Raw genomic sequence first — 55,552 nt, 5'->3', positions numbered from 1 at the left:
GCGCCGCATGCACGGTCGGCGTCCGCATCGTGGCGGGCCTGATCGCCTCATAAGTCTGGCGGATCAACGCCGGGTCAAGCGTCATCGGGCCCCTCATTCCTGTGTCCACCATCCAGTCTATCCCGCTGATGGTGCGGGCGAAACCCACGTCTTCCCACCCGGCCATTGGCGGGAGGGAATGCCGGTCTATACTCGGATTTATGGTAGACGTCCTCACCTTCACTGACCGCGGCATCTACTGCCCTGCGGGCGATTTCTATATTGACCCGTGGCAGCCTGTGGATCGCGCGCTGATCACGCACGGCCACAGCGACCATGCGCGCCCCGGCATGGGCCGCTATCTGGCGACAAAGGGCACCGCCCCGGTGATGCGCCACCGGCTCGGTGAGATTGTGCTGGAGACGGTTAATTTTGGCGAAGAGAGGCGGATTGGCGATGCGCTGGTCTCTTTCCATCCGGCGGGTCACGTGCCCGGTTCTGCGCAAATTCGCGTGGACGTGAAGGGAGAGGTTTGGGTCGTCTCCGGCGATTACAAGACGGTTGCCGACGGCCTGTCAGAGCCATTTGAGCCGGTGAAATGCCATGCCTTTATCACCGAATGCACCTTTGGTCTGCCGATCTTCAAATGGACCCCGCAAGATATCCTGACCCAGCAGATAAATGATTGGTGGGCGAGTAATGCCGCTTCCGGACGCACCTCCATTCTTGGCGCCTATGCATTGGGAAAGGCGCAGCGGCTACTGGCGCAGGTCAACCCCGATATCGGCCCCATCATCACTCACGGCGCCATCGAAAACACCAATGAAGTCCTGCGCAATCAGGGGTTGAACTTGCCCGACACGATCTATGCCACACCTGAGATCACGGCCAAAACCCATCCCGGTGCGCTGGTTCTTGCCACGCCAAGTGCCCTTGGCACCACATGGACCCGCCGCTTCGGCCCCGCCTCGACCGCCTTTGCCAGCGGCTGGATGGCCTTGCGGGGGGTACGGCGCAGGCGGGCGGCTGATAGAGGCTTTATCGTGTCGGACCACGCCGATTGGGACGGGCTGAACGCTGCGATCAAGGCCACAGGTGCGACGAAAGTCTTTGTCACCCACGGCTACACCTCCGCCTTCCAGCGCTGGCTCTCTGACCAAGGCTATGACGCGCATATCGTCAGCACGGATTATCACGGCGAAAACCTCGATCAGACAGAAGAGATCGAGGCATGAAGGACTTTGCCACACTCTTCACCCGCATCGACGAAAGCACCAAGACCACGGTCAAAACGGCCGCGCTTGCCGATTACTTCCGCACGGCGGAACCAAGCGACAAGCTCTGGACCATCGCCCTGTTCACCGGGCGGCGGCCTAAACGGACGATCACCGCCACGCGCCTGCGCGAGTGGGCGGCAGAGGTGGCCGGTCTGCCCGACTGGCTGTTTGAGGAAAGCTACAGCATCGTCGGCGATCTAGCCGAGACCATCGCGCTGGTCCTGCCCCCTGCCGAAGAGGACGATGACCAATCCCTCACCTACTGGATCAATCGAATCAAAGCGCTTTCTGGGATGGACGAGGATGATCGCAAGGCTGGCATCCTGCAGGCCTGGAACAGCCTGCCGACGACGCAGCGCTTTCTTTTCACCAAACTGCTAACGGGCGGGTTTCGGATTGGCGTCAGTGCCAAACTGATCACCCGAGCGCTGGCGCATGCCACAGGCCAGCCAGAGGCGGAACTGACCCACAAGCTGATGGGCAACTGGACGCCCGACACGGCGACCTGGGAAAGCCTCATCGAGGCGGATGATCCGACCGCCGACCTGTCGCGCCCCTACCCGTTTTATCTGGCGTATCAATTGGATAGCCTTGATGACCTTGGCGCACCCAGTGACTGGAACGCAGAGCGTAAATGGGACGGGATCCGGGGCCAGTTGATCATCCGGGGTGGTGAGCATCACCTTTGGTCGCGCGGCGAGGACCTGATGACCGACCGCTTCCCGGAGCTTGCACAACTGAAGGACTATCTGCCCGATGGCACGGTCATAGATGGTGAAATCCTCGCCTTCGCCGATGAAAAGCCCTTGTCTTTCAACGCGCTGCAGAAACGGATCGGGCGCAAGACCGTGCCGAGAAAGCTTCTGAAAGAGGCGCCAGTGATCCTGATGGCTTATGATGTCTTGGAATACGAAGGTCAGGATATCCGCGACACCGCACTGCACGAACGCCGCAACCATCTGAAAGCGCTGATCAATCACGCTCCCCCAGAGGCCCCTATCCGCCTTTCCGAAGCCGTCGATTTCACAAGCTGGGACGACCTTGCCAAAGCCCGCGAACAATCGCGCGAGATCGGGGCGGAAGGGCTGATGCTAAAACGGCTCGACAGCCCCTATCTGTCCGGACGAAAGCGCGGCGATTGGTGGAAATGGAAAATCGATCCGCTGACCATCGACGCGGTGATGATCTATGCCCAAGCGGGCCATGGACGCCGCGCGAACCTCTTTACCGATTACACATTCGCGGTGCGCGCGGGCAACGATCTGGTCCCGTTCACCAAGGCATATTCCGGCCTGACCGATGCCGAATTCCGAGAGATCACCGCTTGGGTGCGCAAGAACACGCTGCAAAAGTTCGGCCCCGTCCGGCAGGTGCCGCCGACCCACGTGTTTGAGATTGCCTTTGAAGGTATCCAGGCCAGCCCCCGCCATAAATCCGGCGTCGCGCTGCGATTTCCACGCATGGCGCGTTGGCGCAAGGACAAACCGGTGGATGAGGCGAACACGCTCGACGATCTCAAGGAAATGTTGGCGACATACGGCTAGCAACCTGTAGGCGAGAGGCCTATGAAGGGCCAAACAACTGGGGGTTAAGACATGCATTTTCCGCAAGCCGTTTTCGACGCAAACGCAACGGGGGGCAAAGACCTCGGCAGCCTGCCCGAATGGGATCTGAGCGATCTATACACCGGCACCGACGCGCCGGAACTGGCGCGCGATCTGGACTGGCTGGAAAAGGAATGCGCCGATTTCGCGCAAAGCTACGCTGGCAAACTCGCAGGTCTCAGTGCAGCTGAGTTGCTCAAAGCCGTCCAGCGGTATGAACAGATTGAGGTTATCGCGGGCCGCATCATGTCATTCGCGGGTCTGCGATACTATCAGATCACAACCGATGCGGATCGTGCGAAATTCATGTCCGATTGCCAGGACAAGATCACGACCTTTACCACACAGCTTGTCTTTTACAGCCTTGAATTCAACCGGTTAGAAGATGATCACCTCAACGCGCTGCTGGCCGAGAACGCCGATCTCGCCCGCTACAAACCGGTCTTTGACCGGCTGCGGGCGATGAAGCCGCATCAGCTATCCGATGAGTTGGAGCAGTTTCTGCACGACCAGTCTACCGTTGGTGCGGCGGCGTGGAACCGGCTTTTCGATGAGACAATGGCGGGGCTGGAATTCGACGTAGATGGTGAGACCTTGCCGCTGGAAGCCACGCTGGACCTTTTGACCGACCCTGATCGCACAAAACGTGAGACCGCAAATCACGCTTTGGCAGCGGTTTTTCAGGACAATATCAAAACCTTCACCCGCATCCACAACACGCTTGCCAAACAAAAAGAAATTGAAGACCGCTGGCGCAAAATGCCAACGCCCCAAACCGGGCGACATCTGGCCAACCATGTCGAGCCAGAGGTGGTCGACGCGCTCCGCGATGCCGTTGTCGCCGCCTATCCGCGCCTGTCGCATCGGTATTACGCGCTCAAGGCCAAGTGGCTGGGCGTTGAGAAACTGCAAGTCTGGGACCGCAACGCACCGCTGCCGATGGAAAGCGACAAAACAGTCGACTGGGATACCGCAAGGGACACGGTGCTGAGCGCCTACGGCGAATTTGACCCCCAGATGGCCGACTTAGCGAAACCGTTTTTTTCGAAAGGCTGGATCGATGCGGCCGTCAAACCGGGGAAAGCCCCTGGTGCCTTCGCCCACCCCACTGTGACGACCGTGCACCCATATGTGATGCTCAACTATCTTGGAAAGCCGCGCGATGTCATGGTCCTGGCCCACGAACTGGGGCACGGCGTGCATCAGGTTTTGGCGGCTGGACAGGGAGAAATGCTCTCTTCAACTCCGCTGACTCTGGCAGAAACGGCGTCTGTGTTTGGTGAGATGCTGACATTCCGCAAATTGCTGGATGAGGCCGAGAATGCGGCAGAACGCAAAGTCCTGCTGGCCAACAAGGTCGAGGACATGATCAACACGGTCGTGCGCCAGGTCGCGTTCTACGACTTCGAATGCAGGCTGCATGCCGCCCGTGCCAAAGGCGAACTGACGCCTGATGATATCAACGCGATCTGGCTTGCGGTGCAGACGGAAAGCCTTGGCCCCGCCTTCACATTCGCGGACGGGTATGAGACCTTCTGGACCTACATCCCGCACTTCATCCATTCACCCTTTTACGTCTATGCCTATGCGTTCGGCGACGGATTGGTAAACGCGCTTTATGCCGTTTATCGCGAAGGCGATGCGGATTTCCGCACAAAGTATTTCGACATGCTGCGCGCCGGTGGCTCAAAACATCACAAGGAGCTTCTGGCGCCTTTCGGCCTCGACGCCTCTGATCCGAAATTCTGGGATAAGGGCCTGTCGATGATCGAAGGCTTTATCCATGAATTAGAGGCGATGGAGGCCTAATTCGCGAGGATGGACCCGTCGCTGTTCAGCACCAGGAACTGTGTCAGTTCGGTTTCGCGCAGGGCATCCTGCTCGATCATCTGCCGCAGCACCGTGATGGCGACGGGGGATGTAAAGGCAACCATGTGATCGAGGCTGCTGCCATCGCGGAGGTTTGTGATGTCAATGAAGGTGACATTCATGCCGTCGACATCCGCAGCGCTGCTGATCCCACCCACCCTCTCGCGGCCGCCGCTCAGCAGTGATGACAAACGCAGTGCACGATCAGTCTGGCTGTGCAGTATGACAAACGGTTGCGGCAATTCGCCGACCGCGTTGGCCTGTGCGCGAAAAATATCCGGATCAAGATCTGGCGATAGAAAGGTCGTCGACTCTATTCGCCGCAATACATCGCGATTATCGGAAATGGCGAGCTGACGCATCGCCTCCATCGTCAACATCGCGCCCATGGAATGAGCCATGACGTTGATCGTCTTGTCGGTTTTCCGTGCGATATCTGTCAGCAACGCGACCAGATCATCGCGTGCAAAAAGCACGCTATCACGATCATAGACATAGGCACCCGGCACCCCGGCTGAGGCCCAGGAAAACATCAGCCGCGTATCGGGCAGATCAAAATCATGTGCGATCTGAGCAAAGCGATAAAGTGCCTCCGAACTGGTTGTGTTGTAGCCATGGACAAACAGGAACACTGTATCGCCTTCGGCGGCGGCAATGGCTCGTTCCAGAGCAACATCGTCGTCGAGCAGCGTAAAATCGACAACAGCAAAATCAGTCAGAGGATCAGTCGGACCATCAGGCCAGGCGATTTGGCCAAGCTCGTGACTTGGCGGGATCGAGACTGATAGCCGGGCCCGCCGCGCGACGGTGGAACGGTCACTGCGAAAGGCGTCGCGCCCCAGGGCAACGTTTTGCTGAGTTACGACGTAAATCTCTTCGATTGTCGCCGCCGGATCGGGTGCCGCAAAACTGATCGTATCGGGCGTGCTACATGCCGCAAAAAGGCCCGCAATTGCCACGAATATCGTTTTGCGCATTGTTATCTCGTATCAGGGACGGGCTTGAGGAAAGGATAGGTCAGTCCAACTCGGTCCAGGGCCAGGGCTTCACCTCGCTCGCGGCGGTCTGATATCGCGCTGCCTTGGCCATCCAGACGCCCATCGTTGTCCCGATCTCGGCCAGTTGCTCGTTCGGTTCGCGCTGATTGAACAGCATGATCAGGAACTGCGCGACGGTCAGAATGCCCAAAAGGCTGCTTGCCATGCTCATCAGCACTGCAATGATCACCATGTTCAGAAGGCGCAGCCAGATCGACTCCAGATCGTCGGCGGCTTCGTGTTCTGCGGTTTCATGATCCTTGGCCATTGTCCCCTCCTACTTGGGCGCGGCTGGCGGTGAACACCATGTCCATCATGTGCTGCGTTCCGCGCGAGAATTCAAGCGGACATGGATATGCCGCGCCAGTTTGCACCGATTTACAGAAGTTTTCCACCTGCAACACATAGTGGTTTGTGGCTGGCCAGCGCTCTGTCACCACGGATCCGGTGTCGGTTTCGAGCGTCAGGGCGGCCAGGTCGAAGACATTCGCATTAAATGGGCAGGTCAGCCGCAGCACACCCTTTTCGCCAAAGAACGTGATCCCCTGATGTGGGAACATCCGCATGGAGACGACGGCCGCGTAGCTGAAATCCGGAAAATCGGCTGCGACTTGGGCGAAAACATCCACATCGTTGTCAAAGCGCAACTTGGCATGGGTGATCCGCTCAGGCTCTTGGCCGGTAACAAAACGCGCGGCACCAAAAGTATAGACCCCGATATCCCGCAAGCCCCCGCCGCCTGCATCTGGGCGGTTGCGGATATTGCTGGCATCATCGTTGAAAAAACTGAACACCGCATCGACATGCACCAATCTGCCAATGGCCCCACCCTGGACCAGTTCGCGCGCGCGGATTAATTGCGGGTGATGGACGATCATGAAGGCCTCGGCGGCCAGTTTGCCGGACGCCTCGCGGGCCGCGATCAGCCGATCAAAGTCTGACGCGGCCATCGCAATCGGCTTTTCGCAAAGGACATGCTTGCCTGCCTCCAAAGCCTTGGTGGTCCAGTCCACATGCAGATGGTTGGGCAGCGGGATGTAAACGGCGTCAATACTTGGGTCCGCAAGCAGCGCATCATAGCTCTCATGCACCGCAATTCCTGGCGCAAACGCTGCGAAACCTGCTGCCTTGGCCGGGTCTGACGTGGCGAGTGCGGCCAGTTCGGCACCTTTCGCGACCTGGATCGCAGGCGCCATCTGCTGGTGGGCGAAACTTGCCGCCCCTAACACACCCCAACGCAGTGGTTTCATCGTGATGCCCTTCTCTTGCGTGATCCGCGCCAAATATAGCGTTTGACGAAATGCCTGAAACACCACTTATCATCTAACGCGTTGAAATCTTTGATTTCAGACAGCGTTAGATGATTCAGGTCTTTCGTATAACGTTTAAGAACCGCGCCGCTGGAGGTTGCAACAAAAAATCCCCGCCGGGGACAGGCGGGGATTCATAGCTTTGACCGTGGGAGGCTCAAGCGGTCGTCAGCATTCCTTTTTGACGCGCCAGTTCCTGCATCTTCTTTTGCAGTTTCTCGAATGCGCGCACCTCAATCTGGCGGATCCGTTCGCGGCTGACGTCGTATTGGCCGCTCAGATCCTCGAGCGTTACGCTTTCCTCTGAAAGCCGACGTTGAACAAGGATGTCCTTCTCCCGGTCATTCAGCACATCCATAGCTTCGGCGAGAAGCGCGCGACGGGCGTCAAGCTCATCATGCTCTTCATAGTGCTCAGCCGTATTGGCGCTTTCGTCTTCCAGCCAATCCTGCCATTGCATCGAGCCTTCACCGTCAGAGCCGACCTGCGCATTGAGCGACGCATCCCCGCCCGACAGGCGCCGGTTCATAGAGATGACTTCGTCTTCGGTCACACCCAGATCGGTCGCAATCCGCTTGACGTTTTCAGGACGCAAATCGCCATCCTCCAACGCACCGATCCGGTTCTTGGCCTTACGCAGGTTAAAGAACAACTTCTTCTGGGCAGAGGTCGTTCCAAGCTTCACGAGGCTCCATGAGCGCAGGATGTATTCCTGGATCGACGCACGAATCCACCACATCGCATAGGTGGCAAGGCGGAAACCCTTTTCAGGATCAAATCGCTTGACGGCCTGCATCAGGCCGACATTCGCCTCGGAAATCACCTCTGCCTGCGGAAGACCGTAGCCGCGATAGCCCATGGCGATTTTTGCGGCAAGGCGCAGGTGTGATGTGACCATCTTGTGCGCAGCGTCCGTGTCTTCATGGTCGACCCAACGCTTGGCCAGCATGTATTCCTCCTCAGGTTCCAGCATGGGGAACTTGCGGATTTCCTGCATGTAACGGTTGAGCCCGCCCTCTGGTGATGGGGCTGGCAAATTCTGATAATTACTCACTGTTGTGCCCTCCTATGTTTAAAGGCTTAACATGGATATGGGGACGTTGACGTAACGTTTCAAGAGACGTTTAAGCAATTTTCCATGAAACAAATATGAACTAGTCGGTTTAGTATTGCGAGACACAAATTTGTGCGTTCACGCACATGGCATCGTGTATTTCAGTTTCTATCGCGCATGGCGCGCAAAAGATCGCGCATATCCGCGGGGATTTCCGCGTCAAATGCCAGTTTTGTCCCCGAAACCGGGTGTTTGAACCCCAAAGTCGCCGCGTGCAGCGCTTGGCGATTGAATTGCGCAGCAGCCACCGCGCCCGCTTCGCCCACGGACTTTGGAGAGAGCTTGCGCCGCCCCCCATAGACCGGATCGCCGATCAGGCCATGCCCGCAATGGGCCATGTGAACACGAATCTGGTGCGTACGCCCTGTTTCGAGCCAGCACTCAATCAGCGCCACCGCAGGCGTGTCTCCGAGTGGTTCGATCACCCTTGCGCGGGTCACCGCGTGACGCCCTTCGGTAAACGAAACGGCCTGCCGCTGCCGGTCGGTTTTGTGGCGGCCTAGAAAGGTCTGGATCTTGAGGATATTGCCCGGCTCGAAAGACGCACCCTTGATCCCGCGCAGGCGTGGATCGTTCGAAGCGGGCACACCATAGCAGATCGCCAGATACCGCCGTTCGACATCGTGGGCGGCGAATTGCGCGGCAAGGTGATGATGTGCGCGGTCGGTCTTGGCAGCTACCAGCAGGCCCGAAGTTTCCTTATCTATCCGGTGCACGATGCCGGGGCGTTTCATGCCGCCAACGCCGGACAGCGTCTCGCCGCAGTGATGGATCAGCGCATTCACAAGCGTCCCACCGGGCGTGCCGGGGGCCGGATGAACCACCATGCCTGCTGGTTTGTTCACAACGATCAAATCGGCGTCTTCGAACACAACATCAAGCGGGATGTCCTCTGGGCCGATATGACTGTCCTCGGCTTCGGCAATTATGACGTTCACCTCCGCACCCGACGAGATGCGAAAACGCGGGTCGGTGATGATCGTGCCGTCAATGATGACAGCACCATCAGCGATTAGTTTCGCAAGGCGCGAGCGGCTGAGTGCCGCGTCTGCGGGCACGTCGCGGCCAAGCGCTTTGTCGAGCCTTGGGGGTGGGTTGGGGCCGATTGTGAAGGTGACGGTGGTCATCGATTTGCGCTCCAATGGCCGCCCGGTGTGGCCGCAATTGGCTGCGCCAATCGCTTACCCACACACTTTCAAAATTCTTGAATTTTGAAAGTGGTACCACCTCCTGGTCTCGAACCAGGGACCTCTTGATCCACAATCAAGCGCTCTAACCAACTGAGCTAAGGCGGCACTGGCAGCGGATTTAGCCCTATGGGGCTGCGATTGCAACCCTTCAAAAGCTGATCTCCCACGTCTCTTCGATCAGGTCGCGACCGAAGGAATGGACAGGTTTTGCGTCGGTCCGCAGAAACCCGTTGCGCTGGTAAATCCGGCCTGCGGCCACGTGTTGTTCATGGGTCCACAGCGTCATGCCGCGATAGCCATTGTCACGGGCGAACGACAGGCAGGTATCTAGCAAAGCCTGCCCTGCCCCGCTGCCGCGTGCCTCTGGTATCAGATAAAACAGGCGTAGCTTTGCAATCTCATCCGACAGGCGCACACAGAAAATCGTGCCCCAGCGCACAGCGCCTCCATGCGCCATCCACCCTGCCTCGCGGGCCGGATCGTGATCAGCAAGAAAATCCGCAACGATCTTCGCGACTAAGGGCCCGAATGTGTCATCGAACCCCTCGACACGCGCATAGTGATTTGCGTGCTGGTCAACCAGCCAGTCGGCATCATCGGCGGAAAAGGGGCGAATTGCAAAGAGCATAGCCTGCAGCCTGCCCCGCCCACCCTTGCCAATCAAGCGATTTGCGCTGTAGGACAAAGGGCTGAAGCGAAAGGGGTGATCATGGGTATCAACACGGAGAGCGACATCACCGCGAATATCCAAATCGGGCCGACCGATCTGGGCATGGTGCGGATATTTGTCGAAGCGGACGGTATTGAAATCCCGATGGATTTTGACCCCGAAGAGGCCGACGAAATCGCGGAAGAGATCAAGGCGGCGGCAATCGCGGCACGCGCCCTCAAAACGGGTTAACGAAGTCCGGGTCACGCGCTGACTGCGCCCGAATAGCCGCATGACGCGCAAATTTCTGCATCATGACCTTACGCCGCGCCGCGGTCAGACGTGTTTCTGCAGGCATGCGAACAATCTCCGCATCATAGGCGTCCGCGATGATCAGCCCCGTATCATCCGGCAAAAGCTCGGTCGGGAATTCGCCATCCACCGCCCAAAAGAACCGGTCGCACCATTCCAGATAGCCCTGCCATTTGTGGTCGGATAGAAAATCCGCCCGGCAGGATTTGCATTCAACAATCCAGATCTCGCCTTTTGGCCCAAGCGCCATAACGTCAACGCGCAGGCCCAATGTCGGGACCAGTTCTTCCACACTCACAAAATCATGACTGCGCATCGCGCGCGAGACACCGCGGGCCAGAAGCTGGCCAGGAAGAAGCGTCGGCATAGTCGCATCAACAGGCATGAGAGAACCATGAACAATACGTGAACAAAATGCAAGATGTCACGGGTCAAGTGCCGAGTCGCACAGAGCACTGAAATCAGACCGACATCAAGCGCGCTGAAATTGGGTCAAATCCAGCCGTTCATCTTGTGCGCGCGGTTTTCTCTATCTTTTTCAATGGCTCAGCATAATCTTGCGAAAACCTGTTCATCGAAAACGCTCATCTTTGTGACATGAATCGGGCGATTAACCCTAGGTAACGGCTCTGAAAACCACGCCAGCGTCACGATTTCGGCAGCTTTCATCCGCATATTGTTTACAGTTGGAATGAGGAGTAGCCCAATGACCTTGTTGGCCGGTATCACGTTTTACGAAGTCTGCATGGCGCTACTTATGGTCGGCATGACAGAACGGGTCTTACTGGCATACGCTCCGGTCGAGATGGTTGGCCGCAATGGCTGGCTGATCAAAGGCGACGTCGAGGAATAAAGCCGCTCCGCTACTTGTCCAAATGCCCGCCACCCCCTAACTCTAACGGCGGCGGGCTTCTGCTCTTCTCGTTACTCAGGGGTTACATTCCAGTGGCCTTAAGCAAATCCGAGGGAGCTGGCTCTGTCTGAGCCCTGGTTCAGTTATCTGGCGCCCACCTGTATATACAGGTCCTCGGGAATAAACCTCCCACGGTCGCTGCGGTTCCCGCCACCCTTCCAGTTATCAGTTGCGTGTTGCGGTTTATGGCGTCCGTGTCAGCTGTTGCCTTTATCCCTTCGTATCGTGCGACATCCGCCAGATCGTGGCGTTGTGTGAGTGGGCCAGGATGATCTGCCGGAGATGTCAGGTGGTAACCCGTGCACCGTAGCGATAGGGCCGGTGCGGCATCCCTGTCTGCCCCTCAAAGGTTTAAAGACCTACACCTTTGGTTTATCTGCCGTGTTTTGAAGGTGCGTCTTGGCGCAGCGCGCTAAATCCTGCGAGGCGTCTCCGAGGGCACACGAACCGCGACCGGCGTGCCGCCGCGCGGGCCTTCATCGTCTTTTTCAGCATTCAGCATCAGTGACACGGCGAATTGTACGCTGCCGAAGATGGTTCCATGAAAGAACCATAACAAGAAAACGGCGAGATAACCAACATCTGTATGGGTCACCAGATAGCCGAGATTGGCCACGTTGAACCACAGGAGCATCGCCACAAAGGCGGCGGCCAGCGCAAAACCGACTGCGCAATGGCGCAGATAAAGACGCATCAGATCGGGTTCGTTGGCGGGCCGCATATCATCTCTCCTCGCAATTCAGGATAGAGCAATCACCGGCGCAGGCAAATCAGCAGGCCCAGTTTGATTGGCAAATGTTAAGAAAATGCCTCTGGCCGGGTCGCGCGTGCCATATGATCGAGCACTGCGTTGACGAATTTCGGTTCTTTGCCGTCGGATGAGAATGCCTCGGCAATGGCCACGAATTCGCTGATCACCACTTTTGGCGGCGTCTCTTTCAAGGTCATCTCGGCCCCAGCGGCGCGAAAAAGCGCCCGCCATGTGGGATCAATCCGCGCGATAGGCCATTTCGCGACAAGCGCGCGGTCCGTCATCTGGTCGATCAAGGCCTGATCATCCACAGCCTTGTCCATGAGCGCGCGGAACATGTCCACATCACCCTCGGCCATCTCACCTTCTTCATAGCTTGCGCCAAAGCGATGATCTTCGAATTCGCGGATGATCGCATCAACGGTCTGTCCGGATGACTCCATCTGAAACAAGGCCTGCACGGCATAGAGCCGCGCCGCGGATTTCATCTTACGTTTCTGATTGTTCGAAAGGGTCATGCTGTGGTTTTGCCGCTCTCATCACCGGCCATCAAGATCTCACGCGTAAACCCGACCGTCTTTTCGGCTTTGCCCCACTTACGGGCCAGTGCGATCAGATGCAAGGCTGCCGCCGCCGCGCCGCCGCCCTTGTTCATCTGGGCAGGGTCAGCACGCACCGCGGCCTGTTCATAGTTCTCGACCGTCAGGATGCCGTTGCCGATGCAAAGCCCTTGCAGACCAAGCAGTTGCACCGCGCGACTGCTGTCGTTGCAGACCGTGTCGTAATGCGTCGTCTCACCCCGGATCACACAGCCGAGGGCGACATAGCCGTCGAAATTGCTCATCCGTTCCGCGATGCCGATGGCCGTCGGGATTTCGAGCGCGCCGGGGACATTGACAACCTCGCAGGTGGCTCCCGCCTTTTCGATTTCTGCCTTGGCACCGGCGATCTGACGGTCGCTGATATCCTTGTAATAGGGCGAGGCGACGATGAGGATTTTCACCGGCTTGTCGAACTCCGGCAGCTTCATGATGTGATGGGCGGGTCCGGCCATTATCCGATCTCCGAGATTTTGCGGGTGCCCACGATCTCAAGCCCGTAGGCGTCGAGGCCGACGACTTTTGGCTTTGGTGAGTTGGTGAGCAGTTCAATTTCGTGGATACCGAGCGAGCTGAGGATTTGTGCACCCAGCCCGTACTGGCGCAGGGTCTGAGGTGACGTTTCCTCATCCGTCTCCAATTTCATGTGCACGTCGCGCAACAGGACCAGCGCGCCACGACCTTCTTGTGCGATCAGTTCCATCGCGTCGCCAAACTCATCGCGGCGGCCCTTGGGGCCGACACCGACGACATCCAGCATCGGGTCCATCGCATGCATCCGCACCAGGACCGGTTCTGGCGTCGAAATATCGCCTTTTATCAACGCGATATGCTCTGCCCCTTGGGTTTCATCGGTATAAATCCGCAGCTCCCATTCACCGCCAAACTCGGACGTGATCGTGCTGGTTTCGCGGACGCGGACGAGGTTGTCGTGACGCCGCCGATAGGCGATCAGATCGCTGATCGTGCCGATTTTCAGGCCGTGGAGTTGCGCGAAGGCGATGAGGTCCGGCAGGCGGGCCATTTCGCCGTCTTCCTTCATGATCTCGCAGATCACGCCGGAGGGGTTCAGGCCCGCAAGGCGGGAGATATCGGTCGCCGCCTCCGTATGGCCTGCGCGGACGAGAACGCCGCCGTCGCGCGCGCGCAGGGGGAAGACGTGGCCGGGGGTCGCGATATCTGCGGCACCTTTGGTGGCGTCAATCGCCGTGGCCACGGTCAGGGCACGGTCCGCGGCGGAGATGCCGGTGCTGACGCCCTCGCGCGCTTCAATGCTGACCGTAAACGCGGTTTCGTGGCGCGATGAATTGTGTGAGGCCATCAACGGCAGGCCCAGCGCGTCGATCCGTTCACCGGGAAGTGTAAGGCAAATCAACCCCCTGCCATGTTTGGCCATGAAATTGATCGCATCAGGTGTTGCCATCTGCGCGGGGATGACCAGATCGCCTTCATTCTCACGATCTTCGTGATCGACCAGGATGAACATCCGGCCATTGCGGGCATCTTCGATGATGTCCTCGATCTTACTGATCGCGTCGGACCAATCGCGCTCGACCGGGCCCGGCGTTTCGAAATTCTGGTTCATCTGCGTCCCCGATCAGTTTTGCCCGCCAGATAGCCTAGCACCGCGCCTTTGAAAAGGGTGCCGAGGTGAGACGTGGCGTGCCTCGGTAGCAGGGCTCAGAGACGGCTCGGCGCGTCGTCAAAGAAATCTGAGGCGGACAGATACCCGGCCATCCGCGCGGCCTCGGCCCATTCGCGTTCAAACGCGGTATCTCCGATCATGACGAACCGGTCAGCGGGCTGCCCCTGCGACGTCACGATAGCGCGGACCTGATCGCGCATGGACGACCAGCTATCGCTGAAACGGGGGGCCGCAAAGGCCCGCGCCAGCCCTCGCAAATTGGAGAGATGCGTTGGCGTAACCGGGCGGTGTGCGATGCCGGTGCAATCGGTATGGACTAGGCTGGCGAGTTTGCTTGCGCGCTCCTCAGACAGCCCCTGCCCTTCGCGCAGCACTAGAAGCGCGTTGTTGGAAAACAGAAACCCGATCAGATCATGGCCAGTAGAGGCCCGGAACCCGGCATAGGTCTTGTACGGCAGACCCAGCTCTTTGGCACGCTTTACACGCAGCCTGACAACCTCAACCGGAAGCGTGCCAATGAGGTTCTTCCGCGCCTTGGCCCAAACATGCCGCCGCCAGCTTTTGCCGGGTTCATCGGCCCGGCCCGAGTTGTGTCCAATCATTGCCCGTGTTGCGCCTTTCCAGTTGCCGAGAAGGCGACCGTTGTCGCTGCCTCGCATTGATCATGCCGAGATGCGCTCGGTCACTTCAACCCAAAATGCGCAGAACGATGCCCGAAGTTAATAAACCATGCCCTATGACCTGTTTTTACGAGTCTTTTATAGATTACCGATTGCACAAGCTCCGTTTCTTATGCTTGCTGAACTAGCAGTTCTTTTGTCACCAGCGCATTTCGCAGTACGGAGATTTCATGCGGATCAAGGAGATGAGTTTTCGGGTCCTCAATGCGAGCCTGTTGTTTTTACATCGCATGTTGCTGCGGACGTATGGGGTTGGAACCGCATATACGACGCAGAAGGCCCAAATCTCCGTCAGTTTTGAAGGCAGCCAATTTCACTACGCTATTCGACGTTTTGGCGCGACCGGAAACCTCGATTTCACAGAAACCGACGAAACCGCTACGCGCTCTGCATTGATTGCACGGCTGCGCCCGGAAGATGTGTTCTATGATATCGGGGCCCATGGCGGTGTGTTCACCGTTACAACCCAGCATCAGGTCAGAGGGTTGAGGGTCATATCTTTTGAACCGCAACCTAAAGAACTGCTTCTGAACCTGGAATTGAACGACATGTCAACGGAGCAGGTTTATGCCGTTGCGGTGGGTGAGCAAGCCGACAGAGTGCGCATGACGTCTGGAAAGCGGTCATCAAACCATCTCAGCGCATCAGGCGACGTGGAAGTGGATTGCGTCAGACTGGATGATTTTCGACGTGAGAAGGGGCTGCCAGCGCCAAGTTGGGTCAAGATCGATATCGAAGGCATGGAACTGCCTGCATTGAAAGGTTTTGCCGAGACGCTAAGCGTCTCGAAACCGGTCGTAATCTGCGAGATCAACCACGTCTTCGACCGGTTTGGCACACGCCTGCAAGATCTTATCGGCTTCTTTGCCGGAATGGGCTACGAGGTCCTGGCACAACATACTTCTGGCTTTCAGCATGCCCAGACCGAAGCCACCACATTGGAAGCCCTCGGGCATTCGGCAGACGACAATTTCTGGTTTGTGCCCAATGAGAAGCTACCGCTTTTTATTACGACCTAAGCAGCTTTAGGTCTTGTTTTGTATGGGTCAGAGACGGCGTCCATTCCATGCCGCGATCACGCTCGGTCTGCATCCAACCTATCTCTGCCAAAGCCGCTGCGCGCGCGGCTTCTGCAGTGTCAAATATCGCGGTTTGCGCACCTGAAAGATAGCGCCAGCCATGGCTGTCCTCCGGGTCGCGTCTGCATTCGCGGAAGGTAAATCGCCCATCTGCGAGGCGGATGATGTCAACGCACCGGTGGCCGGTCACATCCTCAATCGATTGCAGGACCAGCGGCTTCACCCGTATTCGCGCAGCCGCGCGACGTAGCGGGCCATCGTATCGATTTCGATGTTGATCAGGTCGCCCACCGCGACGTCTCCCCACGTCGTCGCGGCCTTCGTATGCGGGATGAAGTTGATGCCGAAATCGCGGCCATCGACTTCGTTGACCGTCAGGGAGGTCCCGTCGAGAGCAACCGACCCTTTGGGCGCGATGAATTTGGCGAGGGCGTCAGGCGCGCGGAAAGTGACGCGGGTGCTGTCGCCCTCATCGCGCATGCCCACAATCTCGGCCACGCCATCCACGTGGCCGGAGACGATATGCCCACCGAGTTCATCCCCGACTTTCAGCGCGCGTTCGAGGTTGAGCCGTTTGCCCACGCCCCAGCCGCTGACATTCGTCGCACCCACGGTTTCGGCCGAGATTTCCACGTCGAACCAGTTCTGTGGCGCCTGCCCCAGTGCGATCACGGTCAGGCAGACGCCGTTGCAGGCGATGGAGGCGCCGATATCGATGCCGCCCACATCGTAGCCGGTGCCGATCCGCGCGCGCAGGTCGCCGCGCTGCTCCAGTTCCAGGATGGTGCCGATATCGGTGATGATGCCGGTGAACATGTGGGACCCCTTCGATCGTTTGACGATGACCTAGCGGCTGGAACCCGCGCAGGCAAGCACCGGCCTTGTCAGGGGGCTTTTCCCGCGCCACCATAAGGTGTTAACCAAAAACAAGTGGCCCACTGGCAGACTGCGCTGATGAGTACCCGACGCACCTTTTTGTTTCTGCAAGGCCCGCATGGGCCGTTTTACCGCAAGCTGGGTGCGATGCTGCGCAAGGCTGGCGCGCAGGTCTGGCGGGTGGGCTTTAACGCCGGTGATGCCGCCCTGTGGTGGCCCGAGCCGGGATATATTCCTTTTCAGGGCAAACCAAGCGATTGGCCGGGTGCGCTGGCGGCACTTTTACGGGAACGCCAGATCACCGATATCGTGGTCTATGGCGATACACGCCCCATCCATGCCGAGGCTGTCCGTCAGGCCAAGGCGGCAGGCTTGAGTATCCACATATTTGAAGAGGGGTATCTACGCCCCTATTGGGTGACTTATGAACGGGGAGGCAGCAACGGCCATTCACGTCTGATGGACTTGTCTGTGGCCCAGATGCTGGCGACCGAGGGGGATGAGATCCCCACCCCGCCCTCTCATTGGGGCGATATGCGCCAGCACATATTCTGGGGCGCGGCCTATCATTGGTTTGTGATGTTTCGGAACGCGCGCTATCCCGCCTTCAAGCCACATCGCGCATTGCCCGTCCGGCGCGAGGCTTTGCTTTACTCCAAAAGGTTGGCGCTCATGCCGTTTCTCGCGCTTGAGCGGATGATCACCACGCGGCGGGTGCTGCATGGCGGCTATCCCTATCACCTCGCCCTTCTTCAACTGGAGCATGATGCCAGCTTTCAAGCCCATTCGCCCTTCGCATCCATGCGCGATTTTCTGGATGTGGTGATTGATGGATTTGCCAAGGGGGCGCCCCGGCACCATCACCTTGTGTTCAAGGCGCACCCGCTTGAGAGCGGCCAGTCGCCTTTGCGCCGTCTGATCCGGGACCGCGCAAAGTTGCGTGGCATCAGTGACCGGGTGCATTATCTGCGCGGAGGTAAGCTGGCCCATATCCTTGATCAGGCACAAGCAGCTGTCACCGTGAACTCCACGTCGGGTCAGCAGGCACTCTGGCGCGGTATTCCACTGCGCCCCTTTGGAACCGCGATTTATGCAAAGCCTGAATTCGTGTCCGAACAACCATTGCCCACCTTTTTCGCCCGGCCACAAAAGCCCGATACGACGGCCTATCGTGCGTTCCGCCAGTTCCTGCTTGAAACCAGCCAGGTGCCGGGCGGCTTCTACTCTGCGCGCGGGCGCCGCCAACTGCTGCGCCAATTGCCTGATATGATGCTCGCCACCGATGATCCTTATGATGCGCGCCTGTCACCGATACGCAGCGCTGCACAGGCCATAAGCGTCGTCAAGTAACCGCCGCTGGCCATCGGGCGGACCCTCGCATAGCTTGCGGCCATGACCGAAACGCCGCGCCAGCCACTTTATGTCTATAACGGTGGGTTCCTAACCGAACGACGCGTGCGGCGGATCCTTGATCTGGCAGGTTACGACATTCGCCTGGGGGCACCGGGCGAAGGCGACATGGTCGGCGTCTGGGGCCAAAGCCCGACCGCGCCGAGAGGCGAAGCGGTCGCGGCAAAGCGGTCTGCACCGGTGGTCCGGATCGAAGACAGTTTTCTACGCTCCGTCGGTCTGGGGCGCGATGGGGATGTGCCCATTGGTCTAAACATCGACCAGCGCGGCGTGCATTTTGACCCCAAGACACCGTCTGACTTGGAAACATTGCTGGCCGAAGACCCGCTTGACGACACCGCCCTTCTGAACCGTGCAAAGGCGGGGATCGCGGCGTTGAAGAGCGCGCATCTGTCAAAATACAATGCCTTTGATCCCAAATTAGAACCACCGACACCGGGCTATGTTCTGATTATCGACCAAACCCGTAAGGACGCCTCAATCCGGGCAAGTGGTGCCGACAGCAACACATTTCGCGAGATGCTGTTTTATGCAATGACCGAGCATCCGGGCACGCGGATTATCATCAAAACGCATCCCGAAACGGCAGCAGGCCACCGCGAGGGGTACTTCACGAAGGAAGACGCAACAGGCCAGATCAGCCTTTGTGAAGAAGCGATGTCGCCCTGGGCGCTGATGGAAGGTGCCGTAGCCGTCTATACGGTGAGTTCGCAGCTTGGGTTTGAGGCGATACTGGCCGGTCATCGCCCAGTTGTCTTTGGTCAGCCCTTCTATATGGGGTGGGGCCTGACGGATGATCGCAAACCCTTGCAACGCCGCCAGCGGAAACTGACGCGGGCACAACTCTTTGCGGCAGCCATGATCCTTTACCCTAAGTGGTATGATCCCTTCCATGACAGGCTTTGCAGTTTCGAAGAAGCCGCGGCGACTCTAACCGAACTGGCACGCGCCTGGCGCGACGATTACCGAGGCTGGGTCGCCGTTGACATGCGGCTTTGGAAACGCCGCCCGTTGCAGCAGGTTTTTGGCGGACCAAAGCACATGATTTTTGCCAAGGCCGCAAAAGGCGAGGCCAAGGCCAAATCGACAGGCCGCCGCGTGATGCAATGGGCCAGCAAAGCGACGGATAACGACCACATTCTGGTCGAAGATGGCTTCCTGCGCTCCAGGGGGTTGGGGGCCGACCTGATTGCTCCGCTCAGCCTCGTTCTGGATGATATAGGCATCTACTACGATGCCACCCGGCCCAGCAGACTTGAGGCATTGATCAATGCCAGCGATCGGCTGGATGCGGGGGCACGCGCAAGGGCAGAGGCATTGATTGAACGGATCGTCGATGCGGGCCTGTCAAAATACAACCTCCCCGATCAGGACAACCTGCAGACCCTGCCCGCGGGCCGCCGGATCCTCGTGCCGGGTCAGGTGGAGGATGATGCGTCGATCCGGCTCGGCACCAACGACATCAAGACCAACCGCGAGCTGTTGGAAGCGGTGCGCGCGGCAAACCCGGCGGCTGTGATCGCATACAAACCGCACCCCGATGTCGAAACCGGTCTGCGCCCCGGAGCTGTTGCGGACGCGGACACAATCGCCGATGTTATCCTTGATCGGACAGACCCGATTGCGGCACTTTTGCAGGTGGACGAGGTCTGGACGATGACCTCGCTTCTGGGGTTTGAGGCCTTGCTGCGCGGCAAACGCGTAACCTGTCTTGGCTCTCCCTTTTATGCCCATTGGGGGTTGACCGATGACCGGGCGATGCCAATCCCACGCCGCAATACGCGGGTTGATCTGCTCGGTCTGGTTCATGCGACGCTGATCAGCTATCCGCGCTATTATGATCCGGTCACGGGACTTGCCTGCCCGGTTGAGGTGATCGTGGACCGCTTGGAGAATGACGACATTCCGAGACCGGGTCCCATGAACCGAAATCTGGCGAAACTGCAGGGGCTCTTTGCCAGCTTCGCGTATCTTTGGCGGTGATTTCTGCTAGGTGGTCTCGCCTTCGCGCCGCCAGATATGGCAGATATCAGGGCCAATCCTCTGCACGTCCTGCAGGACGAAACGCGGTGCGTTCTGCAAACGGTCAATGCCCATGGCCGCCAGCGCAGGCGTGCCCTCTGCCCCGATAGCCATGCCTGCGGAGAACACCACCAGTTCATCCACCTGCCCCGCATGCAAAAGCGAGGCCGCGAGCATGCCACCGCCTTCGCAGAAGACGCGCGTCAGCCCCGCCTTGCCCAATCCCTGCATCATCGCATGCGGATCGACCTGACCCGCACTGACATTGCAGGGCAAACTGCGCGCGCCCTTGGCGACCCATGCATCGACCTGTGCCTCCGGTCCATGGCACAACCAGACCGGCACATCGCCCGCACTCTCGGCCAGGTTGCTGTCCACCGGGATCTTCAACGCACGCGAGACGACAACGCGAACTGGCTGATGGCTGACGCCCAGCCCTCGCGCGGTCAGAGACGGGTTGTCGGCCCGGACCGTCCCGGCACCCACCATCACCGCATCATGGCGGGCGCGCATCATATGAACCGCGCGCCGCGCTTCGGGCCCCGTGATCCACTGGCTTTCCCCGGTCGCGGTCGCGATGCGCCCGTCAAGCGTGCCCGCAAGCTTTAGCGTCACAAAGGGCCGCCCCTCCTGCAGGCGCAAGAGAAAGCCTGCATGGTCGCGACGCGCCTCTTCAGCGAGCACATTCTGCATCACCTCGATGCCAGCTTCTTCCAGCATCGCAATGCCACGGCCGGAAACGCGTGGATCGGGGTCACCAATGGCAATGACAACGCGGGCGACTTTTGCATTGATCAATGCCAGCGTGCAGGGCGGTGTCTTTCCATAGTGGGCACAAGGCTCAAGCGTGACATAGACCGTGGCACCGGCGGCCTGCTCACCGGCCTGCGCCAAGGCGATCGCCTCGGCATGCGGGCGCCCGCCAACAGCGGTATGCGCCCGCGCGATGATCCGGCCATCCTTAACGATCACGCAGCCCACCGCGGGGTTCGGCCAGACACGCCCCATGCCGCGCCGCCCCAGCATCAGGGCGAGCGCCATGAAGCGTTCATCGCTGGTGCCGGTCACCCTTCGTCTTTGGGCGCGTCTGGGCGCAACTCACTGACAAATTTGTCGAAATCGTCCGCCGCCTGGAAATTCTTGTACACACTCGCAAAGCGCACATAGGCCACAGTGTCGATCCGCGCGAGGCTTTCCATCACGATCTCACCGATTGTGCCAGAGGGGATATCGGTCTCGCCCATACTCTCCAGCCGCCGCACAATGCCGCTGATCATCTGATCCATCCGCTCGGGCTCAACCGGGCGCTTTTGCAAGGCAATGCGGATCGAGCGTTCGAGCTTTGGCCGGTCGAAATCCTCGCGCCGCCCATTTGATTTAATCACAACCAGATCGCGTAACTGCACCCGTTCATAGGTGGTGAACCGCCCGCCACATGCGGGGCAGAACCGCCGTCGTCGGATGGCCACGTGATCTTCGGCGGGACGGCTGTCTTTGACCTGGGTATCGACATTTCCACAAAAGGGGCAACGCATATCTTGTCCTTGTTTTACCTGTGCCGGGGTCTATGCCTAGTGATCAGCGCCCCCTTTTTCACAGGCACTATAGGGGTACCCCCCGGTCTTGGGTAGTGGGCAAATCAAGCCGCAAGATGATGGGCACAAATCGTTGCCTTCGAGACTCGGCCTATTGTGTGGACAGCCAGGTTCGGCGCTGATGGTCGTAGGTCTGACCTGCCGCTTCTTTCGCGCGAAAAAGCGCATCATCCCAAGGGGCGTCAACGGTGCCCGGAGTACATTCCAGTTCCGCAACAACCTCACCAGTCCGGCGCACGGTCACCCCGCCAAAATGTGGATTGGGAAGGTCGGCATCGCTCATCTCACCAAAAAGCCGTTCAAAGCCAGCAAAAACCGTGTAGTTGTAGTCGCCATTCTCGAAGGTAACGTCCTCCCAGATCGCCCGCCCCACACCAGGCCATGGCGTGTAGGCGATATTGAAGACTGTTTCGGTTAAGACGAGTTCCGGCGCGCCATCAGGACCAAAGCTGTAGGTCACAATCTGATCATCGTAGCAGACATCAAGCGCCTTGCGTTTCATGCCGACTTCACAGGTCAAGAAAGTGTTGAGTCCTGCCGCGCAACCCGCATGGGCGGCGCTGCCGAGGCTCAAGAGGACCGCGACAAAGCAGCACCTCACCATAGTCGAAGCGCCAAGAGTGGCCGGAGCGCCTGCCACCATATCAGGCGCTCAGATGTGCAATGACATGACGCTGCTGCGGCCTGTTGCGATGCTCGAACAGATAAACGCCCTGCCAGGTCCCCAATGCCAGATGCCCTTCATCGACGGGGATAGACAGATGCGTAGGCAGCAGGGCCGCCTTGATATGGGCGGGCATGTCGTCCGGCCCTTCGGCGGTATGGGTCAGATATGCCATGGACGGATCATCTGCCTGCGGCACGAGGCGTCGAAAATAGCTCTGCAAATCTGTTTGCACATCCGGATCGGCATTTTCCTGGATTAGAAGGCTGGCTGATGTGTGTTGGACAAAAACGGTCAAAAGACCCGTACCTGTCACCCAATGGCGCAAATGAGTCGTGAACTCATAGAGGCCGGGGCCGTTTGTGGCGATATCAAAGCGTGTCTGCATGATGCGACACTGCGCAACCGCGCCGCCAAGCGCAAGATGCTTACTGCCCTGCGTTGCAGGCAACCTTTGTCGCACCGGTTAGCGTGTCGTCGCGCCAATCACTTGGCAAACCAAGCAACTCTGCCATAGCGGGTGTCAGTCTGACCTGGCACGTTTCTGTCGTTCTTGCCTCTGACGGCAGTTCCAGTCCGATTTGCGTCAGCTCGCTCAAAGTATCCGCTGCCGGATCTGTTCCGTATGCCTGCGCCGCTGGCGTTAACGTCATGGTTAAGAATGCGGCAGCCATTGAGATCGAAAGACGGGTCATCGCAAGTTCCTTTCCTACCCTCCAAAGTGGCCATGCAACCCTTTAAATCAATGTGCTGAAACGCGAACTCACCCGTTTGTAAATGCACATCAGCGGGCGTGAACATTTGTTTCAATTGCCGCAATTCCGTTAACCAGTTCGAAAACAAGTCAATTTAGGACCTCATTCCAACCAAATTTGATCAGTATTCAGTGCAAAATTAACGAGTGGAGCAGTTTATGCGGTATCTTATCCGATCAATCATGACGGGCATTGTCATGGCAGGCTTGGGACTGAACCTGTTGACCCAGTGGGACGGCGGACAGGCTGAGGCGGCCGTGCTTCCGATGCTGACACATGAGGCAAACAGCTTCGCCAATCAGTGTGCGCAGACGTTGGATGCCTATGATCATGACTTCGCACCAAGCGTCAGCGTGGCCGACGGTTGCACCTGCTTGGCACAGGAAATGTCGCGCAGCCATGCAAGTGATCTGCCTGCTGCGGGTATTGTGCTGACGGGCATTGTTGCGCACCCGACTGACGGTGCAGCACGTGAACCGGATTGGCAGGGCATCGCAGCCCGGGCCGGGATCAGTGATGCACATCTGGGGGCATTGCTGCAGTCAAGCTACACGGCGGTGGGCATCTGCGGACGGATCTAAGGCGATGGAGCGCGCGAACTCAATCAAACAGTCCCTCACCCTGTTCATCGATCATCTGCTTGGCTTTCGTAATCGATGCGGTGACGGCGGCCTCCCGGTCCTGAAAGGTGTCCGCCCGGATCAGCACATGCTCCCTCGTTTCGCCATCCTTCGTCTGGGTGATACGCGCGCAGAGACGATATGTGCTTCCTTCTGCCATCGGCTCTGGCAGGATTTGCATCTCCTGATACGTCTCGGACCTATCGGTGTCTGCCTTGGCCTGACCACTGCCAAAAAGACGTGACAACAATGACATCTAGCGTGCCCTTTCCTGATCCGCATGTATTTGACCCGCAGGTTACAGGAACTGGGGTCGCAGCAAAAGTGGCGCTTTTGTTGTGAGCCCGCCCCATATGTCACCCGCCATCATCCAAAACTTCGCCGTGACCCATGCCGGGCTTCTGCTTGGCTCAAAATAAAAAGAATAGAAGGAGTTTGGCCCAATGCGCGCTGTCTTAGTTTGTTTGACTTGCCTGATATCGCTTGCGGCATGCAGCGATAGCGATGGCTCGGAGGACAGCAGCACAGTCGATGCTTCCGCTGCAACGTCTACCCTCACAGGTACGCCCGAAGATGACTTTGCGTTTGACGAGGTCGACAACACGATCACAATCGCAGGCGGCGATGCACTTTCACCGACCAACAACACATCCATCTCTGTGCCTGCCAGCTTCGTTGTCTATTCGGATGATATGGACGGCATTCTCGCCATTCGGGGCGTCACGGCCTCCGGAGATGGCGAAGTCGCGATCTACTCCGACGGCAGTGCCGCCCTGACAGGCGCCTTTGGCGCGCGATTGGAGGACACGGCAGTGCCGACCGCCGGGCGGGTGGTCTATGACGGGGACTATGTCGGCATTCTGCGCGACACGGGAACGGGAGATATCACCCATACGGTTACGGGTGTCGCACAACTGGTCGCATACTTTGGTGACGGCAACATCTCGGGCAATATCTCGATCAGACGCGCCAGCGAGTTGGATGGTACCGCCACGCGCCCCCTGAATACGTTGTTACTCGATTCCACCGCACTGGCAGATGGCGCCTTTGCAGGCACGACCGGCGGCGGCGGGTTCACCACCAGCGCGGCAGGCGCAGAGGATGGGGCCTATTCTGGTCTGATCGTCGGCAGCAATGGCGACGAGTTAGTGGGTAACATCAATATCAATCACACGACTAATGGCATTGTTACCGGGCAAGAGGTCGGCGGGATCATTGCCGCCGAATGAAAAAAAGCGCGACCAACCTGTCGCGCCTTTCTGTTTGATTGTCAGGTCAGCCTACTGATCCAGGAACGACCGCAGCTTGCGTGACCGGCTAGGGTGTTTCAGCTTCCGCAGCGCCTTCGCCTCGATCTGGCGGATACGTTCGCGGGTCACGCTGAACTGCTGGCCAACCTCTTCGAGCGTATGGTCAGTGTTCATGCCGATGCCGAAACGCATGCGCAGCACACGTTCCTCGCGCGGGGTGAGTGACGCCAGCACCCGGGTCGTGGTCTCTTTCAGGTTCTCCTGAATGGCCGAATCGAGCGGCAGGATCGCGTTCTTGTCTTCAATGAAATCACCAAGCTGGCTGTCTTCTTCGTCGCCAATCGGCGTCTCCAAGGAAATCGGCTCTTTGGCGATCTTCATCACCTTGCGGACCTTCTCCAAAGGCATCTGCAGCTTTTCTGCGAGTTCCTCTGGCGTCGGCTCGCGACCGATTTCGTGCAGCATCTGGCGGCCTGTGCGGACCAGCTTGTTGATCGTCTCGATCATATGGACCGGGATGCGGATCGTGCGGGCCTGGTCGGCGATGGAGCGGGTGATCGCCTGACGGATCCACCAGGTCGCGTAGGTCGAGAATTTGTAGCCGCGGCGGTATTCAAACTTATCGACCGCCTTCATCAGGCCAATGTTGCCTTCCTGAATAAGGTCAAGGAATTGCAGGCCGCGGTTCGTGTATTTCTTGGCAATCGAAATCACGAGGCGCAGGTTCGCCTCGACCATTTCCTTTTTGGCTTGCCGCGCCTCCTTCTCGCCCTTCTGAACCTGTTGGACGATGCGTCGGAATTCGGTGATATCGACGCCCACATACTGACCAACCTGCGCCATGTCGCTGCGCAATTCTTCGATCTTGGCGGTCGAGCGTTCGATCAGCATCTGCCAGCCACGCCCGGACTTTTCCGACATCTCATCCAGCCAGTTGGGGTCCAATTCACGACCACGATAGGCATCAATGAATTCACGGCGGTTGATCCGCGCCTGATCGGCAAGCTTCACCATGCTGGAATCGATCGACATGATGCGACGGTTGATCCCATAGAGCTGGTCGATCAGCGCCTCGATCCGGTTGTTATGCAGATGTAGCGAATTCACCAGTTCAACGATTTCTGAGCGCAGTTGCTGGTATTTCTTTTCCTGCTTGTCGGTGAACGATGAATCCTCGTTCAGCGTCGCGGACATCCGTGCATCTTGCATGTCGGACAGGTCAGCAAAGTCACGGGCAATGATTTCGAGCGTCTCCAGCACGCGCGGCTTTAGCGCGGCCTCCATCGCGGCCAACGACATGTTGGCCTGATCGTCGTCATCATCGTCATCATCCTTGGCAATCGGATTGCCGTCAGCATCAAGCTCTTGCGCCTCTTCCTCTTTCGCGGCGGGTGCAGGTGCGGCGCCAGCGACGGGGGCAACAACGGCCTCTTCCTCGCCATCCTCGCCCATCTGGTTGCCAAATGTGGTTTCCAGATCGATGACATCGCGCAACAGGATGTCTTCGTTCAAAAGTTCGTCGCGCCAGATCGTGATCGCCTGGAAGGTCAGCGGGCTTTCGCAAAGGCCCAGGATCATCGTATTCCGACCCGCCTCGATCCGCTTGGCGATGGCAATCTCGCCCTCACGGCTGAGGAGTTCGACCGACCCCATCTCGCGCAGATACATCCGCACCGGGTCATCAGTACGGTCGAGCTTTTCCTGCTCAGCCCCGCCCAGCGCCACCTCGCGCGATCCCGCGACCGTGGCAACCTCGGTGCTGCCCTTGTTCTCGTCTTCGGTTTCCTCGGATTCTTCTTCCTCGGTTACCTGAATGCCCATCTCGGACAGCATCGACATGACGTCTTCGATCTGATCGGACGATACCTGATCGGGCGGCAGCACCGCATTCAACTGGTCATAGGTGATGTAACCGCGCTCCCGCGCATCGGCGATCATCTTCTTGACCGCGGTCTGGCTCATATCCAGGCTGATATCGCCGTCCTGGTCGCCGTCTTTGCGATCGTCGGTATCTTTTGCCATGCTTGGCCTCTCGTTCAGGTGATCTGCAGAGCCGATATGATTCGGCTGATTCGGTTAAAGTCGAATCAACCTGTCATTCAGGTGATTCGCAAGAAGGTGAAGATCGCTTTTTACGCTGTGTGACTTGACTTACGACTTAGGGCGGCCAGCCCTTTTGGCAAAATCGATCTCTTCGAGAAGTTGGTCAAAAGCACTCCGCTCTTCCTTTTTCATCCGAGCACCGTTTTCGCCAACAGCATATTCGGCCTTGTCATCGTTATCGCCCCGCCCTGCCCGATCAACGGCGGCAGAGGCTTGCGCAAGTCGCCACGTAACCCCTTCATCTGCAACGCCCGAGAGGTCATCAACCGCATCTTCGATTTCGCGCGCCCGTCCGCGCCGGGCAACGATTTTGGCGAATTCTTCTGCCAGACACTGGCGTGCAACTTCCGCATCGCCCGCACGTCGCACACCTGGGCTGATGCGCACATGGTTCTGCGCCAGAAGTTTTTCAAGAGGCGCCGCTCCAAGGGCCTCTTCGACATGTGTTTGCAGGTTCGCTGTGCCCATATGCCGCAGGATCAAATGCTGCATGTCGGCGTGGAGCGGGTCGGCGCTATCAAGCTGTTCAATCGCCGTTTCAAACTCCGGTGCCACTTCGGGGTTGAAGATGAGCGTGGCGAGGATCACGGCCTCGCGCAGATGGTCTTCGCTGGCCGCACCGGTGCCCAACGCCGATGCCTTGCTGCTAGCTGCGGGCCGGATCGTCTTTTTCCACGGATCACGACCCGCGCCATATCCGTTTTTCGCCCGCGCGGGTCCGGTCTTCAGACGCGCAAAGAGCGCCCAGCGCATGTCTTTGAGCGTCTGGTCATAGTAGGCGCGGATCGACGGGTCCTTGATCAGCGTCGTACGGTCGCGGAGCGCTTTTTCCAGTGCGGCCTTGCGTTCAGGGCTGTCAAAGCTGCGCCCTTCGGTCTCGCGCCGCCACAACAGCGCGACCAGCGGGATCGCCTGATCAAGCAGCTTTTGCATGGCAGCTGCACCCTGGCTCTTGATCAGGTCATCGGGGTCGAGCCCCTCCGGCATCAGCGCAAAGCGCAGGGACTTGCCCGCCTCAAGCATGGGCAGCGCGATATCGATCACCCGCATCGCCGCGCGCAGACCCGCCGTATCGCCATCTAGCGCGATGATCGGCTCATCCACCATCCGCCAAAGCAGGCGTAGCTGATCCTCGGTGATCGCTGTGCCCAAAGGGGCAACAGTGGCGGGAAAGCCCGCCTCGGAGAGCGCGATCACATCCATATAGCCTTCGGCGACGATCAGCGGTGCTTCCTTGCCAGCTGCCGCGCGCGCGGGGCCGTGGTTGTAAAGGCTGCGGCCCTTGTCGAAGAGCGGCGTTTCTGGCGAGTTGTAGTATTTCGCCGGGTGGTTGGGATCCATCGCGCGCCCGCCGAAACCAATGGCGCGCCCACGCGCATCACGGATCGGGAACATGATCCGCCCCCGGAACCGGTCATAAGGCGCACCACCCCGGTCGCTTTCAGCGGCAAGACCCGCAGCGATCACGTGTTCCTGCGGCACGCCTTTGCCTGTCAACGCAGCTAGCACCCCACCCTGCGCCGGGGCAAAGCCGATCTGCCAGCGCGCTTGTGCCTCTGCGTTCAAACCGCGCCGCTCAAGATAGGCGCGCGCCTCGGACGCCGCGCTCATCTGCAATTGCAATTGATGCCATTTGACCGCCTGTTCCATCACCTCAGCCAGCACCGTGCGGTGATCCGCCTTGGCCTGGGCTTGTGGGTCGCGTTCAGGCATTTGCATACCTGCCTCGGCGGCGAGGATTTTCACGGCTTCCATGAAGTCCACATTCTCGGTCTCACGCACAAAGGTGATCGCGTCGCCCTTCGCGTGGCAGCCAAAACAGTAGTAGTAACCTTTCCGGTCATCGACGTGAAAACTCGCCGTCTTTTCCTGATGAAACGGGCATGGCGCCCATAGATCGCCCTTGCCCTGGTTGGACTTACGGTTGTCCCACATCACCTTGCGCCCGACGACCTGCCCCAAGGACAGCCGAGAGCGCAATTCATCAAGAAAACCGGGTGGGAGACTCATGGTGGCGTGAGTTGTACAACAATTGTGGTGCCGACACTATCGGCGATCATATTGTGTCACCCGCGGCGCGCCGCAACCCCGCGTGCTGCGATTTCCAACTCATGCACCAACGTGCCTGCCATGGACCGCATTGCCATGATCTCGAACGCGTGCTTTCCGGTTCGGCTGATGGCAACATGCATATGCCCCAAAAGCGTACGGGCGATCTGACCTTCGGTGAAATGCGCCGCGCGCAGATCAATCGGCACAAGCCGTGCGAGGACAGCCTCGGCATCCTCACCCACGATCGTCACAATTGCCCAGGCATCCGTCTGGTCCGTCACCGCTGCCGCATCCAGCGTGACGGCGGCCAAGACCAGCCATTGATTGTGACCGAACCATAACACAGGGCCAGAGCGCTGATGGACGGGCGTGAGTGGTGTTCTGACCTGCGATTTGAGTTGATCAGAGACGTTGCCCTCCTGCCCTGCAAAAGGCGCGACCGATGTGATGGTATCGGCGACTACTTCCGATATCTCCACGCCGCCAACGGCCAGCGGCAACCGCGTGTCACACGGTGTCTTCGCAATCAAACTAACCACGCGCGCGCCCTCCGCTGGGGTCGAAGAAGACCGGATCGCAAACCTCTGCCAGCGTTTCAACCTCGCGCAGGTGATCGACCATGCGCACCGTCTCGCCATGGCGGCTGCGCCCGTGGGACAGGAAGCCCAGGCCCAGATGCATCTGCAGCGTCGGAGAGTAGCAGATCGAGGTCAGATATCCCTCGCTGTTAATCCGGATCGCCCGCGCACTTTGCTGGAACAGATGCCCGCCTGCCATCAGTGGCTCGGATGGAGTGACCGGCTTGAGTCCGACGAGTTGTTCACGGGCCGGGTCGATCAGACCGGGGCGCGCGGCGGCGGCCTGGCCGACGCAATCCTTCTTGCGGCTGATCATCCTATCCATGCCGATGTCAAAGGCCGTCGTGCGCCCGTGGATTTCCGCATGGGTGATGAAGCCCTTTTCGATGCGCAGTACATTCAGCGCTTCCATCCCGTAGACACCGCCACCCATGCTCTGCGCCTGCGCGGTCAGAAGCCGGAACAGGCTTTCGCCATAGCGGGAGGGCACCGCGATCTCATAGGCATGCTCGCCAGAGAACGAAATCCGGAAGAGCCGCCCCGAAACCCCGCCCACGGCAATTTCACCGCAAGCCATGAACGGCCAATCCTCATTTCCAACAGGTTGATCCAGCAGCGTGTTGAGCAAATCTCGCGCGCGCGGCCCTGCGACCGCAAATTGCGCCCATTGCTCGGTCACCGAGATCACGCGCGCATTCAGGTCAGGGCGCAGCACCTGCAGCACGAATTCCAGATGGCGCATGACCTGCCCGGCAGCCGCCGTCGTCGTCGTCATAACAAAATGCTGCTCGCCCAGCCGCGCGGTCGTGCCGTCATCCATCACATGCCCGTCTTCGCGTAGCATCAGGCCATAGCGGACACGCCCCACCTTCAGCGTCGAGAATGTATTGGCATAGACGAAATCCAAAAGGGTGGCGGCATCCGGCCCCTGAATGTCGATCTTGCCCAAAGTTGAAACATCACAGATGCCGACTGCATTCCGCACATAGCCCACTTCGCGGTCGCAGGATTCGCGCCAATGGGTCTCTCCCGGTTGCGGGAAGTAGCTGGGCCGGTACCAAAGCCCGGCTTCAATCATCGGCGCGCCTTGGGCAACGCTGGCCGCATGCGATGTCGTCAGCCGTTCTGGGGCGAAGCCCTTGCCTTGGCCGCCCGCACCCATCGCGGCAATCGGGACAGGCACATATGGCGGGCGGAATGTGGTGGTGCCGGTCTCGGGGATGCCGCGACCTGTTGCGTCGGCGAGCACCGCCAAGGCGACAACATTCGAGGACTTCCCCTGATCCGGCGCCATACCCTGGGTTGTGTAGCGTTTCATATGCTCGACAGAGCGATAGTTCTCTTGCGCGGCCAGCTTGATGTCCTTGACATGGACATCGTTCTGGAAATCGATCCATTTCCGCCCCTTGCCTGGCACCGCCCAAAGCGGGCTGATCGCATATTGGTCGTCCGTCGCTGCTGGCAGATCGACCGTTGGCTTCAGGCCAAGCACCTCTGCAATTTCGGCGGCGGCCTCCGCTCCTTCCCGAAGGCATCCGGCAGTGCTGAATGTCCCGTTACAGGCGCCCGCTGTCACCATGCCGGGGATGCTGTTGGGCGTTGGGACAAAAGACGCGATATCCTCCTGCCATTCGGGGCGCCCGTTCATATGGCAGGTCAGATGCAGGGTCGGGTTCCACCCGCCCGAAACGGCGAGGCAATCCGTCAGTATCTTGCGCGTACCACCAGCATGCGAAATTGTAATACTTTCAAGCGCATGGCGGCCCTTTGTCGCGACAACCGTTGCACCTGTATAGACCGGAAAATCGCCTTCGACCTTCACGCCCTCTCGACTGTCGATCAGGGCAACCACGCGTATCCCGGCAGCCATCAGATTGCGCGCGGTCCGGTGCGCATCATCGTTGTTACCAAAGACCGCAACCCGCCGCCCCGGCACGACCCCCCAGCGGTTCAGGTAGGAGCGCACGGCGCTCGCCATCATAATCCCGGGCCGGTCATTGTCGGGAAAGGCAATCGGGCGCTCAAGCGCACCCGCACACAGGATCGCATGTTTGGCCGCGATACGCCAAAAACAGGCCTGCGGTTTCGCTTCACCAGACGCCCCTGCAACACGCTCAAGCGCGCCGAAGGTGCCCTGATCATAGGCACCCGTCACAGTTGTGTGCGTCATGATCCGGACATTCGGAAGCGTCGACAGAGTCGCGAGGACATCGGCAACCCAGTCGGCACCGGGCTTGCCGCCGACATCCTCCACCTCGCGCAAAAGCCGTCCGCCAGGTGCCGTGTCCTCGTCCACCAGGATCACATCAGCGCCAGCGCGCCCGGCGGTCAGCGCGGCCATCAGGCCTGCGGGGCCACCACCGATAACCAGTACATCACAAAAGGCGAACGCCTTTTCATAGTGATCCGCGTTACTCTCGCCGCTCAGCGCGCCCAGACCCGCCGCCCGACGAATAACGGGCTCGTAGAGCTTTTCCCAAAACGCGCGCGGCCACATGAAAGTCTTGTAGTAAAAGCCCGCAGCCAGGAACGGCGATAACAGGTCGTTCACCGCCATCATGTCATAGCGCAGGCTGGGCCAGGCATTCTGGCTGAACACCTCTAACCCTTCGGACACTTCCAGGGTGGTCGCCCGCACATTCGGCTCTTGCGCGGCACCGCGTCCCACGGTCACCAGCGCATTGGGCTCTTCTGATCCCGCCGACATGATCCCACGCGGGCGGTGATACTTGAATGAGCGCGCCACCAGCTTGATCCCGTTGGCGAGGAGTGCGGCGGCCACAGGTTCCCCCGGAACACCCTTTACGGGTCGGCCATCAAAAGTGAAGGTCACCGTCTTTTCAGGTTTCTGCAATCTCATCGCGCAACCTTCTCGGCCAGTTGCACATCATGGATTTCATGCGTCACGGTATCGCGCTCAACCACAAGCCAGGCGCCACAACCACCTTCGTGACACCACAGGTCGCGGGTGCGGCCCGCCGGATTGTCGCGGTTATGCAGATAGTCATCCCAAGCCTCCGCGCCAGCATCAACCGTGGGCCGCTGCAAGGCAATGGCATCGCCGACATAGTAGAATTCCCGCCGGTCGCGTTCACCGCAATTGGGGCATTTGATCCGCATGTCTGTCCCTAGTGCAAATTGTGCTGAGAGCCGGTGCCCTCTTCATCGAGCAGACCAACCCCGGTCCGGAATCGATCCAACCGGAACCGCGCTGCTGGTTCATGATGCTGCCCCGTCGCCATCAGATGCGCGAAGCTGAAGCCAGAGCCGGGTACGGCCTTGAACCCGCCATAACACCAGCCGCAATCGATGAAGAGCCCGTCGATGTGGGTCTTGTCGATGATAGGTGAGCCATCGGGCGTCATATCCATAATCCCGCCCCAGGACCGCAAGACCCTTGCCTTGCCGATCATGGGCATCAGGGTCATGGCCGCCTCCATCACATGTTCCTTCATCGGCAGGTTCCCACGTGCCGCGTACGAGGCGTAGAAATCCAGATCACCGCCGAAGACCAGCCCGCCCTTGTCGGACTGGCTGATATAGAAGTGCCCCATGCCAAAGGTCACCACGTGGTCGATGACCGGTTTCAGCCCTTCGGTGACAAAGGCCTGCAACACATGGCTTTCAATCGGCAGGCGCATCCCCGCCATCGCCGCCACCTGGCCAGAGCGTCCGGCCACGACTATGCCAACCTTTTTGGCACGAATGGCGCCTCGTGTCGTCTGAACGCCCTTTACCACGCCACCTTCGATATCAATGCCGGTGACTTCGCAATTCTGGACAATGTCGACGCCGCGCTGATCGGCCCCGCGCGCATAGCCCCATGCCACCGCATCGTGGCGGGCGGTGCCACCACGCGGATGGTAGAGGCCGCCATAGATCGGAAAGCGCAGATTGTCGAAATCGAGATACGGCAACATCCGGCGCACGCCTGCCGTGTCCAACAAGATCGCATCATCACCCTGATTGATCATCGCATTGCCCCGGCGCGCGAACGCATCTCGCTGGGCATCCGAGTGGAAAAGGTTGATGATCCCGCGCTGGGAATGCATGGCGTTGTAGTTCAGGTCCTGCTCCATCCGCTCCCAGAGCTTGAGAGAGTGTGAGTAGAACTCTGAGTTCCCTGGAAGGAAGTAGTTTGCGCGCACGATGGTCGTGTTCCGCCCCACATTGCCGCCGCCGATGTAGCCCTTTTCGAGCACGGCGACATTGGTCAACCCATGTTCCTTGGCGAGGTAATAGGCGGTCGCAAGCCCGTGTCCTCCACCCCCGACAATGAGTGCGTCATATTCGCCCTTGGGTTCGGGATCGCGCCATGCAGGGCCCCAGCCCTTCTGGCCAAACAGCCCCTCCTTGATTACCCGAAAGCCCGAATATCGCATCGCCATCCCCTTGTCAGGCGTGACCCTAACAGGGCGACCTCTGGATTGCATGGTCACTTTTCGACAAAGGACGGATAGCTGACGACCTTTACACACGGCGCCGAGCAGGCCGTGTGGTACCGTGATCTCGAAACAGTCGGGCCTGTTCAGCAGAATCGCTGCACAGATTCGCACCTCGAATCCCGCAGTTCGCCTTCAAGTTGCCGCATTACCGATTCTATCGCGTCATGATCGGCGGGTTATTGCCTAAAAAAATGCAAGGATTTGAGTGAATTAGCCCCAGCTTTAGATGAACGTAGGATGAATTTGTTTCCGATTCACCAACAATTATTGGGATCATCGCAAAAATGTTGGGCAATTTAGTTACAAAGCGTTGTAACGCCACGGTAGCTGCCCAATTTTTGCCACAGCAAATTGGTTTTCATGCTACATCGTTTTGCACGATTGTGAGGCGTTCCGCCTGCGCTGCCAAATCGCTGCCATGGGGTAACAAGATGAAGAGACGGATGTCTGTGCATAGCTCGAAAGACGATCGGCCCAGTTTGCGGGTAAGATATCTGCGTCAGTTTGGACGCGATGAAGACGGCGGCGTGATCGTCCTCACGCTTTTGCTTCTCGTGTTGATGCTGGTCATGGGCGGTATGGCTGTCGACTTCATGCGCTTTGAATCGCGGCGTGTCGTGCTGCAGAATGTGACCGATCGCGCGGTTTTGGCAGCCGCTGAGCTCGACCAAGGGCTTGATGGTGAAGATGTGGTTCGCGGCTACTTTCGTTCCGAAGGGTTGGAAAGCTCGCTCAAAGAGCCAATCAACATCAATAACAGTCCGGGCAGTCGATCAGTCACAGTAGAATCTGAACTCGATATGAGCACCTTCTACACAAAGTTCATTGGTCTTGAGACGTTAACGGCTCCAGGCTATGCGCGTGCCATCGAAGGGACCGGGAACGTCGAGATTTCGCTCGTACTTGATATTTCTGGCTCTATGGGAACAAGTGTTTCGCAAGTCGATGGTACAAGCGGGACTCGAATGAGCCTTCTGCGCGATGCGGCGGAGAACTTTGTAACAACCCTCCTTATCCCTGAATATCAGGACGAGATATCTCTCTCGCTAGTGCAATATTCAGCAAATGTGAACATCGGCGAAGGTATATACCGCGCTTTAAACACGACGCCTGACAGCATTCTTAGCAACGACGATTTGATTGACACGTCGGATATTCCGGGACTTCAGGCAGAAGCAGATGATAGCAGCAACGACTTTGACCAATCTGATCTGGATACTTTGCTTGAAGACATCGTGACTAATCCTTGGCGGTGCGTTGAAATCCTACCCTCAGAATTCGCTACAACGGTTTTCGACACGGAGCGGACGTACACTCAGGTCGCCCGTCTAGACGACCGCAGCTCTACTTCAGAGTTCACCGGCCCCCTCTGCCCGGAAGCGGACCCGGAAAACAACCGGGATCCAAGCATCATTCCTTTGTCTCAAGATGCGGCCAGCCTTACGCAGGTGATCCGTAACCTTCAGCCAACACGGACAACATCCATCCACCTTGGAATGAAATGGGGTGTGTCGCTTTTGGATCCATCAATGCGCACACTTTTGGGCAACGTTGCTGATGTTGACCCTGCCTTCGCGGGCATAAGGCCACTTGACTATGAACAGAATGCATCGTCCGAGGACTCCAAAAAGTACGTTATCCTCATGACAGATGGTGAAAACGTAGCAACTCGGCATGTGCAAGATGACATCTGGGCAGACCCGTTTTGGCGTCGGACGTTCACAAACTACCCCTACATCTATTGGTACAACAGTGTGAATGACCATCCAGAGGGTTTGCGCCCCGGTTGGGGCGGCGTAACGGAGTATCCGAACAACGCGGCACAACAAGACGTTTGGCTGCAGCAGATTTGCTCAGCCGCGCGTGATCGCAACATAGTGGTGTATACGATCTCTATGGGTGCGCCCGACAACGGGGCAGCGCAAATGAGACAATGCGCATTTACTGAAAACTACTACTTCGATGCTGAAGAAACAGCGATCGATGATATCTTCCAGAACATCGCACGACAAATTACGGCATTGCGGTTGAGCCAATGAGTGGTTGGGCCGCATACATACTAAATGCCTTGCGTCGATATCGCGCGGCCGAAGATGGGACGGTTACACTTTCCTTTGTGCTCGTCTTCCCTGTCTTCATGTTCATCTTCTTCATGACCGTTGAGAATGGTATAATTAACCTTCGGAAATTTATGGTTGAACACGCTGTTGACCGAGCCGTTCGCGAGGTACGTATTGGAACGATGATCGACCCAGATGCGGATGACCTACGCGACCGCATTTGTGAAATCATCGAAGTGATTCCAAATTGTCAAAGCAATCTGCGGATCGAAATGGTCCGGAATGACGTTCGTGATTGGCAACCCATCGCCGATGCGGCACGTTGTGTTAATCGGGAAGACCCCGATGATGGCGACGACATTTTTTTTGACGAATACGGAAACAATGAACTGATGTATCTGCGGGTCTGCGCACGCGTTGATCCTTTCTTGCCAACGACGGGCATCGGCCTGCGACTTGTCGAAGATGCGGATGCTGCCGCTGGCCGTTCCTATGCGATCGTCACCAGTGCGGCTTTTGTGATTGAACCATTCCGAGCGGAAGATGAATGATGAGAACACCTGAGTTTTTGAACCGTTTTCGTCGTGACCAAGATGGTATCATCTCAATAGAGCTGCTGTTTGCAGTGCCGATACTGCTTTGGACATTGATGTCGACCATGATCTACTTTGACGCGTTCAAAGCACAGACAATCAGCACGCGTGCGGCATTGACCGTCGCAGATATGATCAGTCGTGAAGAACAGTCACTTTCACCGGCGTATTTGAATGGTACCCGCAACCTTCTGAGGTCATTATCATCGGTCGATGAAGACCCCGACTTTAGGCTTACGATTTTCCGTTTTCGTGATGCACAAAACGATGTCGTAATAAACTGGGGTCGGCGTCGCGGATACGATAAAAACTTAACGGAAAACGAACTGAACACCTTGTTCAATGATGGCCGGATACCGCCAATGTCTGATGGCGAAGTGGCTATTCTTCTTGAGACAAGCACGATGTACCGCCCCATCGCGAACACGGCATTCCTTGGGCCTTTGTCGAATGGTGGCACGGATGTAAATGATGAAATTGAATTCACAACATTCACAATAATTAAACCACGTTATTCACCGGCTGTTTGCTTTGACCCTACACCAAACGATCTCGAAAACGGCGATACTATCTGTCAGCAATAGTGATTTTTAGGCGAAACGCAATTTGCTCAGCCATGAATTTCGCCTGCCCCGCTGAGGTGACGCCTCCGACGCCAACGCGGCGCCCCAAACGCCACCAAAGCCCCGGTGCCCAGCCCCGGGGCTTTTTTTCATGCGTAATCAGCGTAAAGCCGTTTGAAGGTTTGAATGCAAACACCCCACGATCAACGGCCTTGATCTCGTCCATCGTCGCCAGCACCGTGCCCGAACTGTCACGGATATCAGTCGCCGTAAGATCGATGCGCAACAGCGTCGCACGGCGCAGTCGTTCAGCGAGCCAAAGTGCCCCAATCCCAAAAACCAGCAAGAAAACAAGCCATCCAATGGCAGGCGGGTGCGTAAGCGCGGTATAGAGGACCAGAATTCCCAGCGCAAAAAGCACCGCATACGCAAAGATCCGCCGCGCTGGTGAGGCATGAACACTGGCATAGACGCCGTTTTCGTCAGGTTGAAACATCTTGTCCCGTTCTTGGTGTTCTCTGCAAACCGCGTTCGTCATGCATGTGCTTCATAGGGCAACCGACTTCCGCACCATGTCCCAATAGATCGCTTCGATTGCCGCGATATCCAACGCGCCGCCATCCCGATACCAATGGCTGAGACCGGTCAACATCGCAATAATCGCCCGCGTCGCCACGCGGGTATTGGCAACCGCAAAGACACCTTCAGTTTCGCCCTGCCGCAGGATCGCCTCAAGCGCGTCTTCATAGTCGCGCCGCATCCGCTCAATCACCGCAAAGTTCTCTGGCGAAAGGCTGCGCAGCTCCATATATGAGACAAAGACCTGATCCGGACGCGGGAGATGGAACCGGATGTGAAAACGGGTAAAAGTCTCAAGCTGGCACAGCGCATCGCCCCGCAGGTCGACCGCGCGAAGGGCGGCAAGTAGTTCGGCCATATGCGCACGCATCATGTCGAACAAAAGGCTTTGCTTATCGGGCGTGTAGTTGTAAAGCGCGCCCGCTTGAACCCCAACCTCTGACGCGATCTGGCGCATCGACACCGCAGCAAAGCCGTGTTCCGCAATCAGCCTGAGCGCCGTGTCCAGCACCCTTGGGCCGGTGATGTCGGAATGTGAACCTTGTTTGCGCGCCATAGAGATCACTTAACTGAACAATTGTTCAATTGAAAACCCCCTTGCCCCTTCCGCAACGCACTGAATACCTTGCACCCATGCGGTATGTCCTCCTTGTCCTGATGATGCTGTCCGGCTGCGCGACCTTCCCGGATCTGGACGACAGTATCACGGATGCCGCGCGCGAGGCCCCTTACCCGTCTTTGGAACCGTTACCATCGGACCCTTTTGCGATCCCCGCCGCAGAGGTCGCGCTGGACGAAAGGATCGCCGCGCTACAAGCCCGCGCCGCCCGCTTGCGCGCGGTTGAGATCGGCGCGTTGCAGTAGCCGGGCCTATTCGATACTACCCAAGCGGAATGCTGGACAGGGATAGGATGACCGGATGACTTCACCACTTCGCCTTGGGATCGCAGGTCTGGGCACCGTGGGTGTCGGGATTGTCCGTATCGTCCAGAAACATGTCGCGTTGCTTGAGGGCCGCGCGGGACGTCCCATTGTGATTTCAGCTGTTTCTGCGCGCTCTAAGACGAAGAACCGCGATGTCGATCTGTCTGACTACGCGTGGGAGGATGACCCGGTTGAACTTGCCAAACGTGACGATGTCGATCTTTTCATTGAGGTGATGGGCGGCCATGAAGGCCCCGCGAAAGACGCCACCGAGGCCGCGATTGCCGCTGGCAAGGATGTGGTCAGCGCGAACAAGGCCCTTATGGCGGTCCACGGGCAATCGCTCGCTGAAATGGCAGAGGCGGCAGGCCGCGTGATCCGGTTCGAAGCGGCCGTCGCCGGAGGGGTTCCCGTCGTGAAGGCGCTGACCGAGGGCCTTGCTGGCAATGAGATCACCCGCATCATGGGTGTTATGAATGGTAGTTGTAACTACATCCTCACACGTATGCAGGATGCGGGGCTCAGCTATGAGGCCGTCTTTGATGAAGCCAACCAACTCGGCTATCTGGAGGCGGACCCTGAACTGGACGTGGGCGGGATTGATGCGGGGCACAAGCTGGCACTGCTGTCCTCAATAGCGTTCGGCACGCAGGTTGATTTTGACGCTGTTGAGTTAGAGGGAATTGGTTCGGTCACCATCGAAGACATCAATCATGCCGCCGATATGGGCTACAAGATCAAGCTACTCGGCGTGGCGCAATTGACCGGGCGCGGCCTGGAACAGCGGATGGCGCCATGCCTGGTGCCAGCCACCTCACCGTTGGGCCAACTGGAGGGCGGCACGAATATGGTGGTGCTGGAAGGCGATGCCGTCGGTCAAATCGTATTGCGTGGCGCAGGCGCGGGCGAAGGCCCGACCGCCAGCGCGATCATGGGCGATGTCATGGACATTGCCCGTGGCTTGCGCATCTCAACCTTCGGCCAACCTGCCGCACAATTGCGCAAGGCGCGCGCGGCCCGTGCCGCCGTGCCCGCCCCCTATTATCTGCGCATGCAGCTTTTGGACAAACCCGGTGCGCTGGCCAAGGTGGCCTATGCGTTGGGCGAGGCGGGTATTTCCATCGACCGGATGCGCCAATACGGCCATGATGACACGATGGCCCCGGTTCTGATCGTCACCCACAAAACCACCCGCACCGCCCTTGATGAGGCGCTTGCCGCATTTGCTGGCACCGGCGTTGTCACCGGTGAACCTGTCGCCATCCGGATTGAGGCGGTTTAGCGCAAACAGTCTTGTGACCGTCATGTGGACAGGTTTTAGGGTGAAGCACGTCAACAAAGGACCAATCCATGTCAAAGCCCCACGACTTTAACGACCGCAGCCTGTCCCTGGGCCTCGCCCGTGTTTCCGAGGCTGCCGCCATTGCCTGTGCCTCGCTTATCGGGCGCGGCGATGAAAAGGCCGCAGACCAGGCCGCCGTGGACGCCATGCGTAACCAGCTGAACCAGTTGGACATTGCCGGGGTCGTTGTCATCGGCGAGGGCGAGCGTGACGAAGCCCCGATGCTCTACATCGGCGAGGAGGTCGGAACCGGGACAGGCCCCGGCGTCGATATCGCGCTCGACCCTCTTGAGGGGACGACACTCACCGCAAAAGACATGCCCAATGCACTCGCCGTCATCGCGATGGGGCCGCGCGGGTCGATGCTGCACGCGCCGGATGTCTATATGGACAAACTGGCGATTGGCCCGGGGTTCCGGGCTGGCGTCGTAACGCTTGATATGTCGCCGGCTGAGCGCGTGTCGGCCCTTGCCGCCGCTAAGGGCTGTTCAACCAATGACGTCACCGTCTGCGTCCTTGAACGGCCACGGCATGAAGACATGATCGCCGAAATCCGCAGCACCGGTGCCGCGATCCGGCTCATCACCGACGGCGACGTGGCAGGCGTGATGCATTGCGCGGAACCGGATCTGACCGGCATCGACATGTATATGGGCTCGGGTGGCGCGCCGGAGGGTGTGTTGGCCGCAGCTGCGCTGAAATGCATGGGCGGGCAGATTTTTGGCCGCCTGATGTTCCGCAACGATGATGAGCGCGGGCGCGCCAAAAAGGCGGGGATCACCAATTTTGACCGGGTCTATACGCGTGATGACATGGTCACGGCGGACGTCATTTTTGCGGCAACGGGTGTCACCGACGGCTCGCTTGTGCCGGGGATCAAGCGCGAGGTTGGTTTTGTCACGGCTGAGACGATCCTGATGCGCTCCAAAACTGGGTCGGTCCGGCGCATGATCTATCGCAACCCCACTAGCTAATCCAGCTGGGGCAGCATATTGTGGGCAACAATGAATGCCCTACAAGATAAACCCGCCTTTCTGAATGTCAGCGCCTCGGCGACGGGACGCCGCTGGGTCGGTCCATCGGTGGAAGAGGATCGCCTGTCAGAGGCGATGGCCCAGGAAACCGGCCTGCCGGGACCTTTGTGCCGTACGCTGGTCCGGCGCGGCATTTCTGCAGCAGACGCGCCCGCCTTTCTGGCGCCGACACTGCGGGATCTGTTGCCGAACCCGCACGCGTTGAAAGACATGGAAAAGGCTGCGGCGCGTTTTCTGCGGGCCATCGAACAACGTCAGCGGGTCGCCATCTTCGCCGATTATGACGTGGATGGGGGCGCATCAGCTGCTCTCTTGATTACCTGGCTGCGTGATCTGGGGTTGACCGCGACGCTCTACATCCCCGACCGCATTGATGAGGGTTATGGCCCGAATGATGCCGCAATGTCCGCGCTCGCGGCAGAGCATGATTTAATCATTTGCGTCGATTGCGGGACGCTGTCGCATGGTCCCATCGCAGCCGCGAAGGGCGCGGATGTCATCGTGCTCGACCACCATCTGGGCGGCGAAACACTGCCCCGTGCCCTCGCGATCGTGAATCCGAACCGGCAGGACGAAACCGGAGATCTAGGGCATCTCTGCGCGGCAAGCGTTGTGTTTCTGATGCTGGTTGAGGCGAACAGACAACGCCGCGCGGCAGGGCACAAGAGCCCCAATCTGATGGCTCTTCTTGACCTTGTCGCACTGGCTACGGTCGCCGATGTGGCCCCGCTCACGGGCGTGAACCGTGCATTTGTGCGTCAGGGCCTGACCGTTATGGCGCGCAGGGAAAGGATTGGCCTCACCGCATTGGCCGATGTGGCAGGCCTCGATCAGGCCCCAACCAGCTATCATCTCGGCTTTCTCCTGGGGCCACGCGTCAATGCAGGCGGTCGCATCGGCAAGGCTGATCTGGGCGCTCGGCTCTTGGCCACAGCTGAACGGCACGAGGCCGAGGCGCTGGCCGGTAAACTTGAACAACTTAACACCGAACGGCGCGAGGTGGAGGCGCGAGTGCGGGATGCGGCGTTGGAGCAGGCCACCGCGCGCGGTCTTGACGGCCCGCTGGTCTGGGCTGCGGGCGAAGGATGGCATCCGGGTGTCGTGGGGATCGTTGCCGCGCGGCTGAAAGAGGCGACCAACCGCCCCGCCATCGTCATCGGGTTTGACGGCGATATCGGCAAGGGCTCTGGCCGCTCCGTCGCCGGGGTCGATCTGGGGGCCGCCATTCAGCGTTTGGCGGCAGATGAACTACTGCTCAAAGGTGGCGGGCATAAAATGGCCGCCGGCTTGACAGTTACGCGCGATCAACTTGAACCGGCGATGGAACGGCTGGGCGATCTCTTGGCAAAACAAGGGGCCGATGCGATCGGGCCCGCCGACCTGCGCCTTGATGGTATCCTGATGCCCAGTGCCGCGAGCGTAGAGCTTGTTCATCAGATCGAAGATGCAGGTCCCTTCGGCGCGGGTGCCCCTGCCCCACGCTTTGCCTTTCCCGATGTGCTGATCCACTTTGCCAAACAGGTTGGCGCGAACCATCTGAAAATCAGCTTTGGTGACGGGATCAACGCCCGCATCGATGCAATCTGTTTTGGCGCGATGGACGGGCCCATCGGGCCCATGCTTCTGGGCCATAATGGGGCGCGGTTTCACCTGGCCGGACGGCTGGAAATCAACACCTGGCAAGGACGACAATCGGTGCAACTGCGACTCGAAGATGCGGCCCCGGCCTACTGACGCAGGCCCACAAAAAACCGCAAAAACCCTCTTGCGCCATACGCGCAGTTTCCATAAAAGCAGCGCACCAAGCGTGGTCCCTTCGTCTATCGGTTAGGACGCCAGGTTTTCAACCTGGAAAGAGGGGTTCGATTCCCCTAGGGACTGCCATTGGATTTCCCCATCACACTTTACTGCGACACCCGATTTGGGGATTTACTGTCGCGTTTCTACAGCTACCCTTTCCTGCAAACATGCTTCGAAAGGAAACGCTGCCATGCCGCTGACTTATCTGCACACGATGGTTCGGGTCAAAGACCTCGACAAATCCATCGCCTTCTACGAACTGCTGGGTTTGAAAGAGACACGCCGGTTCGAAAACGAAGGCGGGCGCTTCACCCTCGTGTTCATGGCTCCACCCGGGCAAGAGGAATGCCCGGTCGAGCTCACATACAATTGGGATGGGGACGATGCACTGCCATCTGATAGCCGCCATTTCGGCCACCTGGCCTACCGCGTCGACAATATCTACGAGACCTGCCAGCACCTGATGGACAACGGCGTGACGATCAACCGCCCACCACGGGACGGGCATATGGCCTTCGTGCGTTCACCCGACAATATCTCGGTCGAGCTTCTGCAGGCGGGCGACAACCTCGCGCCAGCCGAACCCTGGGCCAGCATGCAGAATACCGGCCATTGGTAAGGGCCGCGCTGATTGCGGGGCTGTGTGTTGCGGCAGCCCCGGTACAGGCCTGCAGGCTTGCGCTTGTCCTGGCGATGGATGTCTCTGCATCGGTCGATCCTCTTGAAGACCGGCTGCAACGGGGCGGGCTGGCGGCCGCCCTTCTGGCCCCTGACGTTCAGGCCGCGTTTTTCGCCAGCCCCGATCCTGTAGCACTGCTCGTCTTTGAATGGAGCGGGCGGTACAACCAGCAGGATCTGACGCCATGGATCATGATCGAGTCGCCCGCTGACCTTCTCCGCGTCTCCGATACAATTGCGAGCAGCAAACGCAGCCATAACGATTTTCCCACCGCGATGGGTCACGCGCTGGGGCATGCTGCGATCAGGCTGCAGGAAGGGCCCGACTGTCTGTTTCAGACCATTGATGTTGCGGGTGATGGCCAGAATAACGATGGTTTCGGACCGGAAGAGGCCTACACCGCCTTCCCATTCGATAATGTTGTCGTCAATGGATTGGTCATCAATGCGGGGGAGTATGAGGCCGAAATCCACTTGATCCCCTTTTATCGCAACAAGGTTATCCGCGGCCCCGGTTCGTTTCTGGAGGTCGCTAACGGTTTCGAAGACTACCAAAACGCCATGGAGCGCAAACTGATCCGCGAACTCTCGTCTCAGATCATGGGTGAGTTGGCGCCGCCCGAAGGCCGCAATGCGGTCCCGCCCGGATGATCCGCGCATTGGCCTGCCTGCTGATCTGGTCGGGCGCGGCACACGCCGCATGTCGCCAAGCCCTCGCACTTGGACTGGATATGTCCACCTCCGTTGATACCGTGGAGTATCGGCTACAGCTTGAAGGGCTGGCCAGTGCGCTCCAAAGCGATGCCGTGCAAGAGGTGCTTTTTGCACAGCCGGACGCGTCCATCCGCATCGCCGTCTATGAGTGGAGCGGGCCACCCAACCAGACGCTGGTATTGCCCTGGACAGAGTTACGGACTCCAGCGGACCTTGCCGACGCGGTTCGCACGATCCGAGGTCATAAGCGGATCACCGCCGCGCCGACTACCGCGATTGGTGCCGCACTTCTTTACGGGTTCGCGCTGCTTGACGCGCAACCCGATTGCTGGAAACGCACGCTGGATCTCTCCGGTGATGGGGAAACCAATACCGGGCCGCGCCCGGAAGACATTTCTTCAGATCGGACACCACCGGGCGTCAGCGTGAACGGGTTGGTCATCGGGTCAGGTAATGCCCGCGGCGACGACCATCGGTTTGCCGATATCAAGGCGCTGTCCGCTTATTACCGGAGCAACGTGGTGCGTGGCCCCGGCGCATTTGTCGAGGTCGCGCTGGGGTTCGAGGATTATGCAGCCGCCATGGAACGCAAACTTTTGCGCGAATTGGCGAGTATCGCGATTGGTCAGCTTGGCGACAGTGCTAATTCCAGATGATGGTTCAGCCTTGTCCGGAAAATGGTGCGAGATCTGAATAATGAAAACTCGCACCGCCGCACAGATTCTTTGGGATTTTCACTGCGTTTATGACGATCTTCGGCGTTCTGATGTGATTGTCGGTCTGGGGTCTTACGATATGCGCGTCGCGACACGTTGCGCCGAGTTGTTTCATGCTGGCCTTTCCGAAAGGATCATCTTTTCGGGCGCATCGGGCAACTGGACATCCGCGTTGTACCCGGCAACCGAGGCGGAAGCGTTCAAAGATCAGGCGATTAAGGATGGGGTTCCGGAAGACGCGATCATGCTTGAGCGTCGTGCGACACATATCGGCGAAAACATCAGCTTCAGCGCCAAGTTGGTCCCAACGGCCAGGCGGGTCATCATCGTCACGAAACCGCAGACACAGCTGCGGTGCAAAGCGACAGCGCCGCGCCAATGGCCGGGCGTCGCAGCTCTCATCACGGCGCCCGAAACGTCTTTTGACGCCCAGCCATTACCACATCACGACCAACACGCCCTGATCTGTGAGATGGTCGGGGATGTTGCACGCATGAAGACTTATGCAGAGCGTGGTTTTCAGGTGCCGATTCACATACCGGATGCCGTGCAATCAGCCTTTGATACATTGGTCAACGTAGGCTTTACTGATCATCTGCCCATGTAACTTGGGCCAAAACACCGCGAGAACACGTTAGCTTCAAGGGTGAAGATCGCGCAAACATTGATGCGCGTTTGCCTCATGTCCATGAACTGGCCAACGCCACTTGCCCCTCGACAGAAAGCCGGAAGGGACTCTATTAGCCTTACTTTCTGAACGCTTGGCATTCACTTTCTACGACAGAGGGCATCACCAACGCAAAAGGGGCGTGCGGATGGTGGAAACCATCGCGCGCCATGTTAGATTTGAGATATCCACGAAGCAGTTCCGTCACAACAGCACCATCTGCAACCGGCGATCAGCATCATTGAAACCCCGCAGGGTCGCCGACGATCCGAGAGGAAATGAAGGACAGTGAATATTTTCAATGCCAACCGTCACATTTCTCAAAATGGATGCGGGCCGGCAGCACTTCCGCCCGGCCCGCTTGAACGCTTCACCTCATCAACCACACATTGCCGCGCCCGGGCGCGTCAATAGATATATCTGATCTGTTCGGTCCAGTACCGCTCAACGCGCCGCAATGCGCTGGTGATGTCTTCAATACCCGACTGGTCCAACACGCCGCGCTCAACAAGGCCGTCAGCGTGGGTCGAGAACAACTTCGCCACAATCTCACGCACTTCCCGACCCTTCTCGGTCAGGCGGACGCGGACGGAGCGGCGATCAATCTCGCTGCGCTGGTGGTGCATGTAGCCCATCTCAACCAGCTTCTTGAGATTGTAGGACACGTTCGAACCCTGATAGTAACCACGCGTCTTCAACTCACCAGCCGTGACCTCATTGTCGCCCACGTTAAACAGCAAGAGCGCCTGGACCGGATTGATCTCTAACAAGCCGACACGTTCGAATTCGTCCTTGATCACATCCAGCAAGAGGCGGTGCAGTCTTTCAACCAGAGTCAGCGAGTCCAGATATGATGCCATGAAGGCCGCACTGCGCGCCGCTGACATACCTGTCTTCGCTTGGCCATTAAGGTCGGTATGAATGCTCATCTCGTCACTCCATCTTCTGCTCGATGATCTGATTAAGACGAAACAAAAAACATTCAGTTAAATGATAAAATTGAAGCTACTTTCGCGAAAATCACGCGGGGCGCGTGACGCCCTCGGACACGGCGGAAATATCAGCCATTAAAGTGCGATAGCGCTCTGGAACAGCCAATTGACCGCCGATCCAAGCATAGATGTCGTGATCATTCTCGGTGAGCAATGCATCATAGAGCGTCAGATCCGCGTCGGACAATCCGTCAAGCTTCGCTGCTGCGAAAGCCGACAGGATCAGGTCCATCTCCTTGATCCCCCGCCGCATGGAGCGCATGCGCAACCGTTTGATCATCGTGACGCGGTCTTCGGTCATAGCTGTTCCTTGATGGCAGCCCGAAGCCGCTTTTCAAGCTGCCCCAGCTTTTCGCCGGATTGGGCTATCTGCGCCCGCAGACCACGTATCTCTGCCAGCAGATCCAAGAGATCGGCGGCAACGGAGCCATCCTCGCCCGGCGCCTCTGGCCCATCGCCCTCGCCGGTCAAGAGCCAGCTGAGCGAGACACCCAGAATGCCCGCGACGATCTGCAAACGGTTCGCCCGCGGCTCTTTGATATCATCTTCCCAGCCGGTAATCACAACAGGTTTTACCCCCAGCTTCGCGGCAAGCTCTTTCTGGGTCAGCCCGGCGGCCTCGCGGGCACCGGCAAGGCGATCCCCGAATGTCGCAGCATCCGGACTGAACCAATCAACGTCTGAAACGGTCATTCTGCACTCCTTGCCGCTTGCGCTTATCCGCGGCCCCAGCCTATGTCATCATTGATCGCAAATAACCACCGGATGAGGCTGATGACTTTCCTTTCTGCGACGCTTGACCGCGTAAAACCATCACCGACGATTGCCGTGACGACAAAAGCGGCGGAATTGAAGGCGGCGGGTCGCGATGTGATCGGCCTTGGTGCGGGCGAGCCGGATTTTGATACGCCGCAAAACATCAAGGATGCGGCCGTTGCCGCAATTGCGGCAGGCAAGACGAAATATACGGCAGTTGACGGCATTCCGGAACTGAAAGAGGCGATCAGCGCAAAGTTCAAGCGTGACAATGCGCTCGATTATTCAACCGCGCAGATCACTGTGGGAACCGGTGGCAAACAGGTTCTCTACAACGCGTTTATGGCAACGCTGAACCCGGGCGATGAAGTGATCATCCCTGCCCCCTATTGGGTCAGCTATCCGGATATGGTGTTGCTGGCAGGCGGCACACCCGTTCCTGTCGAAGCCACTTTGGACAAGGGCTTTAAGATCACAGCAGAACAGCTTGAGGCGGCCATCACGCCCAAGACAAAGTGGTTCCTCTTCAACTCCCCCTCAAACCCCTCCGGCGCGGGCTATTCATGGAGCGAGCTGAAAGAGCTGACCGATGTTCTGATGCGGCACCCCCATGTGTGGGTGATGACGGACGACATGTACGAACACCTCGCCTACGGCAATTTCAAGTTCTGCACGCCAGCACAAGTCGAACCGGAGCTTTACGACCGGACGCTGACGGTGAACGGCGTGTCCAAAGCCTATGCGATGACCGGCTGGCGGATCGGCTATGCAGGCGGGCCGGAACATCTGATCAAGGCGATGCGCAAGGTGCAGTCGCAATCCACGTCGAACCCCTGCTCGGTCAGCCAATACGCGGCGCTTGAGGCGCTCAACGGCACGCAGGATTTCATCGCCCCGAACAATGCATTGTTCGAACGGCGGCGAGACCTTGTAGTCGACATGCTGAACAAGGCGCCAGGGATCGTCTGCCCCAAGCCCGAAGGCGCGTTCTACGTCTATCCGTCCATCGTGGGCTGCATCGGCAAAACTTCGGCAGGCGGGACGCTGATCGAAAACGATGAGGTTTTCGCCACCGCATTGCTGGAAGAAACTGGCGTCGCAGTGGTCTTTGGTGCCGCCTTCGGCCTAAGCCCCAATTTCCGGGTCAGCTATGCGACCTCGGACGAGGCGCTGAAAGAGGCGTGCGAGCGGATCATCGGGTTTTGTGAATGGCTGACCTAATCGATCTTTGCAGTAGCGGCGATTTTGTCAAAATGTCGCAGCATGGTATCCTCCGCAAAAGCGGGGGTACAAATCATGCAAACGACAATCCTTGTGGGCACAACCAAGGGCGCTTTTCTCGTGAACAGTGAAGAGGACCGCCAGGATTGGCAGGTCAGCGGGCCCTTCTGCGACGGCTGGACTATCAACCACATGATTGGCGCAGGTGACACGATCTGGGCAGGCGGTGGTGGCGACTGGTCAGGCGCGGGTGTCTGGCGCTCGGATGACAGGGGCGAGACCTGGACCTGCGCCAAGCTCACCAAGGGGCAGATGGATGAGTGGGCGGCAAACGATCCGGACTTCGCAGCAATGATTGGCTGGACCGACACACCACCACCATTCGGTGAGGAATTCAGCCAGATCTGGTCGCTCGGGCACCATCACGGCACGCTCTATGCAGGCACGAAACCAGCCAATCTCCTCACCAGCACAGACAATGGCGAGACGTGGCTGAAGCTGGAAGCGCTCGCCAACCACCCGTCCGCCGACACTTGGAACCCCGGTGCCGCCGGGCTGACGCTTCATACGATCGTGGGAGACCCGGCCAACAAGGATAAGCTCTGGATCGGCATTTCAGCAGCTGGCGTCTTTGCCACGGAAGACGGTGGACAAAGCTGGGAACGGCGCAATCGTATGTCGAATGCCGAGGCCTGCGAGGGGCACCATCATCCCGCAGCGCCGGCAAACGGCGAGACGGGGCACTGCGTCCACAACATGATGCGCGCACCGGGCGATACGGACCGGCTTTATCAGCAGAACCACCACGGTGTCTGGAGATCCAACGATGGTGGACGATCCTGGGACGATATCAATAGCGGGCTCCCCTCGACCTTCGGCTTCCCGATCCGGGTCCATCCGCACGACCCCGATACGATCTGGACGATCCCGTTGAACGGCGACAGCGCCGGGCGCTACCCGCCCGATGCCGCCGCCGCCGTCTGGCGCTCTCGCGATGCGGGGGAAAGCTGGGAAGCATTGCGCGAGGGGCTGCCGCAGGAGGCCTGTTACTTCACCGTTCTCCGCCAAGCCATGGCGGGCGACAAACAAGAACAGGCGGGCATCTATTTCGGGACCAATAGCGGGTCGGTTTTCGCCAGTATTGACGAAGGCGATCACTGGACCGAGATCGCGCGACATCTGCCGACGATCCTGGCCGTTGAAGTGCTTGAAAACCCACATTAAACCGACTGGCCGCGTAATGCGCATGGTGATAGATTACTTTGCAGACCGCAAAAGGAACGATCTGCCATGGCAAGCGCACTTCCCCCCTATTACTTCCGTATTCGCGAAAACGGGGCCGCTGTTTTTCGGATCAACACCGAGAACCGGCAGGGCCGCATTGACATGGAACAGATTGCGGTCGTGAACACCAATCGGGGTGATTTCAAGCCGCATGGTGACCAAGAGCTGAACCAGGCCGATGAAGCCGCAATCAACGATTGGATCACCGCGCGTCAGGCGCAGCTTGCGGCGCGCGACCTTGACGAAATGCGGCGTACGCGCGATCAGTTGAACCTGATGACCCAATGGGCACTTTCAAAGGCAACGGATGCGCAACTCGAAGAACTGACCGACGACATCTTGCTCGCCATTCACGATCTGCGCGCCGTCCTTGTGCGCAAGAAGGCCGACCGGCTGGCCAAGCCCTGACAATCCCGCGCCATCACGACCCACAATTCTCCGATTGTTTTGCCTGATCCTCTGACCCTGCGGGATGTACATTTCCGAAAGCAGCGGCATGCGATAGGATAAAACGATGAGTTTAGAGACCTTATTGCAAGACGTGACCCACTGGCGCGACGCGCAAGCAAACGACGATGCATTGATTGCAACCGGCGTCCGCAATATGGGCGTGATCACGGGTTGCCACGAAACACTGCGGGATTGTACAATCATCGATCCGGCGATCAGCCTGGTCCTGCAAGGTCAGAAAGAGGCCTATTACGGCGACCGCAAGATCGCCTATGGCGCGGGTGATCTGCTGATCGCCGGTCAGGCCATGCCGCTTTTGTCTTCGGTCATTACTGCCAGCCCCGAGCGGCCCTTCATGGCGCTTGGCATTCTGATTGATATGGACATGCTCCGTTCGCTTTATAGCGATATCGATGCCTCGGCCTGGATGGGTGAAGCGTCGCACGGGCTCGATGCGGGCAAGGCTGAGCCAGAGGTGATCGATGCGATGGCGCGCCTTTTTCACCTCGGTGATGATCCGGTTGCAGAGCGTGCACTTGCACCGTCCATCACGCGCGAGGTCTATTTCCGCGTCTTGCGCAGCCAGCACGCCGGCGCGCTGCGCCAATTGATGAACCATGACAGCAAGGCCAGCCGCATCGCCAAGGCCATCGCCCATATCCGGCAGGAATACCGCCGCCCGATCCGTGCCGCCGATCTCGCCGCCATCGCGGGCATGAGCGCATCTGTCTTCTATGAGCATTTCAAAGAGGCCACGGCCCGTAGCCCGCTCCAGTTCCAGAAGGATCTGCGCCTGATGGATGCACATCGCATGCTGCAGCACGGCGACGCCCCGATCTCATCCATCGCGCTTCATGTCGGTTACGAAAGCCCAGCCCAGTTCAGCCGGGAATTCTCACGCAAGTTCGGTGCACCTCCCAAAAGCTTCGTCGGCGCACGCAAGGCGGGTTGAGGCAATCGCTTCTCCGAAGGATCAGAGGATCAGGCAAGCGTGAAGGAGGATACCACCTGTTGGACAGGTTAACCTGTTCATATCTTTGAAGTCTGACGCAAACCCACATTCGCCAAATGGAGCATGACATGAGCCTGGCCGATCAGATCCCGCAAGATACCGCATTTCACGCCAAAAGCACCGGCGCCGAGGTTTTGGCCGATATCGACCTGACCGGAAAGACGGCCATCGTCACAGGCGGTTATAGCGGCATCGGCAAGGAGACCGTGCGCGCCATGGCTGATCGCGGGGCGCGGATTATTGTCCCGGTGCGCTCTGCCGAGAAAGCAAAGGAACAACTCGCCGATCTGACGGGCGACATCACGACGGCACCACTTGATCTGGCCGACCTCACCTCGGTCCGGCAATTTGCGGATCGCATGACCGACGCGCTGCCGCATCTTGACCTCCTGATCAACAATGCAGGCATCATGGCGACCCCGGAAACACGGGTGGGTCCGGGTTGGGAAAGCCAGTTTGGGGTCAACCATATGGGTCATTTTGCCCTGACTAGGGCCTTGATGCCGCTTCTGGAAAAAGCGGGCGTGCCGCGGGTTGTTGCCTTGTCTTCGACCGGCCACAAGATCACCGATATCCACTGGGACGACATCCAGTTCGCGCAAACCCCTTACGACAAATGGCAGGCCTACGGACAGGCCAAGACGGCCAATGCGCTCTTTGCCAATGCCCTGTCACGCCGCATGTCATCTTTTGGCGGCACGGCATTTTCGGTTCACCCGGGTGGCATCTTTACACCGTTGCAACGACACCTGCCGAAAGAAGAGATGATCGCGCTTGGTTGGCTGGGCGAAGATGGCGAGCCTTCTGAATTGGCCAAGCAAGGGTTCAAATCCCCCGAACAGGGATGTTCAACAACGTTGTGGGCGGCAACCTCACCGCTTTTGGCCGGTAAGGCAGGTCTCTATTGCGAGGATTGCAACATTGCCGCTCCAACCCAAGCGGATGCGCCCAGGGCCCGCTATTTCGGTGTGGACGCGCATGCTTGCGACGATGACAGCGCCGAGAGGCTTTGGCAGATCAGCGAGGACTTGTTGGCCGCAGCATAGCGGCTCAACAAAGGCCCCATTCAATCAGATAAAGTTCAAAAAGCGGGTTTTGGTAGAGCGTGAAGAGCCCTGCCAAAACCACCACTGCCAGCAGGGTGCATGCAAAGGGGATAAGCCAGCGAGCCTTCATGCGGTGGCCCGCCGCTCTGCCAAAGTCCGCTCGGTGATCGGCCAGTTCAGCAAAGCCGCAATCAGGCTCAGCCCGATGGCGATGCCCCAGGCTGCGTCATAATTCCCGGTCCGATCATAAAGCCAGCCGCCCATCCAACCCCCGGCGAATGAGCCCAGTTGATGCGCGAAAAAGACGATCCCGCCCAGCATCGACATGTGTTTGACCCCAAAGACCGAGGCGACCGTGCCATTGGTCAGCGGCACTGTGGATAACCAGAAGAGCCCCATCACCGCACCGAACATGTAGGCGGACCAAGCCGAAAGCGGCAGAAACAGAAACGCTGCAATGACCACACCGCGCGCCAGATAAATCCACGACAGCAGCATAGGCTTGCGATACCGGCCGCCCCAGAAGCCTGCAAAGTAGGCACCCGCGATGTTAACAAGCCCGATAAGCGCCAGCACCGTCGTGGCAACGCCGCCACCGATGCCTTCATCGGCGAGATATGCAGGCAAGTGGATCGCGATGAACACCACCTGAAACCCACAGGCGAAAAAGCCGAGCGACAAAAGCCAAAAATCCCTTTCGCCCGCCGCGTCGCGCAAGGCCTGCACGAAACTGACATCCTCGACGGCGCTCGTCACCGGTGCAGGCGCGGTGCGGATACCAAAGCCCAACGGCAGCATCAGCAGTGCCAGAATGGACAGAGCGACCAACGCGCCCTGCCAGTCAAAACCGATGATCAGACCAAGGGAGATGGGAAGCATCGCAAACTGCCCGAAGGAGCCGACAGCCATTGTTATGCCCATTGCAAGAGACCGTTGTTCAGGAGCGACTAACCGACTGATCGCGGCAAAAATCACCGGGAAGGTTGTCCCCGACAAACCCAGCCCAATGAGCACGCCTGCACCGAGGATAAACAGCGTCTCACCGCCGACCTGGCTCATCATCCAAAGGCCTGCCGCGTAAAGCACCGCACCGATCGCGATGACGGGCTTGGCCCCGTATCTGTCGGCAATCATGCCCGTGATCGGCTGGCTCGCGCCCCAGACAAGGTTTTGCAGCGCCATAGCAAAGGCAAAGGATTCGCGCCCCCAGCCCTGCGCCATACTGACGGGTTGCAGAAACAACCCAAAGCCGTGCCGGACGCCGAGCGAGATCAGCAGGATCAGCGATCCGCAAATCAGGGCAATGCCCGCGCCATGCCATCTGGATTGTGCCACTTTGATTGATCCGCGCAACTGGTGCAAAACGCAGCCTGCGCAATCACGGGGCCTGGGTCAATATCCTGGCTGCATTTCGCCTGACAACCTGTCAGCGCAGCACATGCACCGCGCATTTGGCGTGACGCACAACCTTGGCCGCGGTCGAGCCCAGCAGGTAGTCCTGCATGCCGGGCTGGTGGCTGGCGATGATGATCAGATCGTTAGATTCTTGACCCGCAAACTCCAGAATTGTGCGGGCAGAATGGCCGCTCACTACCATCGTTTCGGCATTCGGCACATGCGCCACAAGGCTCGCGAGGGTCTCAAGAATGTCAGCTTTCGCGCGATCAAGATGATCCGGAGGCAGATATTCGGTCGCGTATTTCGGCAGGCTTTCCATCACGTGCAGGCAGGTGATCTTGCCGCCTTCGGCACGCAGCGCCTTGGCAATCTCCATAGCACCTTGGGCGTTACGATCCGCCTCAAAAGAAACCGGGACAAGGATGTTGGTATACATGGGACTTTCCTTTGCTGTCGGAAAAGTCTTAGCAGGTCCCCCCGTGTCCGCCTTGATCTAGGTCACGCGTTGCGGCAATGCACGCCCCTCTTCCCAGGCCACGATGTTATCGAGCGCCATTTGCCCCATTGCCCTGCGCACTTCGAGCGCGGCGGTGCCCAGATGCGGCAAGAGCACGACGTTCTCCAGCGCGCAAAGCGCATCCGGTACCAAGGGTTCGCGTTCGAAGACATCAAGGCCCGCGCCCGCAATCTGACCCGATTGCAAGACGGCAATCAGTGCTGGCTCATCGACGACATCACCACGTGCGATATTCACAAAGATGCCCGTGGACTTCATGGCCGCAAGTGCAGCCGCATCGATCAGATGGGTGTTCGCGCCACCGCCGGGCACAGTGACAACGACGATATCCGATTGTCCCATGAGTTCTGTCAGTGTTGCGACCTGCCGGGCGGGCAGATCAACGGCCTTTTGCGAGCGATTATAGTAGAGTACCGGCATCTCAAAGCCGTAATGGCAGCGCCGCGCAACAGCCTGCCCGATCCGGCCCATGCCGACGATACCTACAGTTTTTCCGGTCACGTGGGTGCCCAGCATCTGCGTTGGCCCCCAACCTGTCCATTTCCCGGCACGCACCAGACGCTCCCCCTCGCCCGCGCGGCGGCAGGTAGAGAGGATCAAGGTCAGGCCGATATCGGCTGTTGCATCCGTGACCACATCAGGTGTGTTTGTCACCGCCACACCCGCCTTGGTCGCGGCATCCACATCGATGTGGTTGTAGCCAACCCCGAAATTGGCAAGGACGCCGCAGCGGATGTCGCCATTGAACGACTCGGCCGTGAACTGGTCCCCCAAGGTCGGCAGGATCGCATCGTAGTCAGCCAAAGCCGCAGACGCCTCAGCCAAGCT

61 protein-coding genes and 2 tRNA genes (2 of these 63 only partly in view) are annotated in these 55,552 nt (G+C 58.6%); 27 read left to right on the top strand and 36 right to left on the bottom strand.

Annotation, left to right across the window (positions count from 1 at the left end; translation table 11 throughout):
- Positions 1-85, bottom strand: partial view of a threonine ammonia-lyase gene (locus SLH49_RS07015; protein WP_320268417.1) — the start only. Its footprint begins 1,130 nt before the window's first position; 85 of the gene's 1,215 nt are visible here — the first part of the coding sequence; its start codon is at positions 83-85; its stop codon lies beyond the left edge, outside the window.
- 115 nt (positions 86-200) lie between these two features.
- On the opposite strand from SLH49_RS07015, the gene SLH49_RS07010 reads away from it, so the two are divergent.
- Genes SLH49_RS07010 through SLH49_RS07000 form a run of 3 tightly spaced genes read left to right on the top strand, consistent with a single transcriptional unit; the run spans position 201 to position 4,669 of the window.
- Positions 201-1,214 carry a ligase-associated DNA damage response exonuclease gene (locus SLH49_RS07010; protein ID WP_320268416.1) on the top strand — a complete coding sequence of 338 codons (1,014 nt, stop codon included), beginning with the start codon at positions 201-203 and terminating at the stop codon, positions 1,212-1,214.
- A complete protein-coding gene (locus SLH49_RS07005; protein WP_320268415.1) occupies positions 1,211-2,800 on the top strand; it encodes an ATP-dependent DNA ligase in 1,590 nt (529 codons plus the stop codon). The genes SLH49_RS07010 and SLH49_RS07005 overlap by 4 nt, the downstream gene beginning before the upstream one ends.
- Before the next feature lie 51 nt (positions 2,801-2,851).
- Entirely contained in the window at positions 2,852-4,669 is a 1,818-nt protein-coding gene (locus SLH49_RS07000; protein WP_320268414.1) for a M3 family oligoendopeptidase, read from the top strand.
- Here the strand turns inward: SLH49_RS07000 and SLH49_RS06995 are convergent.
- The 7 genes from SLH49_RS06995 to SLH49_RS06965 form a co-directional block, all read right to left on the bottom strand.
- Positions 4,666-5,706 carry an alpha/beta hydrolase gene (locus SLH49_RS06995; protein ID WP_320268413.1) on the bottom strand — a complete coding sequence of 347 codons (1,041 nt, stop codon included), beginning with the start codon at positions 5,704-5,706 and terminating at the stop codon, positions 4,666-4,668. The two genes, SLH49_RS07000 and SLH49_RS06995, sit on opposite strands and share 4 nt — an antisense overlap.
- Before the next feature lie 40 nt (positions 5,707-5,746).
- Positions 5,747-6,034, bottom strand: coding sequence for a DUF4389 domain-containing protein (locus tag SLH49_RS06990; protein WP_320268412.1), 288 nt, complete (start codon positions 6,032-6,034; stop codon positions 5,747-5,749).
- A complete protein-coding gene (locus SLH49_RS06985; protein WP_320268411.1) occupies positions 6,018-7,016 on the bottom strand; it encodes a Gfo/Idh/MocA family oxidoreductase in 999 nt (332 codons plus the stop codon). The genes SLH49_RS06990 and SLH49_RS06985 overlap by 17 nt, the downstream gene beginning before the upstream one ends.
- Positions 7,017-7,233: 217 nt before the next feature.
- On the bottom strand, positions 7,234-8,130 hold the full coding sequence (gene rpoH, locus SLH49_RS06980) for an RNA polymerase sigma factor RpoH (protein ID WP_320268410.1): 897 nt from the start codon (positions 8,128-8,130) through the stop codon (positions 7,234-7,236).
- A gap of 161 nt (positions 8,131-8,291) precedes the next feature.
- Positions 8,292-9,317, bottom strand: coding sequence for an RluA family pseudouridine synthase (locus tag SLH49_RS06975; RefSeq protein WP_320268409.1), 1,026 nt, complete (start codon positions 9,315-9,317; stop codon positions 8,292-8,294).
- 91 nt (positions 9,318-9,408) lie between these two features.
- Positions 9,409-9,485, bottom strand: a tRNA-His gene (locus SLH49_RS06970).
- Between the two features lie 43 nt (positions 9,486-9,528).
- Entirely contained in the window at positions 9,529-10,008 is a 480-nt protein-coding gene (locus SLH49_RS06965) for a GNAT family N-acetyltransferase (protein WP_320268408.1), read from the bottom strand.
- 81 nt (positions 10,009-10,089) lie between these two features.
- Here SLH49_RS06965 and SLH49_RS06960 point away from each other — a divergent pair, with 81 nt between their 5' ends.
- Positions 10,090-10,281, top strand: a complete 192-nt coding sequence (locus tag SLH49_RS06960) for a DUF6324 family protein (protein WP_320268407.1) — start codon at positions 10,090-10,092, stop codon at positions 10,279-10,281.
- Here the strand turns inward: SLH49_RS06960 and SLH49_RS06955 are convergent.
- The gene (locus tag SLH49_RS06955) at positions 10,268-10,708 is read right to left on the bottom strand and encodes an MmcB family DNA repair protein (RefSeq protein ID WP_413785269.1); all 441 of its coding nucleotides are present in this window, start codon (positions 10,706-10,708) and stop codon (positions 10,268-10,270) included. The two genes, SLH49_RS06960 and SLH49_RS06955, sit on opposite strands and share 14 nt — an antisense overlap.
- 339 nt (positions 10,709-11,047) lie before the next feature.
- On the opposite strand from SLH49_RS06955, the gene SLH49_RS06950 reads away from it, so the two are divergent.
- The gene (locus SLH49_RS06950; protein WP_320268405.1) at positions 11,048-11,194 is read left to right on the top strand and encodes a hypothetical protein; all 147 of its coding nucleotides are present in this window, start codon (positions 11,048-11,050) and stop codon (positions 11,192-11,194) included.
- Between the two features lie 472 nt (positions 11,195-11,666).
- Here SLH49_RS06950 and SLH49_RS06945 read toward each other — a convergent pair whose 3' ends face one another.
- From SLH49_RS06945 to SLH49_RS06925, 5 genes are all read right to left on the bottom strand, one after another.
- Complete coding sequence (locus SLH49_RS06945; protein ID WP_320268404.1) at positions 11,667-11,975, bottom strand: hypothetical protein; 309 nt, start codon at positions 11,973-11,975, stop codon at positions 11,667-11,669.
- A 77-nt stretch (positions 11,976-12,052) separates the two neighbouring features.
- Complete coding sequence (gene nusB, locus SLH49_RS06940) at positions 12,053-12,523, bottom strand: transcription antitermination factor NusB (RefSeq protein ID WP_320268403.1); 471 nt, start codon at positions 12,521-12,523, stop codon at positions 12,053-12,055.
- A complete protein-coding gene (locus tag SLH49_RS06935; RefSeq protein WP_320268402.1) occupies positions 12,520-13,059 on the bottom strand; it encodes a 6,7-dimethyl-8-ribityllumazine synthase in 540 nt (179 codons plus the stop codon). The genes nusB and SLH49_RS06935 overlap by 4 nt, the downstream gene beginning before the upstream one ends.
- Positions 13,059-14,189: a 3,4-dihydroxy-2-butanone-4-phosphate synthase gene (gene ribB, locus SLH49_RS06930; RefSeq protein WP_320268401.1), complete on the bottom strand. Its 1,131-nt coding sequence runs from the start codon at positions 14,187-14,189 to the stop codon at positions 13,059-13,061. Before ribB ends, SLH49_RS06935 begins: the two co-directional genes overlap by 1 nt.
- A gap of 95 nt (positions 14,190-14,284) precedes the next feature.
- Complete coding sequence (locus tag SLH49_RS06925) at positions 14,285-14,851, bottom strand: hypothetical protein (RefSeq protein WP_320268400.1); 567 nt, start codon at positions 14,849-14,851, stop codon at positions 14,285-14,287.
- 248 nt (positions 14,852-15,099) lie between these two features.
- On the opposite strand from SLH49_RS06925, the gene SLH49_RS06920 reads away from it, so the two are divergent.
- The gene (locus tag SLH49_RS06920; protein WP_320268399.1) at positions 15,100-15,948 is read left to right on the top strand and encodes an FkbM family methyltransferase; all 849 of its coding nucleotides are present in this window, start codon (positions 15,100-15,102) and stop codon (positions 15,946-15,948) included.
- On the opposite strand, the gene SLH49_RS06915 is transcribed toward SLH49_RS06920, so the two are convergent.
- Positions 15,938-16,231, bottom strand: coding sequence for a hypothetical protein (locus SLH49_RS06915; protein WP_320268398.1), 294 nt, complete (start codon positions 16,229-16,231; stop codon positions 15,938-15,940). The two genes, SLH49_RS06920 and SLH49_RS06915, sit on opposite strands and share 11 nt — an antisense overlap.
- Positions 16,228-16,824, bottom strand: a complete 597-nt coding sequence (locus SLH49_RS06910; protein WP_320268397.1) for a riboflavin synthase — start codon at positions 16,822-16,824, stop codon at positions 16,228-16,230. Before SLH49_RS06910 ends, SLH49_RS06915 begins: the two co-directional genes overlap by 4 nt.
- Positions 16,825-16,962: 138 nt before the next feature.
- On the opposite strand from SLH49_RS06910, the gene SLH49_RS06905 reads away from it, so the two are divergent.
- Together SLH49_RS06905 and SLH49_RS06900 are read left to right on the top strand one after the other, a co-directional pair.
- Positions 16,963-18,234 carry a capsular biosynthesis protein gene (locus SLH49_RS06905; RefSeq protein ID WP_320268396.1) on the top strand — a complete coding sequence of 424 codons (1,272 nt, stop codon included), beginning with the start codon at positions 16,963-16,965 and terminating at the stop codon, positions 18,232-18,234.
- 42 nt (positions 18,235-18,276) lie between these two features.
- Positions 18,277-20,277, top strand: a complete 2,001-nt coding sequence (locus SLH49_RS06900; RefSeq protein WP_320268395.1) for a capsular polysaccharide biosynthesis protein — start codon at positions 18,277-18,279, stop codon at positions 20,275-20,277.
- Positions 20,278-20,283: 6 nt separating this feature from the next.
- Here the strand turns inward: SLH49_RS06900 and ribD are convergent, their stop codons facing one another.
- The 5 genes from ribD to SLH49_RS06875 all read right to left on the bottom strand — a co-directional run bounded on the left by ribD (position 20,284) and on the right by SLH49_RS06875 (position 23,270).
- Positions 20,284-21,384 (bottom strand): bifunctional diaminohydroxyphosphoribosylaminopyrimidine deaminase/5-amino-6-(5-phosphoribosylamino)uracil reductase RibD, encoded by a 1,101-nt coding sequence (gene ribD / locus SLH49_RS06895; RefSeq protein ID WP_320268394.1) that lies wholly within the window; start codon positions 21,382-21,384, stop codon positions 20,284-20,286.
- Positions 21,381-21,851: a transcriptional regulator NrdR gene (gene nrdR, locus SLH49_RS06890; RefSeq protein ID WP_320268393.1), complete on the bottom strand. Its 471-nt coding sequence runs from the start codon at positions 21,849-21,851 to the stop codon at positions 21,381-21,383. The genes ribD and nrdR overlap by 4 nt, the downstream gene beginning before the upstream one ends.
- 151 nt (positions 21,852-22,002) lie before the next feature.
- The gene (locus SLH49_RS06885; protein WP_320268392.1) at positions 22,003-22,413 is read right to left on the bottom strand and encodes a hypothetical protein; all 411 of its coding nucleotides are present in this window, start codon (positions 22,411-22,413) and stop codon (positions 22,003-22,005) included.
- A gap of 142 nt (positions 22,414-22,555) precedes the next feature.
- Positions 22,556-22,963 carry a secondary thiamine-phosphate synthase enzyme YjbQ gene (locus tag SLH49_RS06880; RefSeq protein WP_320268391.1) on the bottom strand — a complete coding sequence of 136 codons (408 nt, stop codon included), beginning with the start codon at positions 22,961-22,963 and terminating at the stop codon, positions 22,556-22,558.
- Between the two features lie 40 nt (positions 22,964-23,003).
- Positions 23,004-23,270, bottom strand: a complete 267-nt coding sequence (locus tag SLH49_RS06875) for a hypothetical protein (protein WP_320268390.1) — start codon at positions 23,268-23,270, stop codon at positions 23,004-23,006.
- Positions 23,271-23,488: 218 nt separating this feature from the next.
- Here SLH49_RS06875 and SLH49_RS06870 point away from each other — a divergent pair, with 218 nt between their 5' ends.
- Positions 23,489-23,911, top strand: a complete 423-nt coding sequence (locus SLH49_RS06870; protein WP_320268389.1) for a hypothetical protein — start codon at positions 23,489-23,491, stop codon at positions 23,909-23,911.
- Positions 23,912-23,930: 19 nt separating this feature from the next.
- On the opposite strand, the gene SLH49_RS06865 is transcribed toward SLH49_RS06870, so the two are convergent.
- Positions 23,931-24,206, bottom strand: a complete 276-nt coding sequence (locus SLH49_RS06865) for an HlyU family transcriptional regulator (RefSeq protein ID WP_320268388.1) — start codon at positions 24,204-24,206, stop codon at positions 23,931-23,933.
- A 187-nt stretch (positions 24,207-24,393) separates the two neighbouring features.
- Between SLH49_RS06865 and SLH49_RS06860 the strand changes: the two genes are divergently transcribed.
- The gene (locus tag SLH49_RS06860; RefSeq protein ID WP_320268387.1) at positions 24,394-25,179 is read left to right on the top strand and encodes a hypothetical protein; all 786 of its coding nucleotides are present in this window, start codon (positions 24,394-24,396) and stop codon (positions 25,177-25,179) included.
- Between the two features lie 51 nt (positions 25,180-25,230).
- On the opposite strand, the gene rpoD is transcribed toward SLH49_RS06860, so the two are convergent.
- The 6 genes from rpoD to SLH49_RS06830 all read right to left on the bottom strand — a co-directional run bounded on the left by rpoD (position 25,231) and on the right by SLH49_RS06830 (position 34,315).
- Positions 25,231-27,222, bottom strand: coding sequence for an RNA polymerase sigma factor RpoD (gene rpoD / locus SLH49_RS06855; RefSeq protein WP_320268386.1), 1,992 nt, complete (start codon positions 27,220-27,222; stop codon positions 25,231-25,233).
- Between the two features lie 129 nt (positions 27,223-27,351).
- The gene (dnaG, locus tag SLH49_RS06850; protein WP_320268385.1) at positions 27,352-29,313 is read right to left on the bottom strand and encodes a DNA primase; all 1,962 of its coding nucleotides are present in this window, start codon (positions 29,311-29,313) and stop codon (positions 27,352-27,354) included.
- Positions 29,314-29,369: 56 nt separating this feature from the next.
- The gene (locus SLH49_RS06845) at positions 29,370-29,894 is read right to left on the bottom strand and encodes a sarcosine oxidase subunit gamma (RefSeq protein WP_320268384.1); all 525 of its coding nucleotides are present in this window, start codon (positions 29,892-29,894) and stop codon (positions 29,370-29,372) included.
- Positions 29,887-32,793, bottom strand: a complete 2,907-nt coding sequence (locus SLH49_RS06840; protein ID WP_320268383.1) for a sarcosine oxidase subunit alpha family protein — start codon at positions 32,791-32,793, stop codon at positions 29,887-29,889. Before SLH49_RS06840 ends, SLH49_RS06845 begins: the two co-directional genes overlap by 8 nt.
- Positions 32,790-33,053, bottom strand: a complete 264-nt coding sequence (locus SLH49_RS06835; RefSeq protein WP_320268382.1) for a sarcosine oxidase subunit delta — start codon at positions 33,051-33,053, stop codon at positions 32,790-32,792. The genes SLH49_RS06840 and SLH49_RS06835 overlap by 4 nt, the downstream gene beginning before the upstream one ends.
- An 8-nt stretch (positions 33,054-33,061) precedes the next feature.
- Positions 33,062-34,315, bottom strand: a complete 1,254-nt coding sequence (locus SLH49_RS06830; RefSeq protein WP_320268381.1) for a sarcosine oxidase subunit beta family protein — start codon at positions 34,313-34,315, stop codon at positions 33,062-33,064.
- A gap of 506 nt (positions 34,316-34,821) precedes the next feature.
- Here SLH49_RS06830 and SLH49_RS06825 point away from each other — a divergent pair.
- Genes SLH49_RS06825 through SLH49_RS06815 form a run of 3 tightly spaced genes read left to right on the top strand, consistent with a single transcriptional unit; the run spans position 34,822 to position 37,615 of the window.
- On the top strand, positions 34,822-36,417 hold the full coding sequence (locus tag SLH49_RS06825) for a Tad domain-containing protein (protein ID WP_320268380.1): 1,596 nt from the start codon (positions 34,822-34,824) through the stop codon (positions 36,415-36,417).
- Positions 36,414-36,989 (top strand): TadE family protein, encoded by a 576-nt coding sequence (locus SLH49_RS06820; RefSeq protein WP_320268379.1) that lies wholly within the window; start codon positions 36,414-36,416, stop codon positions 36,987-36,989. Before SLH49_RS06825 ends, SLH49_RS06820 begins: the two co-directional genes overlap by 4 nt.
- Positions 36,986-37,615, top strand: coding sequence for a hypothetical protein (locus SLH49_RS06815; protein ID WP_320268378.1), 630 nt, complete (start codon positions 36,986-36,988; stop codon positions 37,613-37,615). The genes SLH49_RS06820 and SLH49_RS06815 overlap by 4 nt, the downstream gene beginning before the upstream one ends.
- Here the strand turns inward: SLH49_RS06815 and SLH49_RS06810 are convergent.
- Complete coding sequence (locus SLH49_RS06810) at positions 37,599-38,090, bottom strand: hypothetical protein (RefSeq protein ID WP_320268377.1); 492 nt, start codon at positions 38,088-38,090, stop codon at positions 37,599-37,601. The two genes, SLH49_RS06815 and SLH49_RS06810, sit on opposite strands and share 17 nt — an antisense overlap.
- Positions 38,091-38,141: 51 nt before the next feature.
- On the bottom strand, positions 38,142-38,729 hold the full coding sequence (locus SLH49_RS06805) for a TetR/AcrR family transcriptional regulator (protein WP_320268376.1): 588 nt from the start codon (positions 38,727-38,729) through the stop codon (positions 38,142-38,144).
- Positions 38,730-38,806: 77 nt separating this feature from the next.
- Here SLH49_RS06805 and SLH49_RS06800 point away from each other — a divergent pair, with 77 nt between their 5' ends.
- The 9 genes from SLH49_RS06800 to SLH49_RS06760 all read left to right on the top strand — a co-directional run bounded on the left by SLH49_RS06800 (position 38,807) and on the right by SLH49_RS06760 (position 45,988).
- Entirely contained in the window at positions 38,807-39,037 is a 231-nt protein-coding gene (locus SLH49_RS06800; RefSeq protein WP_320268375.1) for a hypothetical protein, read from the top strand.
- 55 nt (positions 39,038-39,092) lie between these two features.
- Entirely contained in the window at positions 39,093-40,379 is a 1,287-nt protein-coding gene (locus SLH49_RS06795; protein WP_320268374.1) for a homoserine dehydrogenase, read from the top strand.
- A gap of 68 nt (positions 40,380-40,447) precedes the next feature.
- Positions 40,448-41,413 (top strand): class II fructose-bisphosphatase, encoded by a 966-nt coding sequence (gene glpX, locus SLH49_RS06790; protein ID WP_320268373.1) that lies wholly within the window; start codon positions 40,448-40,450, stop codon positions 41,411-41,413.
- Positions 41,414-41,443: 30 nt separating this feature from the next.
- On the top strand, positions 41,444-43,207 hold the full coding sequence (gene recJ / locus SLH49_RS06785; protein WP_320268372.1) for a single-stranded-DNA-specific exonuclease RecJ: 1,764 nt from the start codon (positions 41,444-41,446) through the stop codon (positions 43,205-43,207).
- Between the two features lie 75 nt (positions 43,208-43,282).
- Positions 43,283-43,357 (top strand) — tRNA-Glu (locus tag SLH49_RS06780).
- 106 nt (positions 43,358-43,463) lie between these two features.
- Positions 43,464-43,892, top strand: a complete 429-nt coding sequence (locus SLH49_RS06775) for a VOC family protein (protein ID WP_320268371.1) — start codon at positions 43,464-43,466, stop codon at positions 43,890-43,892.
- Positions 43,886-44,602, top strand: a complete 717-nt coding sequence (locus SLH49_RS06770; protein WP_320268370.1) for a DUF1194 domain-containing protein — start codon at positions 43,886-43,888, stop codon at positions 44,600-44,602. The genes SLH49_RS06775 and SLH49_RS06770 overlap by 7 nt, the downstream gene beginning before the upstream one ends.
- Positions 44,599-45,321, top strand: a complete 723-nt coding sequence (locus tag SLH49_RS06765; protein ID WP_320268369.1) for a DUF1194 domain-containing protein — start codon at positions 44,599-44,601, stop codon at positions 45,319-45,321. Before SLH49_RS06770 ends, SLH49_RS06765 begins: the two co-directional genes overlap by 4 nt.
- Before the next feature lie 40 nt (positions 45,322-45,361).
- Positions 45,362-45,988: a YdcF family protein gene (locus SLH49_RS06760; protein WP_320268368.1), complete on the top strand. Its 627-nt coding sequence runs from the start codon at positions 45,362-45,364 to the stop codon at positions 45,986-45,988.
- A gap of 467 nt (positions 45,989-46,455) precedes the next feature.
- Here SLH49_RS06760 and SLH49_RS06755 read toward each other — a convergent pair whose 3' ends face one another.
- From SLH49_RS06755 to SLH49_RS06745, 3 genes are all read right to left on the bottom strand, one after another.
- Positions 46,456-46,935: a MarR family transcriptional regulator gene (locus SLH49_RS06755; protein ID WP_320268531.1), complete on the bottom strand. Its 480-nt coding sequence runs from the start codon at positions 46,933-46,935 to the stop codon at positions 46,456-46,458.
- Between the two features lie 133 nt (positions 46,936-47,068).
- Positions 47,069-47,341 carry a succinate dehydrogenase assembly factor 2 gene (locus SLH49_RS06750; RefSeq protein ID WP_320268367.1) on the bottom strand — a complete coding sequence of 91 codons (273 nt, stop codon included), beginning with the start codon at positions 47,339-47,341 and terminating at the stop codon, positions 47,069-47,071.
- Positions 47,338-47,733, bottom strand: coding sequence for a helix-turn-helix transcriptional regulator (locus SLH49_RS06745; protein ID WP_320268366.1), 396 nt, complete (start codon positions 47,731-47,733; stop codon positions 47,338-47,340). Before SLH49_RS06745 ends, SLH49_RS06750 begins: the two co-directional genes overlap by 4 nt.
- Before the next feature lie 81 nt (positions 47,734-47,814).
- Here SLH49_RS06745 and SLH49_RS06740 point away from each other — a divergent pair, with 81 nt between their 5' ends.
- The 5 genes from SLH49_RS06740 to SLH49_RS06720 all read left to right on the top strand — a co-directional run bounded on the left by SLH49_RS06740 (position 47,815) and on the right by SLH49_RS06720 (position 52,809).
- Positions 47,815-49,017 (top strand): pyridoxal phosphate-dependent aminotransferase, encoded by a 1,203-nt coding sequence (locus tag SLH49_RS06740; RefSeq protein ID WP_320268365.1) that lies wholly within the window; start codon positions 47,815-47,817, stop codon positions 49,015-49,017.
- A 75-nt stretch (positions 49,018-49,092) separates the two neighbouring features.
- The gene (locus SLH49_RS06735) at positions 49,093-50,241 is read left to right on the top strand and encodes an exo-alpha-sialidase (protein ID WP_320268364.1); all 1,149 of its coding nucleotides are present in this window, start codon (positions 49,093-49,095) and stop codon (positions 50,239-50,241) included.
- Between the two features lie 66 nt (positions 50,242-50,307).
- Positions 50,308-50,709: a hypothetical protein gene (locus SLH49_RS06730; RefSeq protein ID WP_320268363.1), complete on the top strand. Its 402-nt coding sequence runs from the start codon at positions 50,308-50,310 to the stop codon at positions 50,707-50,709.
- Between the two features lie 106 nt (positions 50,710-50,815).
- Positions 50,816-51,703 carry an AraC family transcriptional regulator gene (locus SLH49_RS06725; protein WP_320268362.1) on the top strand — a complete coding sequence of 296 codons (888 nt, stop codon included), beginning with the start codon at positions 50,816-50,818 and terminating at the stop codon, positions 51,701-51,703.
- 128 nt (positions 51,704-51,831) lie between these two features.
- A complete protein-coding gene (locus SLH49_RS06720; protein ID WP_320268361.1) occupies positions 51,832-52,809 on the top strand; it encodes an oxidoreductase in 978 nt (325 codons plus the stop codon).
- Between the two features lie 126 nt (positions 52,810-52,935).
- Here SLH49_RS06720 and SLH49_RS06715 read toward each other — a convergent pair whose 3' ends face one another.
- The 3 genes from SLH49_RS06715 to SLH49_RS06705 form a co-directional block, all read right to left on the bottom strand.
- Positions 52,936-54,144, bottom strand: a complete 1,209-nt coding sequence (locus SLH49_RS06715; protein WP_320268360.1) for an MFS transporter — start codon at positions 54,142-54,144, stop codon at positions 52,936-52,938.
- A 91-nt stretch (positions 54,145-54,235) separates the two neighbouring features.
- A complete protein-coding gene (locus SLH49_RS06710) occupies positions 54,236-54,643 on the bottom strand; it encodes a universal stress protein (protein ID WP_320268359.1) in 408 nt (135 codons plus the stop codon).
- A gap of 57 nt (positions 54,644-54,700) precedes the next feature.
- Positions 54,701-55,552 carry the 3' portion of a D-glycerate dehydrogenase gene (locus tag SLH49_RS06705; protein WP_320268358.1) on the bottom strand. 99 nt of this gene lie beyond the right edge of the window, so only the last 852 of its 951 coding nucleotides appear in the window; its start codon lies off the right edge, out of view — the gene reads right to left on this strand; it ends in the stop codon at positions 54,701-54,703.

This window comes from Cognatiyoonia sp. IB215446 (assembly GCF_033963825.1).
Taxonomy (GTDB): Bacteria; Pseudomonadota; Alphaproteobacteria; order Rhodobacterales; family Rhodobacteraceae; genus Yoonia.
This window is presented reverse-complemented; position numbering and strand designations above follow the sequence as displayed.

Bases quoted from the DNA above. Each gene is read 5' to 3' on its own strand.
- nrdR (WP_320268393.1), bottom strand. From the start codon at position 21,851: ATGCGTTGCCCCTTTTGTGGAAATGTCGATACCCAGGTCAAAGACAGC.
- SLH49_RS06795 (WP_320268374.1), top strand. From the start codon at position 39,093: ATGACTTCACCACTTCGCCTTGGGATCGCAGGTCTGGGCACCGTGGGT.
- SLH49_RS06740 (WP_320268365.1), top strand. From the start codon at position 47,815: ATGACTTTCCTTTCTGCGACGCTTGACCGCGTAAAACCATCACCGACG.
- SLH49_RS06935 (WP_320268402.1), bottom strand. From the start codon at position 13,059: ATGGCCGGACCCGCCCATCACATCATGAAGCTGCCGGAGTTCGACAAG.
- SLH49_RS06865 (WP_320268388.1), bottom strand. From the start codon at position 24,206: ATGTCATTGTTGTCACGTCTTTTTGGCAGTGGTCAGGCCAAGGCAGAC.
- SLH49_RS06725 (WP_320268362.1), top strand. From the start codon at position 50,816: ATGAGTTTAGAGACCTTATTGCAAGACGTGACCCACTGGCGCGACGCG.
- SLH49_RS06840 (WP_320268383.1), bottom strand. From the start codon at position 32,793: ATGAGATTGCAGAAACCTGAAAAGACGGTGACCTTCACTTTTGATGGC.
- SLH49_RS06950 (WP_320268405.1), top strand. From the start codon at position 11,048: ATGACCTTGTTGGCCGGTATCACGTTTTACGAAGTCTGCATGGCGCTA.
- SLH49_RS06900 (WP_320268395.1), top strand. From the start codon at position 18,277: ATGACCGAAACGCCGCGCCAGCCACTTTATGTCTATAACGGTGGGTTC.
- rpoD (WP_320268386.1), bottom strand. From the start codon at position 27,222: ATGGCAAAAGATACCGACGATCGCAAAGACGGCGACCAGGACGGCGAT.
- SLH49_RS07005 (WP_320268415.1), top strand. From the start codon at position 1,211: ATGAAGGACTTTGCCACACTCTTCACCCGCATCGACGAAAGCACCAAG.
- SLH49_RS06985 (WP_320268411.1), bottom strand. From the start codon at position 7,016: ATGAAACCACTGCGTTGGGGTGTGTTAGGGGCGGCAAGTTTCGCCCAC.
- nusB (WP_320268403.1), bottom strand. From the start codon at position 12,523: ATGACCCTTTCGAACAATCAGAAACGTAAGATGAAATCCGCGGCGCGG.
- SLH49_RS06745 (WP_320268366.1), bottom strand. From the start codon at position 47,733: ATGACCGTTTCAGACGTTGATTGGTTCAGTCCGGATGCTGCGACATTC.
- dnaG (WP_320268385.1), bottom strand. From the start codon at position 29,313: ATGAGTCTCCCACCCGGTTTTCTTGATGAATTGCGCTCTCGGCTGTCC.
- SLH49_RS06755 (WP_320268531.1), bottom strand. From the start codon at position 46,935: ATGTCAGCGGCGCGCAGTGCGGCCTTCATGGCATCATATCTGGACTCG.
- SLH49_RS06870 (WP_320268389.1), top strand. From the start codon at position 23,489: ATGCGGTATCTTATCCGATCAATCATGACGGGCATTGTCATGGCAGGC.
- SLH49_RS06835 (WP_320268382.1), bottom strand. From the start codon at position 33,053: ATGCGGATCAAATGCCCCAATTGCGGTGAACGCGACCGGCGGGAATTC.
- SLH49_RS06995 (WP_320268413.1), bottom strand. From the start codon at position 5,706: ATGCGCAAAACGATATTCGTGGCAATTGCGGGCCTTTTTGCGGCATGT.
- SLH49_RS06810 (WP_320268377.1), bottom strand. From the start codon at position 38,090: ATGTTTCAACCTGACGAAAACGGCGTCTATGCCAGTGTTCATGCCTCA.
- SLH49_RS06800 (WP_320268375.1), top strand. From the start codon at position 38,807: ATGCGGTATGTCCTCCTTGTCCTGATGATGCTGTCCGGCTGCGCGACC.
- SLH49_RS06910 (WP_320268397.1), bottom strand. From the start codon at position 16,824: ATGTTCACCGGCATCATCACCGATATCGGCACCATCCTGGAACTGGAG.
- SLH49_RS07010 (WP_320268416.1), top strand. From the start codon at position 201: ATGGTAGACGTCCTCACCTTCACTGACCGCGGCATCTACTGCCCTGCG.
- SLH49_RS06960 (WP_320268407.1), top strand. From the start codon at position 10,090: ATGGGTATCAACACGGAGAGCGACATCACCGCGAATATCCAAATCGGG.
- SLH49_RS06990 (WP_320268412.1), bottom strand. From the start codon at position 6,034: ATGGCCAAGGATCATGAAACCGCAGAACACGAAGCCGCCGACGATCTG.
- SLH49_RS06965 (WP_320268408.1), bottom strand. From the start codon at position 10,008: ATGCTCTTTGCAATTCGCCCCTTTTCCGCCGATGATGCCGACTGGCTG.
- SLH49_RS06975 (WP_320268409.1), bottom strand. From the start codon at position 9,317: ATGACCACCGTCACCTTCACAATCGGCCCCAACCCACCCCCAAGGCTC.
- SLH49_RS06880 (WP_320268391.1), bottom strand. From the start codon at position 22,963: ATGCAGACACGCTTTGATATCGCCACAAACGGCCCCGGCCTCTATGAG.
- SLH49_RS06860 (WP_320268387.1), top strand. From the start codon at position 24,394: ATGCGCGCTGTCTTAGTTTGTTTGACTTGCCTGATATCGCTTGCGGCA.
- SLH49_RS06945 (WP_320268404.1), bottom strand. From the start codon at position 11,975: ATGCGGCCCGCCAACGAACCCGATCTGATGCGTCTTTATCTGCGCCAT.
- SLH49_RS06905 (WP_320268396.1), top strand. From the start codon at position 16,963: ATGAGTACCCGACGCACCTTTTTGTTTCTGCAAGGCCCGCATGGGCCG.
- SLH49_RS07000 (WP_320268414.1), top strand. From the start codon at position 2,852: ATGCATTTTCCGCAAGCCGTTTTCGACGCAAACGCAACGGGGGGCAAA.
- SLH49_RS06775 (WP_320268371.1), top strand. From the start codon at position 43,464: ATGCCGCTGACTTATCTGCACACGATGGTTCGGGTCAAAGACCTCGAC.
- SLH49_RS06720 (WP_320268361.1), top strand. From the start codon at position 51,832: ATGAGCCTGGCCGATCAGATCCCGCAAGATACCGCATTTCACGCCAAA.
- SLH49_RS06920 (WP_320268399.1), top strand. From the start codon at position 15,100: ATGCGGATCAAGGAGATGAGTTTTCGGGTCCTCAATGCGAGCCTGTTG.
- SLH49_RS06815 (WP_320268378.1), top strand. From the start codon at position 36,986: ATGATGAGAACACCTGAGTTTTTGAACCGTTTTCGTCGTGACCAAGAT.
- SLH49_RS06805 (WP_320268376.1), bottom strand. From the start codon at position 38,729: ATGGCGCGCAAACAAGGTTCACATTCCGACATCACCGGCCCAAGGGTG.
- SLH49_RS06820 (WP_320268379.1), top strand. From the start codon at position 36,414: ATGAGTGGTTGGGCCGCATACATACTAAATGCCTTGCGTCGATATCGC.
- SLH49_RS06875 (WP_320268390.1), bottom strand. From the start codon at position 23,270: ATGACCCGTCTTTCGATCTCAATGGCTGCCGCATTCTTAACCATGACG.
- recJ (WP_320268372.1), top strand. From the start codon at position 41,444: ATGAATGCCCTACAAGATAAACCCGCCTTTCTGAATGTCAGCGCCTCG.
- SLH49_RS06710 (WP_320268359.1), bottom strand. From the start codon at position 54,643: ATGTATACCAACATCCTTGTCCCGGTTTCTTTTGAGGCGGATCGTAAC.
- SLH49_RS06830 (WP_320268381.1), bottom strand. From the start codon at position 34,315: ATGCGATATTCGGGCTTTCGGGTAATCAAGGAGGGGCTGTTTGGCCAG.
- SLH49_RS06955 (WP_413785269.1), bottom strand. From the start codon at position 10,708: ATGCCGACGCTTCTTCCTGGCCAGCTTCTGGCCCGCGGTGTCTCGCGC.
- SLH49_RS06825 (WP_320268380.1), top strand. From the start codon at position 34,822: ATGTCTGTGCATAGCTCGAAAGACGATCGGCCCAGTTTGCGGGTAAGA.
- SLH49_RS06765 (WP_320268369.1), top strand. From the start codon at position 44,599: ATGATCCGCGCATTGGCCTGCCTGCTGATCTGGTCGGGCGCGGCACAC.
- SLH49_RS06925 (WP_320268400.1), bottom strand. From the start codon at position 14,851: ATGATTGGACACAACTCGGGCCGGGCCGATGAACCCGGCAAAAGCTGG.
- glpX (WP_320268373.1), top strand. From the start codon at position 40,448: ATGTCAAAGCCCCACGACTTTAACGACCGCAGCCTGTCCCTGGGCCTC.
- SLH49_RS06750 (WP_320268367.1), bottom strand. From the start codon at position 47,341: ATGACCGAAGACCGCGTCACGATGATCAAACGGTTGCGCATGCGCTCC.
- SLH49_RS06735 (WP_320268364.1), top strand. From the start codon at position 49,093: ATGCAAACGACAATCCTTGTGGGCACAACCAAGGGCGCTTTTCTCGTG.
- SLH49_RS06760 (WP_320268368.1), top strand. From the start codon at position 45,362: ATGAAAACTCGCACCGCCGCACAGATTCTTTGGGATTTTCACTGCGTT.
- ribB (WP_320268401.1), bottom strand. From the start codon at position 14,189: ATGAACCAGAATTTCGAAACGCCGGGCCCGGTCGAGCGCGATTGGTCC.
- SLH49_RS06885 (WP_320268392.1), bottom strand. From the start codon at position 22,413: ATGAAACGCAAGGCGCTTGATGTCTGCTACGATGATCAGATTGTGACC.
- SLH49_RS06730 (WP_320268363.1), top strand. From the start codon at position 50,308: ATGGCAAGCGCACTTCCCCCCTATTACTTCCGTATTCGCGAAAACGGG.